The sequence below is a fragment of the Entomomonas moraniae genome (assembly GCF_003991975.1).
Lineage (GTDB): Bacteria > Pseudomonadota > Gammaproteobacteria > Pseudomonadales > Pseudomonadaceae > Entomomonas > Entomomonas moraniae.
In genome coordinates, this window is the sequence record NZ_CP029822.1 from 1,667,459 (window position 1) to 1,725,129 (window position 57,671).

Consider the following 57,671-nt stretch of genomic DNA (forward strand, 5'->3'; position numbering starts at 1 on the left):
ATAAAAAAGGTAGATATTTCAAGCTTGCTATTGCTAGATCTCATAATTTCCTTAACCGTGTATTTTACTCGATAAATTTAAGGCGTTAATATTATTAGTTTTATCATGATAAAGCTATCTAATTTAACCCTCATTGCCATCACTTTGCTCGATAATTATATAAATGATAACCTTTCTTTGGAAGAATAGACACAGTTTGAAATAAAGCAATACTTGAACTTATGTATAATAAATCATATAAAACAGAATCATAAAGAAAATAATAAGCAAAGTTCTCAATATTTAGGAGTTTTTAATTAGATGCGTATTTTTTTATATTTACTGACTAACTTAGCGGTTGTGTTTATAGCCAGTATTGTATTAAGTCTGTTAGGCTTTTCAGGCTATATTGGGAAGAACGGTTTAGACTTACAAGCACTGCTTATATTTTGTGCCATTTTTGGTTTTGCTGGATCATTTATTTCATTATTTCTGTCTAAATTCATGGCAAAACGATCAATGGCGGTACAGGTTATCGATCAACCTCGTACACGTCATGAGCAATGGTTAATTCAAACAGTACAAGAGCTTTCACAAAAAGCAGGTATTAAAATGCCTGAAGTAGGTATTTTCCCAGCTTATGAAGCTAATGCTTTTGCAACAGGGTGGAACAAAAATGATGCACTTGTCGCCGTTAGCCAAGGGATGTTAGAACGATTCTCAGCTGATGAAATAAAAGCTGTTTTAGGGCATGAAATTGGCCACGTAGCAAATGGTGACATGGTAACGCTTACTTTAATACAAGGTGTTGTGAATACCTTTGTAATGTTCTTTGCTCGAATCATCGGTTATGCTGTTGACCGTGTCTTACTTAAGAATGATGAGGGTCGAGGTATAGGCTTTTATGTTGCAACAATTGTTGCCGAGCTAGTCCTTGGTATATTAGCAACGATTATCGTGATGTGGTTCTCAAGAAAACGTGAGTTTAGAGCCGATTATGCAGGCGCCTCCCTAGTTAGCTCAGCGGCGATGATTTCTGCTCTAGAGCATTTACAAGCTGAAGCGAACATTCCTGCTGAAATGCCAGATAGCTTACAAGCGTTTGGGATTAATGGTTCATTAAAAAATGGGTTTCAAGAGCTATTTATGAGTCACCCCCGTTTAGAAGATAGAATTGCAGCGCTAAGACAACAAGCTATTTAGACTCATAGTTTGCTAATTTATAAGAAAGATTAATCTATCTATTAAGAACACTAAAGCCATCATGCTATCATCGAAAAGGAAGAGTATCTTCCTTTTCGATCGAGTAAATTATCAATACTTGCTTATTTTGATTTAATAATTACTCACCTGTTACGATAGTACAGGTAGACCCGAAGAAAGGATAAACACCTGTTGAAGAATAATCAACAGTCGCAACCTTAGTGATTGATGCTTTACGCTTAGCTTCTACAATAGAAGCATCTCCTGCCGCGACAATACCTAGCACGTTAGTAGCACAAGCTCTCCCTTTTTAGAGCTTGCAACATTATCTGTAGCAGTAATAGGCCCTTTTACGTTAGTGATTAAACCATAACCTACTGGCGAAGTATTACCAGCACAACCTGCCAATAAAACAGAACAAACGGCTAGTCTTAATATTTTTTCATTAGCTAAACTCTTGATTGCAATTTGACAAAAGATAAAACAGTTAATTAAATATACTATCGTTTCATTATATATTAAGTTAAATAAATTAGTGAGATAAAATCTCTAACCACCTAATAAATATCGATAATATTTCAATCAATCTTTTGAAACAGTTATCTGATGTAACCTACCACTTTCTTAAAGGCCATGTGCCAACACTGTATCTTTTTGGTTTTTTATTATACAACCTGTTAAAATAAGGCAATTGATAATAAAACACAAAGTAAAAACGGGTATTTATGAGCGTAATTATTAAAACACCAGAAGAAATCGAAAAAATGCGTATTGCAGGTCGTTTAGCCGCTGATGTATTAGAAATGTTAGACGAGCATGTTAAAGTTGGCGTTACAACGGATGAGCTCAATACCATTTGCCATGATTATATCGTTAATGTTCAAAAAACCATTCCTGCTCCTCTGAACTATCATGGCTACCCAAAATCTATTTGTACCTCTGTCAACCACGTTGTTTGTCATGGTATTCCTAACGATAAACCATTAAAAAATGGTGATATTGTTAATATTGATATTACCATTATTAAAGATGGTTATCATGGCGATACCAGTAAAATGTACTTGCTCGGTGATACACCTGAGTGGGCTAATCGCTTATGTAAAATAACACAAGAGTGTATGTACCTTGGTATTGAAAAAGTTAAACCCGGTGCTCACCTGGGCGATATTGGCGCCGTTATTCAGAAACATGCTGAGAAAAATGGTTTTTCTGTGGTGCGTGATTATTGTGGACATGGGATAGGGCTTGGCTTTCATGAAGCACCTCAAGTACTGCACTATGGTAAAGAAGGAACAGGGCTTGAACTAAAAGAAGGAATGGTTTTTACTATCGAACCGATGATTAATCAAGGTCGATATGAAACCAGAACACTGGGCGATGGTTGGACAGCTATTACCAAAGATCGTCAATTATCAGCACAATATGAGCATATGATTTTAGTTACACCAACAGGCTATGAAGTATTAACATTACGAAAAGAAGAAAGCTTTCCCCGTTCTAATTAAAATTTGAATAGGATCATCAATGAGTACTGCTGAGCTATTTAATCTGAGTCAGTTTCAAGCAGAGCTTGCATTAAAGTCAAGCCCTGTGACTGCTTTTAAAAAAGCCATAAAATATGCTTGTACAGTACTAGACAAACGTTTTTGTGATGGGTATGACATTCGAAAACTGATCACTGAACGTGCATGGTTTATGGATCAAATTCTAACCCAAGCATGGAAGCAATTTGATTGGGCAGGTTCACAACATATTACACTTCTAGCTGTTGGTGGATATGGCCGAGGGGAGTTACACCCACACTCAGACATTGATGTACTAATACTCGTTGAAAATGGCCATAAAAATGAATATGTTCAAGCCATCGAGCAATTTTTAATGTTGCTGTGGGATATTGGCTTAGAGATTGGCCACAGCGTTCGCACATTAGATGAGTGTGCTGAGCATGCACGAGAAGACCTCACCATTATCACAAATATTATAGAGTGCCGAACCCTTATTGGTAACGATGCCCTACGCAAGCAAATGCTGTTAGCGACAAGCACTGATAAAATGTGGCCTAGCTCTGAGTTTCTCATTCAAAAATACCTTGAGCAAAAAGAGCGGCATGAAAAATACAATGACACTGAATACAATCTCGAACCGAATGTAAAAAGTTCTCCCGGTGGTCTAAGGGATATCCAAACTATTTTGTGGATAGGTCGACGTGAATATGGCACGTTAAAATTGCATGCCATGATAAACAAAGGATTTATCACAGAGAATGAATACCGAGTTATGAATGCATCACTACTTTTTTTGTGGAAAGTACGCTATGCATTACATATGCTCGCCAATCGATCGGAAGACCGTCTTCTACTTGATTATCAAGCCAAAGTAGCTAAATTACTAGGCTATAACAATGAAGACCCTAAGCATGCCATTGAACAGCTGATGAAAAAATATTACCGAATGGTAATGAATGTTTCGAGTATTAATGAAATTATCTATCAACATTTTAAAGAAGTCATTTTAGAAAAAAATAAAACGCCTTGCATCATCCCCATCAACAAACACTTTCAAATTTGTAATGATTTTATTGAGATCACATCACCCCATGTTTTTCGTGATACCCCATCAACGATATTAGAAATTTTTGTTGTACTTGCCAAGAACCCTGCAATTTGGGGAATACGTGCTAATACTATTCGGTTACTTTGTGAAGCAAGACAGTTTATCAATGACGCTTTTAGACATGATCCTAAAAACTCCCAACTTTTTTTAGAACTACTACGCTGTGAAACAGACATACACCGCAATTTAAGACGTATGAATCGTTACGGTATTTTAGGTCGTTATATTCCTGCCTTTGGCCATATTGTGGGGCAAATGCAATATGATTTATTTCATATATATACGGTTGATGCCCATACATTAAAAGTCATTAAGCATTTACGAAAATTCTCACGTTTAGAAATGATGGAGAAATTCCCACTACCTACTAAAGTTTTTTTAAAATTGCCTAAAACCGAGTTAATTTACTTAGCAGGATTATTCCATGACATTGGCAAAGGACGTGGTGGTGATCACTCTGAAATAGGTGCTGAAGAATTTATATACTTCGGAAAACTCCACCATCTATCTTCCGATGATATTGCTTTAGTTTCATGGCTTGTGGCAAACCACCTACTCATGTCGACAACAGCGCAACGTAAAGATTTGACCGACCCAAAAGTCATTAATGAGTTTGCTTTACAGGTTGGAAATGAAAATAAACTAAACTATCTCTACGTACTGACCGTGGCAGATATTAATGCAACCAATCCAACGCTTTGGAATTCTTGGCGAGCAACGTTACTGCAGCAGCTTTATACAGAAACCAAACGAGCACTGCGTCGCGGCCTAGCCAACCCATTAGGTCGACAAGAGCAAATACTGCAAACACAACGTGCTGCACTCGATATCCTAACGCGCACAGGGATAGATGAAGACGAAGTAGAAACATTATGGACACAAATGGGGGAAGATTATTTCTTACGTCATACCTCTAGTGATATTGCATGGCATACGGAAGCCATTTTACATCACACCAATACCCAAGACCCCTTGGTACTATTTAAAGAAACATCGCAACATGGAATAGGCAGCGCATCTCAAATATTTATTTATGCCCCTAAACAGCACGACTTTTTTGCAGTAACTGTTTCTATTATGGGACAACTTAATCTTAGTATTCAAGATGCACGCATTTTACCCTCCACATCTAAATTCTCATTAGACAGTTATATTGTTTTAAATGAAGATGGTTCATCAATAGGCCAAAATCAACAAAGAATTAATGATATTCGGGAAGGGTTAATCAACGGCCTTAAAAACCCAGAAGACTACCAAACCATCATTCAGCGACGTATTCCTCGTCAATTGAAACACTTTACATTTAAACCCAAAGTGGCTGTTTATAAAGACATTCAAAATGATATGAGTATTGTGCAAATAGAGGCACCTGATCGTCCAGGGCTTTTAGCACGCATTGCCAAAATATTTTTATCTTATGACTTAACGATTCAAGGTGCTAAAATTACTACTTTAGGTGAGCGTGTTGAAGATAATTTCTTGGTTATTGATAAAACAGGGCATGCTATCTGTGATGCTACAAAAATATCAGCGCTAAAACAGGCGATTATCAGCCAGTTGTCAGAAGTTTCTCAAACAGAAACGATAACAAAAGATTTTACAATGAATATATAACCCTTAAAGATTACTTAACTATGAACCCATTATTAGAAAAATTACAGCCCTACCCCTTTGAAAAACTCAAAGCTTTATTGAGTGACGTGAAGCCTCCTGCTACCAAAACAGCAATATCCTTATCTATAGGTGAGCCAAAACATGAGGCGCCTAGCATTGTTAAGCAAGCGCTGATTGACCATATCGATAAACTGTCTGTTTATCCTACAACGATTGGTTCACTCGAGTTACGTCAAGCGATGGCGAGTTGGGTTGAAAAACGCTTTTCAGTCCCTCAAGGCTGGGTAACGCCTGAAAACCACATATTACCGGTTAATGGTACGCGCGAAGCTTTATTTTCTTTTACACAAGCAGTTGTTGATAATAGCAAAGAAGCTCTTGTCATCAGCCCTAATCCTTTTTATCAAATTTATGAAGGGGCAGCATTACTCTCAGGCGCAAAACCTTACTACTTAGCCTGCACACAAGAAAATAACTTTATCCCAGACTTTGATAAGGTTCCTGCTGATATTTGGCAAAAATGCCAAATTTTATTCTTATGCTCGCCTAGCAACCCAACAGGGTCTATTACCCCAATAGAGACATTAAAAAAACTGATCAAGCTGGCTGATACCTATAACTTCGCCATTGCAAGTGATGAATGCTACAGTGAACTGTATTTTGATGAATCAAACCCTCCTGCAGGTCTATTAACGGCTTGTGCTGAAATGGGTCGCCATGATTTTGATAAGTGTGTAGTCTTTCATAGTTTATCAAAACGCTCTAATTTACCAGGACTACGCTCTGGCTTTGTGGCAGGTGATGCCAAAATATTAAAGAAATTTTTACTATACCGTACTTACCACGGTTGTGCTATGCCAGAACAAACACAGTATGCTAGTATAGCCGCTTGGCATGATGAGCAGCATGTCGTTGCAAATCGAGTGCTGTATCGTGAAAAGTATGATGCTGTATTAAGTATTTTATCTCCAGTAATGGATATTAAGAAACCTGATGGTGGCTTCTATTTATGGCCTAAAACACCGATTGCAGATACTGAGTTTACTAAACAATTACTAATAAAGCAGAATGTTCTTGTTGTACCAGGTTCTTACCTATCAAGAGAGATTGATGGTTTAAACCCAGGAGAAAACAGGGTTAGAATGGCATTGGTTGCCCCCGTTAAAGAATGTATAGAAGCGGCTAATCGTATAAAAGAATTTCTTACAGAATATTATTAAGAATAATGTTTTAAAGAATGGTATATTTACCGCACTATTGTCGTATTTTATACCCATAAAATATTATTGATTAAATGGAACAATATTAAACCCCATGAAAAACATCTTCACTAAAAAAACGTTATCATCCGTTTGTGCTTTTGGCTTCACCAGCGCATTATTACTATCATTAGGACTAAGCACTGCAAATACATTTGCTGACACACTCCCTTCAACAGTTACCCCAAAGAATACAGAAAGTATTACTGATAAAAAAGTAACTAACGAAGTTAATTCGAAGACGTTAGCCCCAGATGAAGATCAAATTATTACAAGTCTTAATATTTTTGAAATACTACGTCGCCATCATTACTTGAAGTTACCGATTGATGCCAAACAATCTGAAATCGTATTTGATAGTTATTTTAAAAGCCTTGATCCCCAACGTAGCTTCTTTTTACAATCCGATATCGATGAGTTTGCACCATTACGTACAGAGTTTTTCCGCTTGCTTCGATATGGTCAATTAAAACAAGGCTATACGATTTATCAACGCTATTTAGATCGTATGCAAGAACGCACTAATTTTTTAATCGCAAAAGTTAATAATGGCATCGATAAAGTTGACATCAATAGTGATGAAACTATTTTAATCGACCGAGAAAAAGCGCCTTGGCCACAAAGTGCTGCTGAGCAAAAAGACTTATGGAATAAACAATTTATTGATGATGTGTTAAGACTTAAACTAGCCAATAAAACAGATGAAGAAATCAAATCACAATTGTCTAAGCGTTATAACAACCAGCTAAAACGCTTAAAACAAATATCCAGTGAAGATGTATTCCAAACTTATATTAATGCGTTTGCAAGTTCTTATGACCCGCATACAGAATATATGTCGCCTGAGACAGCAGAAAACTTTGATATTAACATGAGTTTATCCCTAGAAGGCATTGGTGCTGTTCTACAAAGTGATAACGATTATGTCAAAATTGTTCGTTTAGTACCTGCTGGGCCTGCTGCCAAATCAAAACAAATAGCACCTGCTGACCGAATCGTCTCAGTGAGTCAAGACAATGGCGAAATGGTTGATGTCATCGGCTTACGTCTAGATGAAGTTGTTAAAAAGATCCGTGGTCCTAAAGGTTCTAAAGTTGAGTTAGAAATAATCCCTGCTTCCAATGCGCCTGGTGACTTAACGACAAAGAAAGTAACATTAGTGCGTGATGCCATTAAACTTGAAGATCAAGCGGCTAAAAAATCTGTTTTAACCTTAGATCACCAAGGTAAGTCACATAAAGTGGGTATTATTGACCTTCCTACATTCTATCTTGATTTTAAAGGGATAAAGAATAATAAGAAAGATTATCGTAGCAGTGTTCGCGATATCAAAAAACTCATTGCTGAGTTACAGAAAGATAAAGTCGATGGTATTATTATTGATCTACGCAATAATGGTGGAGGCTCTTTACAAGAAGCCACTGATTTGATTGGCCTTTTCCTACCCATGGGGCCCGCCGTACAAGTAAGAGACAGTAATGGTCAAATCGCTGTTTTAGACGATGTTTCTGCTGCCAACAAAGAAGCTAACACCGTACAAAAACCAATCTATACAGGTCCCTTGATTATTCTTGTAAACAGGCTTTCAGCATCTGCCTCTGAAATTTTTGCGGGAGCTATGCAAGATTATAATCGCGCACTTATTGTAGGTGGGCAAACTTTTGGAAAAGGAACAGTACAATCAGTCCTTCCCCTTAAACATGGCGAGTTTAAACTAACCGTTGCCAAGTTTTATAGGGTGTCAGGCCAAAGTACACAAAATAAAGGGGTTGTTCCAGATATAGACTACCCTGCTATTATTGATACTGACCAAATAGGTGAAAATATTTTACCACAGGCCATGCCTTGGGATACGATCCCTGCGGCAATTAAGCCAAAAACCAACCCATTTGTATCAGTATTACCTAAACTACAACAAGCACATGATACACGAGTCTCTAACAGCCCTGACTTTGTTTATTACAAAGAGCGTGCCGCGCTTGTTAAGAAATTAAGTGAGGAAAAAACGCTCTCATTAAATCTTGAGAAACGTCAGCAACAGAAAGCACAATCAGAGAAAGACTTCTTAGCCTTAGAGAATACTCGACGTGCTGCAAAGGGTGATAAACCACTGGCTAAATTAGATGATCTTGAAAAAGAGATAAATGAGCAGCTAGAAAAAGACCAAGTGCCACAACCAGAAAAAGATGGTTACTTGGTTGAAACAGCTAATATCCTTCTTGATTATATAGATACTACAAAGAAGTAAGCCAACACAATGAGTAGCAAGTTTTTCTTGCTACTCATTTTATTATAAACACTAAATTAAACTAACAACACTTAAGTAAATCAGCACTAAATCTCATCACATAGATGAGCATCCCTATCAGAAAAAGCAAAATAACAAGATTCACTGCTATTTTTATGGCTCTTTTTTCTATAATCGCAATAACTATATTACATAAAATAAAAATAAATAGACCTACATAGATAATAGGAACTAAAAGTTTTAGATAAGATGGATTAACGGACATAAAACTTAAACACCATCCATCATCCAACCAAACAGTTTCAAATCAATATATCCACTCATTTGATTGAACACTACACCCTCCTCAATAAGATGCTGACATTGTATTTTATAAGCATCTCCCATCAAGACTATTTTCCCCTCACGATTAACAACTCGATGCCAAGGAAGTAGCGTATCATTAGGTAATCCTTTTAAGATAGCCCCCACTTGTCGTGCAGCACGAGGTGAACCTGCTAGTTTTGCTATATTTCCATAAGTTGTTACTTTTCCATAAGGAACACTATTGAGCACCTGTAATACGCGTTGTTTAAAATTATCTTCAAACAAAATGATGTCCTAGTTATATTGAACTGAACCTGCTTTAAAGAAATAGGCTAAAAGACACAAGGGAATATAGGCAATCATTAATCCTAATAATCCACTTAAATAATGCAATACAACCAATAATGCAATAGGTAATAACCAAAAAATATTGATGCATAATACTGCTAGCGTTACCGTTGTATGTTTACCAAAATAGTCCACCGCATGTTGATAAGCATGACTACGATGTGCTTCATAGACTTTTTGCTTTTGCAGTAAACGGTTAATCAGTGTCCATGTTGCATCGACAATAAACACACCCAAAACAATCAGCCAAGCAAAAAATAATGGTGTAGAGGCCCACGCCGCTTGAATGGATAATCCGCCAATCATAATGCCTAAAAAACCACTTCCTGCATCTCCCATAAAAATTCTCGCCACAGGGAAATTCCAAAAGACAAAACCGATGACTGTTGCCATTAAGATGAGAAGTATACAACTTGCAAACGCATAACCCGAGATACTATAAAAAATAGCACCACTAAAACAAACCGTGATTGCTTCAACGCTAGCAATGCCGTTAATACCGTCCATAAAATTATAGAGATTCAATAGCCAGACCAAGTAAAAAAAGGCTAACATGGTAGTTAATACAGCAGGAATACTGATTCCCATTATATTTAATGGAGGAAAACCATGCATCCAATAAAGTATCCATAACGCCGCAAAAAAATGTACTAATAGCCTCCACTTAGTAGCAACACACCATTTATCATCTAAAAATCCAACAATCCCGACGGCGATTCCTGCACCTAAAAAAGCAATTAAAAAGGCTAGAGAGATAAAGCCTGCCATAAACAAAAAAGGTAATAGTAATAAAAAAACAACAACGAAGGCTACCCCTCCACCTCTGGGGGTAGGAACAGTATGAGAACTGCGTTGATTAGGAATATCCAATAAATTTTTAGCCAACGCATAATGACGGATAAGGTATGTGAGTAGCCCTGTTCCAATCGTTGCGGTAACGAAATAGAGAAATACTAATCCTTGCATGATTGGCCTTGCGCTTGTAAAAAGGCTGTGACGGTTTTATGCAGACCTTCTTCTATAGAGATAGATGGACGCCAGCCTAATAAAATATTGGCTTTATCAATACTTACCTCTAAAGAGTCACACAATTGAATAGCCGTATTTTTTTTACCAAGTATGGTTGCTGCTATCTTTAATAAAATGACAGGGACAGGCAACAAGAAAATAGATTTGTGCATTTTTTTTGCAGTTAACTTCAATAGTTGTGTTGTTGATAGTGTCTCACTATCCGCCACTAAAAATAATTGATTAGCTGCATTAGGGTGTGTTAAAACAATCATCAGTAAATCAACCAGATTATCAACACTCACAAAGGATCGCTTATTGTTTACCCAACCTAATGGTAAAGGGATCCCTCGATAAACCCACTTCAACAAAGAAAGAAAATTAGCTTTTACCTGTTCACCGTACACCAAAGGGGGGCGAATAATAACCAGCTCCATATCAGTGTCTTTAGTAAGCTGCCATAAAGCCTCTTCTGCTTCTAATTTAGAGCGTGCATAGTCCGTTTGTGGATTAGGCATATCATCTTCTGTAAAAGGCTCTGTATTGTGGATACCATTTACACCAATGGAGCTAATAAAAACAAAACGCTTTACTCCCGCCGCTAAGGCTTGTTTAGCAAGCTTTAACGTGGCATCAACATTCACTGCACGAAAAGCTTGTAACGGATCTTGGGCGGTTTCTTTCAGAACATGGGCTCTGCCCGCAATATGCACAATACAATCAACACCAATCAGTACTTCACTCCAGTCTATCGTAGTCGTTAAGTCTTTTACTATAAACTGTTGTAGCGTTTTATACGTTTGGTTAAACTCACGGACAGTTATAATGGGAGTAAACTGATAGTCTTCAAGGATTTTTTTTAAGAATGCACTCCCTACAAAACCCGTTGCACCTGTGATTAAAACTTTCATTTAAGATCCAATAACGCCATTAAGCGATCGTTAATACGTTTCGCATCAAATTGCTGTTGTGCCATCTGATAACTATGGTTACCCATGTTAATAATTTCATGGGGATGCGTAATAAAATACTCCATTTTATCCACAACTTCTGAGGCTGAATACGGTGAGACTAAAAAACCGTTTATACCTTCTTTAACTGTTTCTCTACAACCTGGAGCATTGGTTGTGATAATAGCACGCCCTATAGCCATCGCCTCTTGAGTACTACGGGGGAAACCTTCTCGGTAATAAGAAGGTAAAACAAAAATACTGCTTTTTTTAATCCACTCTGCCACGTTATTAACAAAACCCGGCCAAATAATAATTTGATCACCAATAAGGCGCTTTAATTCAGCCTCACTCAGTCCGCCAGGGTTCTCTTGATCAATCGGACCTAACACAACAAACTCGACTTCAGGGTACTTCTGTTTAATTTGCTTGGCCGCTTGTATATACTGGTAAATACCCTTCTCTTTTAATAAACGCCCAATAAATAAAAATCTTACTGGTTGAATAGGTGCAGGCGTGTAAGGATAATCATCAAGATTTAATCCGATTGCACCTAAGATAGCCACGTCGACATTGATACGATAATGATCAACAAGGTCTCTTTTATCATCATCATTTAACAAAATAAGCCGTGTCAATCGCGGAAAAGTGCATTGGTATAAAAAAACCTGTATGCGCTTTAAGAGCTTTGCCTTAAAAGCCGTGCCATCAGGTTGTGGGGTAAAAGTATAACCTAGCCCCTCTAGCATAGCATAACGGTGTTTAACGCCTGCAAATACAGCCGCTAACGTGCCAAAAATAACGGGTTTGGTAAAATAGCAGAAGGTTTGCTCAATCTTATACTGTTTTAATAATTTAATGAGCCTATAGGTATTAATTAGATCAATAAGCGGGTTTAAACCTGTTCGGTTAAAAGGATAATTAATGGCAACCGCACCTAACGCCTCGACTTGCTGTATCGTTTGCGGTTGATAATCCTGCGCATATGCATAAACACAATGCCCTTTAGCCACCAGTGCTTTAATTAAATCAACTCGAAACCCCAAGATAGAATGGGCGGTGGTTCCAATAATGGCAATGTTCATGTAACTATTTTATCTGCTCTAAATAAGCTTGAAAACTAGGAGCAATCGCATCTTTATCTGAAACAATAAAACCAGACTCTAAAGCAGGCCACTCGATCGCTAAGCGAGGATCATTCCAAATAATTGCACCTTCTGACTCCTTATTATAAACATTTGTCGTTTTATAAAGAAAATGCGTATTATCTTCTAACGCCACAAACCCATGGGCAAAACCCTCTGGAATCCAAAACATTTTTTTATTTTCAGCACTTAACTCAACAGCCACCCATTGTCCCAATGTTTTAGAGTCCGGACGAATATCAACCGCCACATCCCATGCTGAGCCCTGTATCACGCGTACCAATTTACCTTGTGCATAAGGGGATCGTTGAAAATGTAACCCTCTTAGTACACCTTTTTGAGAACAGGAATGGTTATCTTGAACAAAACGATTAGGCGTTGGTAACCCTAGAGACTTTAGGGCATCATGAAAATTGGTTTCATGATAACTCTCCATAAACCAACCACGTTCATCACCAAATACTTGGGGCTCAATAATAACAACATCAGCAATATTCGTTTGAATTAATTTCATAATAATAGCTCTGCAATAGCTCTTTTTACCCCTACTTGCCAATCAGGCAAATAGAGATCAAAGTGTGTAGCCAGCTTTTGTGTCGATAGTCTTGAATTAAGGGGACGTAAAGCAGGCGTTGGATATTGTTGTGTGGTAATAGCGGCTAAGTGATTTATTTTTAACTGCTCGGGTATATATTGCTTAGCTTCTGCAAAAATCAGTTTTGCAAAATCATACCATGAGGCCTCACCACTCGCTGATAGGTGATAAATACCTGTTTGCTCTTTTTTAAATACATTAACTGTCTGCGCAGTGATATCAGCAATTAGCTCTGCGCCTGTAGGAGCTCCGACTTGATCAGAAACCACACTCAATGAGTCACGATCACGCCCTAAGCGCAACATCGTTTTAATAAAATTATTACCATGTACCCCATAAACCCATGAAGTACGAAAAATCAAATACTGGTGAGCTATTTCTTGGACTACTTGCTCGCCTGCTAACTTACTCTTACCATAAATATTCAATGGATTAGGGTTATCTGTTTCTGACCAAGGTGCTGAACCACTACCATCAAAAACATAATCGGTTGAGTAATGCACTAATAAACTATTGTGCTGATTAGCAAGTGTTGCTAATAGAGCAACCGACTCAGCATTGACGTAAAAGGCAAGCTTCTCATCACTTTCTGCTTTATCAACAGCGGTATAAGCAGAAGCATTCACAATGACATCAGGCTTATAGTCTGATATGCGCTGCTTTAACGCTTTGAGATCATTCAAGTCACCCCCAAAATCACGGCGACCTAAAGCAAGCAACTGCCCAATAGGTGATAGAGCACGTTGTAACTCCCACCCCACTTGGCCATTTTTACCAAGTAACAGTATTTTTTTAGCCATATTGCTTTTCAATCCATTGGCGGTAAGCACCGCTTTTAACATGTTCAACCCACTCTGTATTGGATAAATACCACTCAACAGTTTTTCGTAAACCTGTTTCAAAGGTTTCTTGTGGTTTCCAACCAAGGTCATGAGCAATTTTACTGGCATCAATGGCATAACGCACATCATGACCGGGTCTATCTTTTACATAAGTAATAAGATCAACATATTGATTGATACCTTTAGGATGCGTTGGTGCAAGCTCTTCTAATAAATCACAAAGTGCATAAACCACATCAATATTGCGCTTTTCATTATGGCCACCAATATTATACGTTTCGCCTACATTACCTTCTGTTAAAACTTTGTAAAGCGCACGGGCATGATCTTCTACGTAAAGCCAATCGCGAATTTGATTACCTTCGCCATAGATCGGTAAAGGCTTACCTTCCAAAGCATTAAGGACCATTAAAGGAATAAGCTTTTCAGGAAAATGATAAGGACCATAATTATTAGAACAATTAGTAATTAATACGGGTAACCCATAAGTCCGCCCCCAAGCACGAACTAAATGGTCTGAGCTCGCTTTGCTTGCTGAATAAGGAGAGCTTGGTGAATAAGGCGTTGTCTCAGTAAAAAGATCAGTAGTTCCCTCTAAATCACCATAGACTTCATCAGTTGAAACATGGTGAAAGCGAAAAGCTTGCTTAGCTGGCTCTACGAGCGTATTCCAATAATGTCTTGCTACTTCTAGTAGCGTATAAGTACCGACAATATTGGTTTCAATAAATGCAGCTGGCCCCGTAATTGAGCGATCGACATGAGACTCAGCCGCTAAATGAATCACTACATTAGGCTGATGTGCATCAAATACTTGCTCTAGTGCTGTTTTATCACAAATATCTACATGCTCAAAGTGATAACGCTCACTCCCCGCAATGCTCTTTAGTGACTCTAAATTACCTGCATAGGTTAACTTATCAACATTAATCACCGTATGATTAGTTTCATTAACGAGATAACGCACAAGTGCTGAACCAATAAAACCCGCACCACCTGTCACCAAAATTTTTAAATTAGTTTTCATAAGAAAGCGTCTTTTTATTTCGTAGTTTCTTTAATAAATGGATAAAACTCTTAGGCAAACATGCCCCTAAAAATACAATAATGCCATACATCAATTTATGTGCCATCAATAACTTAGCCGTTTGAATGGCTAACCTTCTATTACCTGCTTGAGCCGCATATAAACCAAAGATAGTGGTATTATATAAAAGGAATGTCTTTAATGTAGAGTTTTTTTCTAGTAAAGCTCTTTTTGAAGGATTTAGAAAATATTGAATATGGTAAGGTAATACTAATTTAACCCTAGCATGGCTTCTATTTTCTGCATTACGATAGACTATAGTAGCTAATTTAGCACTAAACATAATAGGCGCTGAGAGGGCTATACTTAACCAAACAAAAATATCCTCCCCCAGCTTAGCCTCCTTTGGGAATCCTCCTATCTGTTCTAGATATTCTTTTTTAAGACAGGTATTTGATGAACAAATCAGTGAGCGATTCTCTTTATAGCTTAGGAAAAAATCAGCTAATTGGCCATAGAAATTCGGATTTATATTGACTAAATTACCTATAAACTGTTTACCATGTTCATCCACTTCAGCATAACGAGCACAATAAATCCCCGCTTTGTCATTAAGCTTTATCAGTCCCACTATTTGTTCTAAAAAGTTAGGGCGCCACTCATCATCAGCATCTAAAAAACATAGATAATCTGAACAAGCAACCTTTATTGCTGTATTTCTAGCGGAAGATACACCTTGATTTTTTTGTGAAATGACTTTAATACGTGAATCATCAAATTGTTTTACAACGTCTAAACTAGCATCTGTTGACCCATCATCGACAATGATTAACTCATCAAAAAAAGCAGTTTGTTTAAGCACAGAATTAACAGCTCGATTAATCGATTTTTCTTTATTATAGAGAGGAATAATGACACTTAAACGATAAGTCAATTGTAAACCTCCCTTAATATTTTCTAATATTCTTTAATAACTTTATAAATAATAGAGGCAATTGCAGATATTTATTTTCCCCTACTTGTAACTTTACACGAAAGGACTCAAGCAATGAGCCTATAACATTGGTACTGCTCACACCAGTGACTGAGTGAAAACCTGTTACAGTATCAATATAATGAAAAATACATTTATGTTTGGTTGCTGTTAAAATAAAAAGTTCATCAGCAGCAATAGGATATGAGTGTGAATAAAAACCTATTTGCCGATGCAGCTTTTTACTAATAAGCGTACCTATAGAATGTGCTGCGATACAAGCTTTCATTCCATATAGCCAAACTTTACCCTTAGGCTTAACTAAAACATCACCAATCTGAGTATTTGCTGAAATAATATCTGCATTAGGCTTATCTAAAACAGCCTCTCGAAAAGAAGCGATCGCTGTATTATAAAAAAGGTCATCTGCACCTGCTGTTATATAATAATCACCAGATGATACTTTAATCCCCCGATTAAGTGCATCATAAATACCAAAATCTGGCTGAGAGGTTATTTTTATATTTAAATCATTAATGCCCTCTAACAGCGCTAACGTTTCATCCGTAGAACCACCATCGGCGATAACCCATTCAAAATCTTTGTCTGTTTGATTCTGTAAGCTTTCGATTAATGCTGGTAAGCAACCTGCCGCATTAAACGTTGCAGTAATAACGCTAATTTTAGGTTGAGTTAACAGTGTATTATCGTCCATACCGATCCTCTAATCGAATAATATCATCCTCTCCAAGATAAGATCCTGATTGCACTTCAATCAATTCTAATGCAATTTTACCTGGATTTTCTAACGAGTGTATTTCACCAATCGGAATATAAGTTGATTGATCTTCTGTTAACAAATAGGTTTCACTCCCTTTGATAATCTTAGCCGTACCTTTAACAATTACCCAATGCTCAGCTCGGTGGTGATGTTTTTGCAAAGATAATTTAGCCCCTGGTTTTATAGTAATACGTTTAACTTGATGACGCTCGCCAACATCGATACTGTCATAAAATCCCCAAGGACGATAAACCTTGGTATGATTAACAATCTCTTCTCTATTTTGCTGCTGTAATGTATTAACAATAGATTTAACTTGTTGGATTTTATCTTTTGTGGCGACTAACACAGCATCCTTTGTTTCAACCACAATCATATTATCAATCCCTAACGTTGTAACAAGACGCTTGCTGGCATAAACTAAACTATTCGTTGTTTGCTCAAGCAATACATCACCTTGAGTACTATTGCCATTACCATCTTTATCTATGGTATCCCATAATGCTGACCAAGAACCTATATCACTCCACCCTGCATCTAAAGTAACCATCGCTGCTCTATCTGTTTTTTCCATCACAGCATAGTCAATAGAGTCAGAGGGGCATTCACTAAAAATCTCTTTATCAATACGTGTAAAATCAATGTCAATCGTCGTAGACTGCATGGCTTTTTGGCAACATTGATAAATAGTCGGTTGATATTTTTCTAACTCTGCCAAATACGCTTGCGCTGAAAATACAAACATACCACTATTCCAATAATAACCACCTGATTTTAGATAGTGTTTTGCCTTTTCAATACTAGGTTTTTCAATAAACTGCTTCACTTGGTAACTATCATCAGCTAATAACTTACCTTGTTCGATATAGCCATAACCCGCTTCTGGGGCAGTTGGTAATACACCCAACGTCACTAAGTAATTTTGTTTCGCTAATAAAATGGCACGACCAATGGCTTTTTCAAAGGCATTGACATTCTGGATCACATGATCCGCAGCTAAAACCAATAAAATTCCCTCTGGGTTTTCTTTGGCTACTTTAAAAGCAGCCAATGCTACAGCAGGTGCCGTATTTTTTCCTATAGGTTCCAACAAAATGGTCGCTTGTTGGTCGATTTCTCGTAATTGTTCTGCAACTAAAAAACGATGCTCTTCATTACAGATAATAATAGAGGTTTGTTTTTTAACACCCGCTAAACGCTTAATGGTTTCTTGTAATAACGAATATCGACTTGTTAATGCTAAAAATTGTTTAGGCCTAGCCTGTCGAGACAGGGGCCATAACCTTGTTCCAGAACCGCCCGACATAATAACAGGTGTAACAAATTGCTCCATTTTTAACATAACAATATCCCTATCCTATTTAGCTGATAGTAAATAATGGCACGCCCGTCAAGGCTGACATAGTTTGACGATAGTTATTAACTTTTTCAGGGTAAACAACCCCTTCCACCGTAGAAAGACCACGTAATATAGGAAATAAATGAATGTCATCTTCTGACCACTCACCATTACAAGCTGAAGCAGATTTAATCAATCGCTCTAGCTCTAAGAGCTTTTTATTCATTTCAGCAACACGCACCTCTGTTTGTTCAAAAAGTGTTGCAAAATCCCCTAAGAGTGCCTCTTTCTTCCGTGTAAAATAAGCTCTAGCCTCAGGGGTTACAAACTCAGGCAATGTTGAATTATTTGCATAACGAGGAATAACAAGCCGGTTGAAATTATCGTAAATGCTATCTATCCAAGGGATTACAGCAGGATTTGAAGCCCCCGTTAACACAGGCTTGCCATCCAGTTGGTCAACATGCGTAACAATATCCATACTTTCAGCCATGTAATGTTCCCCCTCTTGTAAAATAGGCAACATTTTTTGCCCAATCATCTTTATCGGGGTTTCTTCGTCATCATTTAATAGATAAGTAATGGTATACGGGCGGTTCTTAAACCCAAAAATCATGCGTGGCTTCACGCAAAAAGGGCAATGATCATAAATATATAAAACTTCCATAATAACTCCTTACTTATCTTTTTGGCATAAGGTAAACTAGTTAACTTATTCTTCACTAGGTTTCGCATGCTCAGTAACGAACTCAAAACAACTATACAACAAGCTTACTCCACCTTTTTAGACAAAAAAGGGTTAAAGCCACGGTATGGTCAAAGGCTTATGATAGCAGAAATTGCAAAAGTCTTTGGTACGATTAAAACCGATGAGAAAAATCAGCGTGTTAATGATCCTGCTATTATAGCAGTAGAAGCTGGAACAGGCACAGGAAAAACCGTAGCTTATACGCTTGCATCAATACCTTGTGCACAATTTGAAGAAAAAAAACTGATTATCTCTACCGCAACAATCGCACTACAAGAGCAGATTATTTACAAAGATTTACCTGACATCGCAAAAAATACAGAATTAAAATTTAGTTACGCACTTGCCAAAGGGCGTGGACGTTATCTTTGCCTCACAAAACTAGACCGCCTACTCCAAGAAGACCAATATGGGACGGAGTTTTTATTTGAGGATACATCTCAGCCCGCGGAAAAAATAGATACTGATTTTTATAAATCCATGCTAGATAAGCTAGCCGGTGGTCGTTGGAATGGGGATCGTGACGACTGGAAAGACCCGATCACTGACGAAGTCTGGCAAACAATCACCACCGACCACAGCCAATGCTCGAATCGGTTATGTACCAATTTTCAGCAGTGCCCTTTTTTTAAAGCACGCCAACAACTAGACGAGGCTGATGTAATCGTCACTAATCATGACATGGTTCTCTCTGATTTGGCCCTAGGCGGTGGCATGATACTTCCCGCGCCACAAGAGAGTATTTATATCTTTGATGAAGGCCATCATCTTGCCGACAAAGCGATTAATCACTTTGCTCATTTTACTCGTTTACAATCAACCAGCGATTGGCTAGATCAAACTGCTAAAACCCTAACAAAACTTTTAAAACAGTACGCGCCAGCGGGTGATTTTGGAAAAATTCTCGAGAAAGTGCCAGAGCTCATTCCCTCATTAAAAGAACAACTGCACTTCATGTTAACCACTTTAACTCAGTTATTTACGATTCCAGAACCCCCCAATGACCAACAGGAACCTGCTCGTTATCGCTTCGCGCATGGTGTTGTTCCTGACGAAATCACAAACCAAGCCACCGAACTAAAAAAGGGCTTTACCCTACTCGTTGATTACTTAACGCGTTTAGCTGAGCAGTTAAAACAAGCTATTGATGGAAAAGCAAGCCTAAGCATTCCCTCGTATGTAGCAGAAGATTGGTATCCTGCCTTCGCTGCCTTATTAGCAAGAGCCGAAGGTAACTGGGAGCTATGGGCAACTTTTAGCCTAATAGATAAAGAAGGCGTTGCCCCCCATGCTCGTTGGTTAACCTTATTCACCTCAGGTAATTACCTTGATATTGAAGTCAATGCTAGCCCCATTTTAGCAGCTGATACACTGAGGCGTTGCCTCTGGAATACAGCTCATGGAGCATTGCTTACCTCTGCTACCTTGACGGCATTAGGAAAATTCGACCGCATTAAAATGCAGGCAGGACTACCCGACTCTACGGTAACGTGTGTTGTCCCCAGCCCATTTCAATATGAGGAAGTCGGCCTATTGCGTGTTCCCAAAGCCTTGGCTGACCCACGAGATGCCAAAGAACATACGGATGATATCATTAAACTGATTCCTGAGCTCACCAAAGATAATAAGGGATCACTGGTACTTTTTTCTTCTAAAAAGCAAATGCAAGATGTATTTTCAGGGCTTTCTAAAGACCAACAAAAAAGCATCTTGATGCAAAGCAGCTATTCTAAACAAGAGTTATTAAAACAACATAAAGCACGTATTGATAAAGGTTCAACCAGTATTTTATTTGGTCTGGCTAGCTTGGCTGAAGGTGTTGACTTACCTGGGGAATATTGCGAACATGTTATTATTGCCAAAATTCCGTTTGCTGTTCCTGACGACCCTATTGAGGCCTCATTAGCCGAATGGATTGAAAAGCGTGGCGGTAATCCCTTTATGGAAATCACTGTCCCTGATGCATCGTTACGCTTAGTACAAGCCTGTGGTCGCTTAATTCGTACAGAACAAGATAAAGGCACAATCACCCTGCTAGATCGCCGTATTATTCAAAATAAAAGCTATGGTAAAGCCTTGCTAAATGCTCTACCACCATTTCGCCGTGAGTTCTTTTAACGCTATAGCTGACAATGCACAGATTGCCAAAGGTTATTTAACTGCTCTTTACTAAGGGATAATTTTAAAGAATCACCAAATTGATGTTGATATGCTTGGTACACTTCACTCGCTTCAGGCATGGGCTTACGTGACTTATTTTCTAATAAACGACAGGCTGCATTTTGCTTAGTTAAAAACTTAATTTGCTCTTTCTCTATAGGTATAACTCTTGTTTTATTATTGAATGATACCAATGTATTTGCAAACGTACTAGGGTCTTTTACTTGATGACTACGCGCTAAAAAATCATACATTTGAACATTATTTAATAAAGCCAACTTTTGCTTAGAGGCCATATTCTGCTGTTGTTCAACGGCAGGGTTATAAGATAACGTTGCCGCCTCTAATTGATAATTTTGTTGTGATTGGTATAAAAGCCCTTCATCAATTGTTTGGTCTATAATATAAGCAGAAATACCAATCAACAAAAAGAATACAGCAGTGTATTTTATAAATTTATATTTCATGATTTAACTCCACAAGGAAGCGCTAATATCTTCTGCCAGTCTTGTGTTAGCGTTTTTATATAATTCTCTTGATCTTCTCGTTGTTGTTTATATAATCTTGGTTTTTCAGCTTCTGGGAAAAGAGAGTCATAATAATTACCTATCATTGGGTGTTTTTTACGGTATGCCTGTAAATCACACAATAACGCATGATTTTCTTTTTCTTTAGACGCTAACTCGTTAAATCGAAATAATCGAATCAGCCAATCGATACGCTCTTGATTATAAGACCAAACCATTACTTTAGCATTTAAATTAACCTCATTGAATGCGTCACTAGGAATACCTGCTAACTCAACTGTACGCATCTGATTCCAAGCAAACACAGGAGACTCTATATAGTGCTGATAATATCTCGCATTATAAAATCCTCTTAATGATAAGTAGCCAGATACGACAATAATACAGAGTAGCAAAAAGATAATTATTATTCGTTTTATTAGTTTAATCATGATTATTAATCTATTTTCTTTATAAAGGAATACTATTTAAAGGTTGTCTATTACAAGCAATATAACATTATATACGGATAGAATACTCTGATTCTCTTTCTATTTTCACCATTAAACTTGTTATTACTAATACTATAACAAACACTCAAATAGTTAAGTTCTATACAATAACAAACCTTTCTTTATCACAGCAATACGACTTAATGGCAAATTAGACCTTCTCCGTTTGGCAATTATCAGCCATTGTTTTATTAATAACCCTTTTATTCGACTCTTAAGAGGGTTTAAACCGCTTAAAGTTAGTTACTTTGTGCTAAATTCATCATCAATTTAGCTGTTAAATACAATCTTCTTGGTATAGCTTCTGTAGAAATATACTCTGCTGTCGTTGTATGGTATCCAACTCCTGGTAGCCCCAATCCTTCAATTACTGGATTTCCCGATAACGCTGCAAAAGCAGCATCTGTTCCACCGCCAGATTTAGGAAACACCTCTAAGGTATAACCAATAGATTTATAAATTTCTATGGCTTTATCGATCAGTAATTGATCTGATTCTTTCACATCAAATGCTGGGCGAGCCGTAGCAATATCAAGATTTATTTTAGCCTCTGGAAGCTTTTGCTTCGCTACACGATCTTTAAGATCATTTACAAAAGAGTTAAATTTATCATTGCTAGGATAACGTATATCCGCCGTTAGACTGGCATTAGCTGGCAAAATATTTCTAACCTCCCCCCTTGTGCCATCGTCCATGTAAAACGTAAACCACCGCTCCCTTCATTCAGATCAACAGTACGTAACACTAAATCAGCAGCCTCAACAATAGCATTAACACCTTTTTTTGGTTCTGCCACAGCATGAGCTGCGCGTCCGGCAATAGCAACTGTAGCAGTACCAATACCTGAAGTGCCTAGTGGCACCCCCTCTGGATCCACACTTGTTGGTTCAAAGGATAAAATATAATCATTCAGTTTCGCTGTTGAAGTAATAAGATCCTTTGAGCCTACTGAGCTTTGCTCCTCATCAGTATTAAACAGTACGGTAATTGTTCCAAAATTTTTAAAGTTTTGTGCTTTTAATAACTTCAAACTATGCAAAATAACAGCGATACCACCTTTAGCATCAGCAATGCTGGGGCCATAAGCAAGATCACCTTCTACTCGAAAATGTGCTTTGGCTAAAGCACCTCTGGCATAAACAGTATCTTGATGTGCTTGAAGCATGATATTTTTACCGCCTTTGCCATGTAGCACACCGATAATATTATCACCAACACTCACCCGATCAGCGGTTGACCCTGTGGTAGGATGTCTAGTCACTGTAAAGCCTAAGCTTCTTAATTCTTGTTCTAATAAATTATTCATTTCTGCCATGCCCACAGCATCGGCAGGCCCTGACTCAATATTGACTAAACGTTCCAATGTATCTATAACGGCTGTTTTTTGTCCATTTGCAGCATAACGATTGGTTAACTGTTTCTTCTGGGACTACTGGCTTAGTAGGATCAAAAGGTCAACTATCAAGCTCGGTAATAGTCGCTAAAAAATATTTTGTTTTCATATTAAGCACCTGTTTTCATATTATTATTTTAAAAAATTATGCAAAAATTCATTTTTGCAAAGTCATAGTATTAAAGTGATCAATATGCATAACTGACTAATTAGGCTAAATACAAAAAAATAACTATCAAACTATATTTTTATACAAGAGACATTAACTTAGCTCAGCCATATAGCTAAAAATCCATTTAAATAATAGAACCCAACAACACTCTCTGCTAAAATCGCTTACAATTTTTAACGGTATTAGGGATTTTTGGTATGAGTATTAAAGCTGATAAGTGGATACGCCGTATGGCATTAGAACATGGCATGATAGAACCTTTTGTTGAGCGTCAAGTTCGTACTGAGGGAACTGAAAAGCTTATTTCTTATGGTGTTTCTAGTTATGGTTATGACGTTCGCTGTGCAAACGAATTTAAAGTATTTACCAATATTCACTCAGCGACTGTAGATCCGAAACACTTTGATGATAAGAGTTTTGTCGATATTATCGGGGACGTTTGTGTTATTCCCCCAAACTCTTTCGCACTTGCACGTACTGTTGAATACTTTCGTATTCCTCGCAATGTTTTGACTATTTGTTTAGGGAAAAGTACTTATGCGCGCTGTGGCATAATTGTTAATGTCACCCCATTAGAACCTGAGTGGGAAGGTCATGTTACTTTAGAGTTTTCAAATACAACCAATCTACCTGCCAAAATTTATGCGCATGAAGGTGTTGCACAAATGCTATTTTTGGAATCTGACGAGGTTTGTGAGGTTTCTTATAAAGATCGTGGTGGCAAATATCAAGGGCAAACAGGCGTCACGTTACCTAAAGCCTAATCAATAAAAGGGGGATAAAAGTCCCCCTTTATTCTATTATAAACTAGCTAAAGAATTTATATAGTTAGTTATCTCAGTCACATGATTAAAAATGAAAAAATGATTGCCTTTCATTTCAATAAACTTAACTGGTTGTTTATTTTCTTGTTGCCAAGCTTCTACAGACTCTTTCGTCATATGGTCTTGATCACCATAAAAAACAGTCATCGGTAAATCAAATATACTATCAGGCTTAATATAATGGTAGGTTTCAACAAGCTTAAAATCATTTCTAATAATTGGTTCAAAGTAAGCCTGTAACTCCCGATTTTCCAAAAGGGCCTTTGGTAATCCACCCATTGCATTTATCTCTGACCAAAAGGTTGTAGAGGGATAACCGTGTACTTGCCTCTCACGTTTAAAGCAGGGGGCATTACGTCCAGAGATAATGAGATGTTTAGGCAATGTTAAACCACTTTGCAATAATTTCTGAACGATCACATAGCTCAACAAACCACCCATACTATGTCCATAAATTATATAAGGTTTGGGAGCAAGTGGTTTAATTACCTGATTAATAAGATAATCAGCCAAGTGGTTGGCATCGCCTATCAGCGGTTGATTAGACAAGGCCCCCCTGCCGGGTAACTCAGGCATTAATACATCATATGTTGTTTGTAGATTACTCAACATATCCCGATAAGAATAAGCATTACCACCAGCGAAAGGCAATAATATAAGCGTTAGATTATCTTTACTGATCATTTATTCATCCATACTATTTATTAACCCGCGCAGTTTAAAGTGTGCGAACACGCTTGTAAATTACTGGCTCGTGAAGATGGATTTTTTTTCGCCTTTTTGAGAAAGGCCTGTATCAGTAATCAGCATAAACTCTAAGTCAATACTTCGCCCTTTTAACATATCGTTAGCTCTAAAAACAAACTGATCGGTTGAAAAAGGTGAAACCATCATGTCCAACTTAGTATCAGGTTTATATACTTTCCCAGCTGAAAGTAACTTAAGAGAAGAAAAGGAAGCATAATATGGTGTTGGATTATGACAAGTAAGGACTAATCTATCTTTATCTTTCATCAAGGTAAATTGTAAATTATCTTGAAGCGTATTTATTTTCTGACTTAAATTTTTAGGGCGATAAAATATCTTCATTTGTGTATTCATAGCGACCAATAATTTAGCTTCATCGGTTGCAGAAGCTCTATTATTTGTTGGCGGTATTTCATACAAGTTCAGCCAAAATACAGACTCTCTATCTTTAGGTAAACGTTGGTTTTTAAATACAACTCGTATACCTTTAACTTCACTTGCACCCATTTTAAAGACAGTAGGTAAAACAATGAAAGGGGCACTCGTTTTTTCAGGTGTATTATTAACATCCCCATTATCTATCCACGTTTGCACAAGAACGGGATAATTATTAGTATTAGCTAACATTAAACTACGTTCTGTCGCTCCTTCAGGAAAAATAAGTCTCGTCGTTTCAGCCATAATCCCTGCGAAAGACAATGTTGACACACCCATAATCAACCATAAAAATAGACAACATTGAGAATAGTTTCTATTTTTCATCCTATTATATATCTCCATTATTGTACTCTTACAAGCACATAGGCTGTCGCTTTAACTTTACCAGGAGTCACTCTTTGACCCGGAATTTTAGTTAATGTCGCTGTAAACTGTGTTGTATAAGTCGTGTAGCCATTTGCCATATTATTACTAACCTGTGCGCCCGCTGTTACAGGGTACCAACCAGAAGCTGGTGTTGCAGGACAACCGCTAGCAGTACAACTACTCCAACCAACAAAATTCATGGATAGTCCAGTTGTAGCATTAGACAACGCAATTCCCACCCCTTTAGCTGTATTAGGGCTACTGTCATAATCATCAGACAACAGGTATTTAACACCACCCTCACTATTAACCAAACCAAGCTTTTCAGCAGCAGCATAGGCCGAATAGGATGCCTGCAAACCTAAAAGAGTACTTCCTGAACTCACATTGGCTATTGCACTGTTATCACACTCAACAGTAACAGTAAAATCGTTACGAACGACATTGCCTTCATTTAAACTTGCTTCTGTTATTGTAGGGAACAACACAACAGGAGTCACATTTCTTGCAACACACGTACTTGTATAAGTAACGCTTGCCATCGGTGCTGCACCCATACTGATAGCATTCCACCCGCCTGCATTTTGACTTCCTCTATTATAAGCACTGTCTGAGCCATCTTGTTCACCAGGAATCCCTGGTCCAACAAATGTCACATATCCATTAGGTTGCATACAATTATAGATAGACGTCATGGTGGTTGATGCTAAATTACCACAAAGATTAGAAACAGAACCCGACTCAGGAGGTAAAGAACTTAGTTTAACAAGGTCGGCTTTAATTGGGCTAAAATCTTTAGCACGGATATTTATTTTATCACCAACTATCTCATAGTTTTTTAGAGGAATCGACTTCCAACTACGTGTAAAAACAGCACCTGAGTTTACATGAGTTAATCTAAGCCCTACATAAGGAAAATAGGTTGCAAAATAATTAGGATTACCATCTCTCTGTCCAAGATCATAAAAACCACCAACACGGTCATCACCACTGGTAGCTATTTGTTCATAAATTTTTCCGATATCAGAAACATCACATTGAAAAAGGACTTGATTAATATCACCAGTACCGACATTAAAAATAGAGGTACCCAAAGGAGCACCGACAGGCTGTAAAAAACTATTGGTAATATTAATACTGGCCAAGCGAGGACTAACAACTGAATTTGAAATAGGAGCGACACGCTGACATACAGCATGAGAGATATTGCAATAACCCGCCAGTAATACCAATATTATAGGACTAACTTGTTTATAATTTTTCATAGCATCCCTCTTCCAGCGCATTAAAATATAACACCCATTATTTAGTCACAAGTAGCTTTTAGCATAATAAGCGGTTGATCCAAATCTTGCCCTTTTAAATTATACGCTAAGTGGCACTGCTCTTCTGGAGTGTTACCCCATATTACAGTTAAACGATCTTCCTCTCGATCAGATCTTATGTAGATTTGTCCACCTTGTCCAACCATGCCCACTGACTCATTGTCTTCATTATAAACATCCGCCCCCATTGGCAAAATATCTGCCCCCTCAGGTCGTATTGCTGATATTAATATAGGATAGCCTTTAATCGTTCTAAATTTTATCTTAACATTCGCTCCTGCATAAGGAGCAAGGCGATACTGTCCTGATTGTAACTCAACATTTGTACTCATTCCCTCAGGATTTAAAGCAATATTATTATATCGATAGGGGGTGAGTGATGGAATAAGCGCATAACCAAATCGATCAATAGAGGCTCCTTGTCCTCCCATAATTGATGCACCAGATGCCCCATCAGCATCAATTAATGCAAATGTATCTCCAGCATAAGGACCTAGCGTTATCCCACCTCGATGTAAAACTACAGTCCCTTGCATAGAGACTGAATTTTGTGAATATGTCCTTGATTTTCCCGCTGATATGCCCAGTGTACCAACAGGTAATCTCGATTGTACTGTTCCATTCCATGTATTTGTATGATCTTTACTGTCTGTTGAATAATTCAAACTATAATTTAAGTTTTGCTTCTCTCCAACTGTTCCTGAAACAGTCGATTGATAAGAGGTTCCGCTAACATCACTATGACTAACACTATTACTAAAAGTAGGGGAATTTATTTCTTTACCCAAAGGAATGGATAATGAAAAAAGTGTTGTCGTTTCTTTTGTTCCTGAACTACCAGCTGCAGGATTATAATAACCTGGCATATTGCCTAAATAGTCATTATTGTCAGTAACAGCTCCCATTCTGCTACGATTAACAGCAATATTAAGAGAAACACCATTTGAAAAAACTTTTGTATAGCTTACTTGAAGCTGTTTATCTGGCTTGTGACTAGAGTAATAGTTTTTTATAGAACCTGAAAAGTAAAGAGTTCCAAACTTTCCGAAGCTTTGGTTAATCGATAGATCATATCTTGATCGTTGTTCTGATGAAGTAGAACGCCAGTTATCACTATTCTGTTTAAATGACTCTCTTATATCCAATACATCGCTCAGTTCTCTATAACCTGATCTTGAATAAAAATTACTTGAAGCCGTTAGTGAAGTATTTGTTGGAATAAATGTCTTATTATATGACAAGCGTATTTTTCGCCCAGACTCTGAACTTTGGGGTAAGCTTGCATTAGAAAAGGTCATATCAAGCCCAAGAGCACCAAACCACGAGGTATAAACACCACCCAGTAAAAATGACTGATAACTTTTTGCAACTTGAAAACCAGAGTTCAACGTGATGCTATTAGTGAGACCATGTCTATACACAACCTCAGTAAATGGATCATGGTCGCCGACATAACGAGACTTGCCCAATGTGATACTATAACGATGCGCACCCGCACGTAGTGAGTCAGGGACTGAAGAATAAGGCACGACAAAAGTGCTAACTGTTCCATCAGCCTCTTGAACAGAAACGTTTAAATCACCTGCGTAGTTAGTATTATAAAGATCATTAATTGAAAAGGGCCCAGGAGGAACTGTTGTCTCATAAATAATATTACCCCCTTGAGTCACAGTCACCTTTGCATTAGTTCTCGCTATCCCATAGATAGTGGGAGCATAACCTTGCTGAGAGTCTGGTAGCATTCTCTCATCACTTTTCAGTGACACACCCCTAAATGCCATCCCAGAAAAATAATCACCTGTTGTATATCCCTCCCCCATCAGTAATTCCCCGTTAATAGGGGTAATTGCTCTTTGTACATAACGGCTCGTTGTAACAAAATTATCTTCTGATCTACTTTGCTTCGTGTAAAAAGATTGCTGTCTATAGCGCCATAATCCAAGATTAAAACCACTATTCAAATTAATGTAAGTAGAGTCCATATTTTTATTAGTGGCACTGTTTTTATAACTTACATGGTATTGATTTGCCATGTAGTTAACAAAAAACATTGTCTCACCTGCATTTAGTTGCTCAGGTGGAACATAGCCTTTTGGAAAAACATTCATTAATGCTTGAGGAATAACAAGATCTAGCTTTAATTTAGAAAACTCGGTCTCACTTTTGGCACCCGTAATAACTTCGTCAGGAATAAGGCATTGTTTTTTATATTCTTCTGATGATGCTGCTGAATCGATACCCGTTATTGACTCAGGCTTTATACCAAACCGAATTAAATTATCATAAGAGAAACAGGGTAAGGCTTTACCCTGTTTAGACTTTACAAATTTGACATCAAGTTGCTCTAAAAAAGCATTATTTATAAATAAATCAATTTGATAAGTGCCAGGCTCTATATTATCTGCATCATTAAACTGATTAATACTACCAATATTATAGCGATTACCTCTTAGTAATGAATTATCAAAGAGATAATCATCAGTGTCAGCTAATACCTGCGCTGATAAAGAAATACACAATGCAAATAAACATAAACTAATAAAACTCAAACGCACTAATGTATACCAAAAAACGGAGTACACTAATAATACCCAAAAGTATATTTAATTTAATTTAACTTTATGAGCTTCAGCAATACCATAATCATTAATTAATTCATAATTTATAAATAAGCCATTTTGTTGCACTGATTTTGGCAATGACCATTTCCCTTTTGATTTAGGTGCAATCATTTGTGCCGTAGGGATAACCATTATAACACTATCTTGACCATCAACGATTTTTGCTTGTCCAAAACTTGCATGGTAAGCGCTATCATTTGTTACTTCTACTGAGTTACCAGAAAGACGAAAGCTCAAACTATCTGCTACCTTATCAGGGGAGCTTGTCAAACCATTAGGTCTATAAAATATTTTCAAGCGACTAGTAATGAGTAACGCAAGCTTATTTTTACCATCATCTGACTGTTTTAGTGATGGTATTTGTAAGAAATTAAAATAAAAGACAGACTCTCTATCTTTTGGTAAAGGCTTTTTACCTATATAAGTTAGGCGAACAACTTGACCTGACTTAGCAGAAACGCGAAACATTTGAGGTGTGGCAACAAAAGGTCCATCAGCTGTTTCAGCTGTAGAATCTGGAGTATTAATATCTGTCCACACTTGAATCATATAAGGCGCTTCATCAGGATTAGAAAACTGTACCATCCTTTCACGGGCACCTTCAGGGTAAATAATTCGATTTCCCGTAACCACAACAGAGGCATAACAGTTAATACTTAATAAAAGAAGTGTGATACAAACAAATTGATTAGTTTTTAGATATGTTAAAAATTTCATTTTATACACAGGAAGTCAGTATGACACACACAATGTCATAAGTTTATAAAAGCTTATAACCCTATTTAATAACATATAGAACTATAACAACTATGCTTAGTGTTAACAGCTCCTTCTGTTTTTATGTTATTAGTTGTTTTACTTCGCCATAAATTAGGCTGTAGTAACAAAGTTACTACAGCTTTTTTATAACTATTACAGTTATAAACGACTATTGGTAAACAATAGCGAATTGAGTACTAGCAAGTACGGTACCGGCAGTGGCAGGAGCTTCTGCATAGTAGCTAGCAGTGAATGGTAATGAAGCTGTACCTGTTCCAGAGATAGTAGCTGCATTAGAAACAACATCAGATGCGTTGAAGTTTAAAACTGAACCGCCTTCGTTAGCAACTTGGATAGATACACCAGTAGCTGTACCAGTATTTCCTAAGTTACCGCTAGCTTGAACATTATTACCAACGAATGTTGCTTTTGCACTTGTTAAATTAGTAGCACAGTTTTGTAATTCGATAGTGAAGTTTGTATCACCAGCAACAGCACCAGCAGTTGCAAGAGCAGTGTCTGCAACAGTTGGAAGTAATACTACTGGAGAAGTGCTTGCACCATTAATGCTTACTTGACAAGTTTGAGTAGTAACTTCACCCTTGAAGTTAATAGTGTTTGGAGTTTGTTGAGCAAAAGCTAAAGCTGGAACAAGACCTGCAGCAAGAATAACACCGGATACTAGTTTTTTCATTTGAATCTCCTAAAATTAAAAATAACAATTAAATCTATTAAATTACATAGGTTTAATATTGTTTACACTATTCCCTTAATTAGAACTAACATTAAATATCTGATGTATATCATGAATATCTAATATCTAATACAACTTTTACGACATGATAGATCTAGTGTACATATATTGTATCAGTAACTTAGACGAAAACGTACCGACTTAATAAATATTTTTTTATGACCTTAGTATAATATACATCAATAACCAAACCCTATAAATAATTTAATAAATTCATAGTCAATACATAAAACTATTTATTTTTAATTGTATACAATTAAAAATGAAGTGGAGGTAATAATGCTCCCAGGTACAACGCTATTTGCTGCCGCATAATATTTTACAACAAAAGGAATTGATCGTTTTCCTTCAGGATCTAAGCGCATATCGGACGAGTATACATTATCCTCCGAAGACTTTACTATTTTAAAACTCTTATCAGCGACTGCTAGTTGTAGCTCAATATTATTTGCTGTACCAGCTAGATTACTTATATTGGTTTTACTTGTTATAATTTCAGCTATATATCTTTCAGTGGCTTGCTGCTCTTTAGTACCACAATTCTTTATGCCCATTGAAAATATTGTATCGTCTGCTGTTTTCCCTAATTTAGATAAATGAGAAACGGTAGCTGCAGGTAATAAAACTACTGCCCCAGAGGTATTTCCATTTACGGCTATATCACATGTCTTTTGAACAACATGCCCAGAAAACCATACTGTTTCTGATAAACTAAGCAAAGGAAAAAGAACTCCAACAAGAAATAGAGTACAAGTAACAATTTTCATTAGGTCTCCTGAAAACCAAACAAACAATAAAGAACATCAAAATATCCTTGGTGGTTTTACAGTATTCCTTTGTCATTACATCGATACAAAACTTATAGTATTTAAAAGCACCCTTTTTTTATTTTTAGTAAATCAAATAACCCTCATACCATTCGTTAGTGAACCATTATATAGCTAAAATTTATAAAAAGGTTCATCATTAATCGAAAGTATAAGACACTACAGCCTATATTAAATATTCTGTTTAAAATATTTAATATGAAAAGCTAAAAAACAAAACTACAATATAAATAGCAATTGCTTTAGTTAGCATAAGTATGATGTGCATAACTGTAATTCACTCATCAAAGTAAATAGCCTGTATTATTAAATAAGTTCTCTGTTGTAGATGTTGAAGGAAACTCCGTGAAAAAAGATAATAATCAAACCAATGAAAATAAAGAAACTGCAAAAATAGAATCTTATACTCATCCTGCAGGCGGATGGGATGCGCTGAAGAGTGTTGCGAAAAATCTTCAACACCAAGAAACATTCGAAAAAGGCTCCATTACGCTCCTTGAGGTCAACCAACCTAAAGGATTCGATTGTCCCGGTTGTGCATGGCCGGATGATAAAACAAAAAAATTATTTAATTTCTGTGAAAACGGCGCTAAAGCTGTTGCATTTGAAACAACAAGTAAACGAGTTACTCCTCAATTCTTTGCAGAACATACGGTTAGATGCCTAGCTAAACAGACTGACTTTTATCTTGAAGATCTTGGACGTCTCACAGACCCTATGCGCTACGACGCGAAAACGGATAAATACATTCCTATATCTTGGGATGAAGCCTTTAAATTAATTGCCTATAATTTAAAAAACTTAGAAGATCCTAATCAAGCAGCATTTTATACTTCTGGGCGTACTAGCAATGAGGCATCATTTTTATACCAACTATTTGTTCGCCACTTTGGTACAAACAACTTTCCCGATTGTTCCAATATGTGTCATGAAACAACTAGTGTTGGACTAACGGACTCAATCGGTCTCGGAAAAGGGACCGTGACACTGGAAGATTTTGAAAAAGCAGATGCTATATTTAGCTTTGGACATAATCCTGGCACTAATCACCCACGTATGTTAGGAACTCTAAGAGAAGTCTCAAAACGTGGTGGTGCTATCATTGCAATAAACCCACTAAAAGAACGTGGTTTACAACGCTTTCAGGATCCACAAGCAGCTTTAGAAATGATGGCAAATAAAAGCACTGAAATCAGCCATTATTATTTCCAACCTAAAATAGGTGGAGACTACGCTATTCTCATCGGAATTATGAAGCATTTACATGAATGGGATATAGAAGCCACCTCAAAAGGTAATCCTCCAGTTTTCGATCGCGCATTCATCGTTCTAAACACTACCGGTTTTGAAGAAATGCTTGAGGAAATAGATAAAACTAGTTGGGCAGACATTCATAAATATGCTGGATTAGCACCTAAAGAACTAGAATCACTAGCAAAGCTTTACCGAAATGCCGAGCGAGCAATTTTTTGCTGGGGAATGGGGATTACTCAGCATAGACACGGCACAAACAATATCCATATGCTTGCAAACTTAATGCTTGCGCGAGGGCACGTTGGTCGCCCAGGTGCTGGACTATGCCCTGTTCGTGGACACAGCAACGTGCAAGGGAATAGAACCATGGGGATTCATGAAAAACCAAATGAATCCCTTCTCTCTAATCTTGATCGTGTTTTCAATATCAAATCACCGCGCCAACATGGTTTGGGGGTAGTTGATACAATTAAAGCAATGCATGAGGGAAAAGTTAAAGTATTTATTGGACTGGGTGGCAACTTTTCTATTGCGACACCTGATACAGAATATACTCATGAAGCATTACAACAGTGTAATTTAACTGTTCACATCACAACTAAACTCAATCGTAGCCATATTGTTCATGGTAAAGATGCACTCATCCTCCCATGTTTAGGCCGCACCGAAATTGATGAGCAACGCTATGGAACACAATCGATATCCGTAGAAGATTCAATGAGTAATGTTCACCTATCGACTGGTGTTAATAAACCTGCATCACATAATCTATTATCTGAACCCGATATTGTAGCAAGAATGGCAGAAGCGGTTTTCCCGGAAAGTCATATAAAATGGAAATGGTATATTGAAAGCTATGACCGTATTCGCGATAGCATCGCTGAAGTATTCGATCAATTTCATGATTTTAATGAGCGTGTCCACCAACCTGGAGGCTTCCATTTAGAACATCCTGCCAACCAACATGTTTGGAATACCCCCACGGGTAAAGCACAATTTTTAATTAAACCTTTACGAGAGGTCTATGAGGATAGAGAAAATCAATTTACTCAACAATACAATGAAGCGAAAACTTATACATTAATGACAACACGCTCTCATGACCAATATAACACAACTATTTATGGGTTAGATGACCGTTATAGAGGTGTTTTTGGTCAACGTCGCGTCCTTTTCATGAACCAAACAGATATTGATGAAGCGGGGCTTATTGCTGATCAATGGGTTGATATTGAAAGTATTTATTCTGATGGTGTGAAACGTGTTGTCAAAAGCTTCCGCATAGTCCCCTATGATATTCCACAAGGAAGCCTAGCGGCGTATTATCCTGAAACCAACCCATTGGTTGCATTAAGTAGCCACGACGAAAAAGCAAGAATCCCCGCATCTAAAACAGTACCTGTGATTCTTCATCTAGGTCAAGAACCTACTTTAGAAGAAATGGCTAGTTAACCATTCCAATCTATAGAGTTAGGATATCCTACCCTAACTCTACTATTTGCTTTTAAGTTTATTTAATTATCACTACTATAAAATATTGCATTTCTAAAATTATCGGTATATTATGCCAACCGAATTGGGTCGTTAGCTCAGTTGGTAGAGCAGTTGACTCTTAATCAATTGGTCATAGGTTCGAGCCCTATACGACCCACCATATCATAAGGGCTTTTTAGCCCTTTTTTATTTTCTTTTAAAATTCCAAAAACTTGATATTGTCTACAGGATAGACTTTGATTTTTCAAGCCACAGCAAGAAAATAACACTATACGTTATAATATATTTTTGGCATATATTCCTCTTTGTAAAATGTTAGTTTTATTCAGTCATAAAGAAAAAGCAATAAAATAAATAGAGGGAAGCATGCCCTATAACTAATTAAATAATAATTTCGCCTACTCTGTATTTTCTAACTTTTATCTTAGAGACTAAGCTTATTAAACAATACTAGGCATCTCCATATTGATTCCTAGTATTTTGCCCATACACTAATCATTTACAACTTCTTATTGAACTTAAACTTTAAACAATCTATTGAGCCCGTCGAATGCTGCAACACGGTAAGCTTCTGCCATTGTTGGGTAGTTAAAAGTAGTGTTTATAAAATAACGGATATTATTTTGCTCACCCGGTTGATTCATAATCGCTTGTCCAATATGGACAATTTCTGATGCTTGATAACCAAAACAATGAACACCTAAAATAGCTAGGGTTTCGCGATGAAATAATATCTTTAATACGCCGGCCGTTTGATTAGAAATTTGGGCACGTGCCATGCTTTTAAAGAAGGCCTTACCTACCTCATAAGGAACTTTGTCTTTGGTAAGCTCTTGTTCGGTTCTTCCTACACAACTAATTTCAGGAATAGTATAAATACCTGTTGCGACATCGTTTACATAACGTCCTGAACCATCCTCTGCAATATTAGCAGAGGCAGATCGACCTTGATCATAAGCTGCACTGGCTAAGCTCGGCCAACCAATCACATCCCCTGCTCCGTAAATATGGGAAATTTCTGTTCTATAATTTTGATCAACATGAATTTGACCCCGGTTATTAGCTTTAAGGCCAATGGTTTCTAGCCCCAAACCATCAGTATTCCCTGTCCGCCCATTACTCCATAACAATGCATCAGCTTTTATTTTTTTACCTGACTTAAGGTGTAAAATTACACCATGATCAATACCTTCAATACTTTCATATTCTTCATTATGGCGAATCATGATATTTGAATTACTAAAATGGTAGCTTAATGAATCAGATATTTCTTCATCAAGAAAGCTTAATAACCTATCGCGATTATCAATAAGATCAACCAATACACCTAGCCCACTGAAAATAGAGGCATACTCACATCCAATAACGCCTGCGCCATAAATAATTAAACGTTTTGGCGTATGGCAAAGATTTAAGATAGTATCACTGTCATAAATACGAGGATGATTAAAATCCACATTTGCAGGACGGTAAGGACGAGAACCTGTTGCAATAATAATTTCTTTTGCAATGAGTCGCTCAGTAGACCCAGAGTTACACGAAACTTCTACCGTATGATCATCAATAAAACGTCCTTGCCCAAAAAATACGCTGATACGGTTACGGACATAATAACCTGTTCGAGAGCTTACTTGACGATCAATGATTTGCTGGGCATTTTTTAATACATCAGGAAAAGAAAACCATTTTGGTTCACCAATTGAACGAAACATAGGGTTAGTATTAAAATCCATAATTTGCATTACTTCGTGACGCAATGCTTTAGAAGGGATAGTACCTAAGTGCGTACAGTTCCCTCCTACTACCCCTCTATTTTCGATCATTGCTACTCTTTTACCTGTTTTACAAGCATTAATAGCAGCACCTTCGCCAGCGGGACCAGAACCTATTACGACAACGTCAAAATTATGAATCATGCTTTTTCCTTTATTATTTACTGCAAACTTTTCATTATTGTAAGTGTAATGACAATAAAAGCTATTTTTAAAAACAAATTATTTTTTTGCTCATCCAGTCAATATGATAAGTAGCTATTATTATAAAGCATGAAACAATATTTATTGATTATTTTTGCATCATTTTTTTACGTGCATCCCTGCTAGACAAATAGCAATACCCTCAAGATGCACTAACTCAGCCGTTGCTAAATAAGAGGCGGCCATTAACTCACCCTCTGTCAACAACCCAACTAGCCTCCCTAACAGTGGTTGATGGCTTACGATAAGAATGTTTTTACTTTCATAAGGTTCCAATCGTTTTATGACTTGCTTAGGGTTATCATCAGGAGTTATCCAGTCTACCTGTACAACTTCGCCTTGATAACCTATTTCTTCACATACAAGTTGTGCTGTTTGTAATGCACGAGCATAAGGACTGTGTAATACAATATCTAGTGGTACTTTTTGGAGTGTTTGAGCTGTTTTCAACACTTCTTGTACACCTGTTCTTGTCAGATTGCGAGCAATATCACTCGTTTGTATTGGCTCGGCTTCACCATGTCTTAACAACCAAAGATTCATTACTAGCTCTCCTTCACCTTATTTGTATAATCATTTTATATAAACTATGATAGGAGATATAGCTTAAACGTAAGATTATTTATTCAGGTGGCGTTTATGATTCCTTTTTCAATATTAGATCTATGCCCTATTTTACAAAACAATACGATTGCTCAAGCATTCAAAGACTGTGTAACTCTGTCGCAACTCGCCGAAAAATTAGACTTTAAGAGATACTGGATTGCCGAACATCATAATATGCCCGGCATTGCTAGCGCGGCTACATCTTTAGTGATTTCTCATATAGCAAATGCAACCAAACATATACGTATTGGCTCAGGTGGTATCATGCTACCTAACCATTCGCCACTTGTTATTGCCGAACAGTTTGGTACATTAGCAACACTTTACGGAGACAGAATTGACTTAGGTATTGGCCGTGCACCGGGAACAGACCCTTTAACAGCTAATGCACTGAGACGTCATTCAGATATAGACTTTGATAGTTTTCCTGATGATGTAGTTGAACTACAGGCTTTATTATCCCCAAAACAACCTAATCAAAAGCTAATAGCTATTCCAGGAGAAGGTACACAAGTTCCTATTTGGCTATTAGGCTCAAGCCTTTACAGCGCTGGTCTTGCTGCACATTTAGGAAGGCCTTATGCTTTTGCTTCACACTTTACAGCCGATTACTTATTAAAAGCATTAGCCCTTTACAAAAAACAATTTCGCCCCACTCACAAACAAGTAGAACCCTATAGTATGGCAGGTGTTGTAGTCATCGTGGCGGATACTGATGATGAAGCTCACTACTTGTTTTCCTCAATGGTACAACAAACGGCTGCTATCCATAAAGGGAACTCTATTCCTTTACCACCACCTAATAAAGACTTTTTAATTACCAACATAGAGTCTTCAAGCGTTACACACTCACTTTCTGAGGCAATTATTGGCTCACCTAATACAGTAAGGCAAAAACTCCAAGACTTTATTCAAAAAACTAAAGTCGATGAACTAATGGTAACCTCACGAATTTATGATGAAACAGCACGACTGAACTCTTTTACAAAAATTGCTGAAATTAGAAAGTCTCTATAAAAGAACTTGATGATACGAATCAACCTTAAATAAGTAAAATAGTACTTATTTTAATTTTATGATGTCGTTTTTATTAACTTTCTGACATAATATTGGACTAACTTAACTCCTGTGAATTTAGTAATGTCAGAAATTTTTCAAAATACTAGTGCTTGGCTATTGGTTGGTCTCTTTTTTGCTCTTCTTTTTGTATTATTTTTTGAGTTTATTAATGGTTTCCATGACACAGCAAATGCTGTCGCCACAGTAATCTATACAAATTCAATGCCTGCTAAAACTGCCGTTCTTATGTCAGGAGTATTTAATTTTTTAGGTGTTCTACTTGGCGGTGTCGGCGTAGCTTATACGATTGTACATCTCTTGCCAGTAGAATTATTAGTTGACTCGCACCATGGCCTAATCATGGTTTTCTCTATTGTGGCCTCAGCCATTGCTTGGAATTTGGGCACATGGTATTTTGGTATTCCTGCCTCTAGTTCTCACGCACTCATCGGTTCTATTCTAGGCGTGGCATTAGCCAATGCGATTATTAAAAATATTCCTATTGCCCAAGGTGTTAATTGGCAAAAAACCATTGATATTGCCCTTTCACTCTTAGTATCCCCTGTGGTTGGCTTTGTATTAGCAGGTTTATTTTTAATTATTTTAAAAATGCGTTTCCCTAAGTCCAAAATGCATCAAACCCCTGAAAAACGTAAAGAGAAAAAAGATAAGAAGAAACCACCTTTCTGGAATCGTGTGGTGCTTATTTTATCAGCAATGGGGGTTAGTTTTGTTCATGGTTCAAATGATGGACAAAAAGGTATTGGTTTGGTCATGTTAGTTCTTATCAGTTTTTTACCCCAATCCTTTGTACTTGATTTAAACAGCTCGATTTACCAAATAGAAAAAACCCGTGATGCTGCTAAACATTTACAATCATTATTTGTTTCAAATCAAGAAAAATTGGCACCGCAGATTAATTTAAATATTAAAAAAATTTCACTCGATAATGATTTTGTTTGCTCGCCCGATATGACAGGTACCATATTTAATGAGTTAATAAAAACATTAGGATCAGTCAAAGATTATCAAGCACTAAAAAATGAAGACCGCATTTTAATACGTCACTATATTCTCTGCATTGACGATGTAGCAAAAAATATTACTAAGGCAACTATTTTATCAGAAGAAGATAATGCAAATGTTACGCGCCTACGTAATGACTTAAAATCGACAACCGAATATGCACCAATATGGGTAATTTTTGCTGTAGCCTTAGCCTTGGGTGTCGGTACAATGGTAGGCTGGAGACGTGTAGTCTTAACCGTAGGCGAAAAAATTGGCAAACAGGGCATGACCTATGCACAAGGTATGTGTGCCCAAATAACAACAATTATAGCTATTGCCGCCGCTAATCTATTTAGTTTACCTGTCTCGACAACGCACATTTTATCTTCTGGTGTTGCTGGAACCATGGTGGCGAATAAATCAGGCTTACAAAAAGCAACTGTTATTAATATAATATTGGCTTGGGTACTGACATTACCTGCTGTTATACTGATGGGAGCATTATTTTTTTGGATCAGTTCACTTTTCATATGACAGCACTCTAAATTATATTTTCTTGTCATTTTGAGATAAATAACAGAGAACGAGCTTTACTTTGAAACAAATAACAGAAGAAGATTCTATACTTTCTTTAGAATTTTGGCGTAAGCAAATTATTAAACGATCTTTTGAAGCATTATTAATTACTTTAATGCTAATGGGGACTTATTGGCTTTTAACAATCGTAAGTTTCAGTATAAATGACCCTACCTTTAATAAAACCGTTAGCCATATGGATATTGAAAATTTAGGCGGATTATTAGGTACAAAAGTATCAAGCCTTTCTTTCTTCTTAACGGGTTACATGGCTTATTTACTACCTATTCTACTTATTATAAAATCAGCTCAAGTATTTTATCATCGTAAATCAATTGATATAAAAAACTTTTGGCTGATTGGCTTCCGTGCATTTGGACTCATCCTTATCATTATCAGCGGTTGTACCCTTGGACACTTACATTTTGCTACCAACAGCATTCTACAATCGGTAGGTATCTCTAGTGGGATGGGGATTGGCGGCGGCGGCATCATTGGCTACGCAATACGTCATGTATTCTTATCATTCTCTAGTCAAATACTGACCATTGTCTCTTTACTGCTATTTTGTACTAGCCTCACAGTATTTTTAAAATTTTCATGGGCTAAACTTGCAGACTGGGTTGGTTACTATACCATCATCAGCTATGAACGTTTATCAGAAAAACTAAACCATCTATGGCAAGAATATACTGAGAAAAGACAAGTAAAACAGCAGCTACGTGATGTAGATGACCATATTAATGACATTATCTCAATCTCACCTGTGTCTTTAGATGAAGAAGAAAAAGAGAAAGTAAAAGAAAACTTCATTAAGCGTCAAGCATCATTGGCTAGCTACATGAGCAAAAAAGAAGAGCGCCCAGCAGTTAAAGTAAATAGACCTACTATTATTAAAACGGCAGAACCTAGTAAACGGGTATTAAAAGAAAAACAGACGCCTCTTTTTGAAGATACCAATGATCCACTCCCCCCATTTTCCTTGTTAGATCCACCTGAGAAAAAACCACAGAGCTATTCTGCAGAATCACTTGATGCAATGTCTCGCTTACTTGAAATCAAACTTAAAGAGTTCGGGGTTGAAGTGACGGTAGTTGATGTACACCCTGGCCCTGTGATTACACGCTTTGAAATAGAATTAGCGCCAGGACTTAAAGTAAGCCGAATTTCTAACTTAGCAAAAGATTTAGCACGTTCTCTTGCTGTCTTAAGTGTTCGCGTGGTTGAGGTTATTCCGGGAAAAACAACAGTAGGAATTGAAGTCCCGAATGAAGACCGGCAAATTGTTTATTTTTCTGAAGTCATTACTTCTGAAGCCTATGACCAACAAAAGTCTGCGGTCACTTTAGCACTTGGTCAAGATATTGGTGGTAACCCTGTTATTACAGACTTAGCTAAAATGCCCCACCTGCTCGTGGCAGGAACCACAGGTTCTGGTAAATCGGTAGGTGTTAACTCCATGATTTTATCTATTTTGTTCAAATCAACACCAGAACAAGCTAGATTAATTATGATAGACCCTAAGATGCTTGAACTTTCTATTTATGAGGGTATTCCTCACCTCCTCTGCCCTGTTGTGACAGACATGAAAGAAGCAGCTAATGCTTTACGTTGGTGTGTTGCGGAGATGGAACGACGCTATAAGCTCATGGCGAAAATGGGTGTACGTAACCTAACCGGCTTTAATCGTAAAATAAAAGAAGCAATGGAAGCAGGCGAAGGTATTGAAGATCCACTCTACAAAAAAGAGTCTGAAGATGATGAGCCTCCTTTGCTAGAAGCCTTACCAATCATCGTAGTGGTTGTTGACGAATTCGCTGATATGATGATGATTGTGGGTAAAAAAGTTGAAGAATTAATTGCTCGTATTGCTCAAAAAGCGAGAGCGGCAGGTATTCATCTTATTTTAGCAACACAACGCCCTTCTGTAGATGTAATCACAGGCCTTATCAAAGCCAATATCCCTACTCGTATGGCTTTCCAAGTATCGAGCAAAATAGACTCCCGTACCATTCTTGACCAAGGTGGTGCAGAACAGCTGTTAGGGCATGGTGATATGCTCTACTTACCTCCGGGTACAGGGCTTCCTGTTCGTGTTCATGGTGCATTTGTGTCAGACGATGAAGTCCACCGTGTCGTCGATGCATGGAAGCAACGTGGCGAACCTAATTATGAAGAAGCGATTCTAAATGGTATCGAAGAAGGCGGTAATTCATCTGAATCTAATAGCGATGGAGGCTCTAGTGAAGATGATGATCCTTTATATGATGAAGCTGTACGTTTTGTTACAGAATCAAGACGCGCATCTATTTCATCTGTCCAAAGAAAGCTTAAAATAGGCTACAATCGTGCTGCTCGGATGATCGAAGCAATGGAAGATGCAGGTGTTGTTACTGCAATGAGTTCAAATGGCTCGCGTGAGGTTTTAGCTCCTCCGCCAGTTCGTGATTAAAGGTAAAACTATCAATGAGAACATTACGTACTTTTTTTATTACTGCTATTACCTCTTTATTACTTGTTAATACAGCAATAGCAGCTAGTAATGATCAACAAGCAACAAGCCAACTGTCTAAGCTACTCGACCAATCACAAAGCATGACAGGTAACTTCACACAAGTCACCCTTGATGCAACAGGAACGCGTCTACAAGAAACAAAAGGTGAGCTCGCGCTAAAAAGACCAGGACTATTTCGTTGGCACACGGCTGCACCACAAGAACAATTACTCATTTCAGATAACCAAAAACTTTGGTTATATGACCCTGACTTAATGCAGCTAACTATCCAAAAAATGGATCAACGTATGAGCCATACACCTGCGTTGTTATTATCAGGTAATGTTGCTGAAATTCAAAAGAACTTTACCATCAACGCAAAGACTAACGGTAAGCTACAAACCTTTATCTTAACCCCAAAAGACAAGGATAGCTTATTCAATAGCCTTACCTTGACATTCAATGGTAATACAATTAACAGCATGCAATTAATTGATAATGTTGGTCAAAAAACAAATATTGCATTTAAAGATATTAAAATGAATGCACCCGTTGCTGCTAGCCTTTTTAAATTTGTCCCCCCACAAGGAACAGATATCATCGAAGAATAAAAATGGATCTATTTGCGAATGCTACCTCCCCTGTTCAGCCATTGGCAGCCCGACTAAGAGCAACTAATTTAGATGAATATGTTGGGCAAGAGCATTTGCTTGCACAAGGAAAGCCACTAAGAGAAGCCCTTGAAAGTGGTGCACTCCACTCCATGATTTTTTGGGGGCCGCCTGGGGTAGGTAAAACAACCTTAGCTAAATTACTGGCTAATTTATCCAATGCCCACTTTGAAACCCTTTCAGCCGTTTTATCAGGCGTAAAAGAAATTCGCCAAGCAGTCGAAATTGCTAAACAACAATTAGCTTATGGCAAACCAACATTACTTTTTGTTGATGAGGTTCATCGTTTTAATAAAAGCCAGCAAGATGCATTCTTACCTTACATTGAAGACGGCACATTTATATTTATTGGTGCCACAACTGAAAACCCTTCATTTGAGCTAAATAATGCACTCTTATCAAGAGCACGTGTTTATGTGTTAAAAGCCTTAGATGAACAAGCATTAAAAAAACTGGTTCATAGAGCACTGACAGAAGAAAAAGGCTTAGGTAGCAGACAACTTGAGCTTCCCGAACAAAGCTTACAACTTTTATTAGCTGCTGCTGATGGAGATGGCCGTCGGCTACTTAATCTATTAGAAAATGCATCTGACTTAGTCGATGACAAGGGAGTAATCACTCCCCACTTACTACAAGATCTATTAAGTAACAGTCTTCGTCGATTCGATAAAGGTGGAGAGGCTTTTTATGACCAAATATCTGCACTGCACAAATCGGTAAGAGGCTCCAATCCTAATGCATCTATTTATTGGTTATGCCGTATGTTAGATGGCGGCTGTGATCCCCTTTACTTAGCACGTCGTATTGTCAGAATGGCAAGCGAAGATATTGGTAATGCTGACCCAAGAGCGTTAAACCTATGTTTAGCCGCATGGGAAGTACAAGAGCGACTAGGTAGCCCAGAGGGCGAATTAGCGCTAGCACAAGCAGTTATTTATCTAGCTTCTGCCCCTAAGAGTAACGCTGTCTATATGGCTTATAACGAAGCCAAGCGTGCTGTTAAAGAGCATGCCTCGCTAGAAGTCCCTTTGCACCTTAGAAATGCTCCCACTAAACTGATGACAGAGTTAGGTTATGGCGAAGAGTATCGTTATGCACATGATGAACCAGATGCTTATGCAGCAGGAGAGGACTATTTTCCTGAAGAACTAGAACCACAGGAGTTTTATCGTCCGACGCCACGAGGACTTGAGGCAAAGATAAAAGAAAAACTAACTCATTTAAAACAACTCGATCAACAGAGCCCTATTAAACGTCGTAAATAAAAGTTAAAGAATTCTGTTCCAAATATCTAAAACAAATAAAGCCTCATTAAGAGGCTTTATTATAATAGAATTACTTCTAGTTAAAAACTGTAGCGATAACCGAGATTTAACATAGCATTATCAAACTTACCGCCCGTAGAGCAATCTGCTTCTGCATAAATATTATGTTTCTTGTTAATATTGATATTAGCACCTATACCATTATCAAACCAGCTGGAACAGAAGCTATGATTATTCTTTTCTCCACCATTAAAACGATAGCTAGCTCCACCACTCATTTCTCTTACAATACCTGTTTTCATGTAAAGATTAATAGGATTTTGTCCTTTAATCTGATAACCAACAATGCCACTAATGCGCCCCAAAGTACTTTCATAATGACTTAATCCAACATTTAAACCATTACTCGCGTTGACAGTATCACCATTTTGATAACCATAGGTTAACTGTGCTTGCGGCTCAATATATAAGCCATCTGTTTTATCTGATAACCAAAATCTTTTTCCTAGTTCAGCCGATAAACTAATACCTTGAGTTTTACCTGTTCCTCTCACAGTAGCTCCCCCGGTATCTTTTACGCTAAAGTTATTTCTCATACTGTTATATTTTAATACAGTATCAACGTATAAACCATTTTCTAACAGATAGGTTGCATAGAGCCCTGCTATATAATTTTTACCATTACCATCCCCTTCTTTATAATTAGGATTTGTTCTTGTAAAACCAGCCATAGCCCCAACAAATAAATCACCACCTGTCACATCTAACCGCTTATCAATGCCTAATTGAGTTCCGGTATAAGACATATCAAAACCATCGAGGGAAGAGCCTGAAAAAGCACTTAATTTCCCACCAAAACTTTTGATCCAGAAGCCATCACCTTGAGTACCAGATATTTTACTATTCTTTAAATCACCTAAACGCTGTAATAACGTTTGGCTTTCAATATAGTTTGTTAAATAACCTATATTTAAAAAGCTACTGGCAGCTTGTGCCGTTGTGGTTAAAGTACCACCCCCTCCTCAGAAGCATAAAGCTCAAGATCATTGGGAGATCCTGTAACTTCGCGTAAACCATATTCATAAGCACCTAACTCAACTTTATTTTTTAAAGTAAAGTTTGCATTATTAGTGCCTGTGTTGACAACAGTTAACGTTTCTGTGCCCGTGGTATTGCTACTTCCATTATTGGCAATATTTAATTTATAGTTACCGTTAGCTGTACCATTGACCACCAACAGATCACCTTGTTGACCAACAATATCCGTCCGCATATTGAATGTTCCATTGCCTGTCAAAGTATCTGTTGTTAATGTTTCATACTCTGGTGATCCACTGCTATTTTGTTTAGTAAAATTTACCGTTGAGCCTACAATTTTCAAATTACTGACTTGTGAACTATAAGTCATATCCCAAATACTATCCGTCATCTTTAAATCAATGCTGCTTGTATTATCTCCAAACATTGACATCCCAGTAAAGGTAGATCCAGTCGACATGTCGGTTGTAATAACACCTTTATTCTCTACATACATATTCCCATTAATTTCAGTCTTGCCAGTTATATCAACTAAGCCGCTATTACCCAAAGCAATAGCGGATCCTAATGTATTTGACTTAGCATCAATCTTTGTATCACCTGTCAAATAGACTTTGACTGTAGATCCTACCGATTGAATAGCGTAATTTCCAGACTCAGAATTAATATAAGTATTTTCTCCATTAATTGTTCCAGAAGCGGCCCATAAACCAAAACTGGCTCCACCTTGTGCATAAATATCTGTATTGGAAAGATTCACAGCACCATTACTTGTGGCTTGAGCACCTGCATTGTTACCATTATTAATGATTGTATTACGATTTGCCTGAGTACCTTTAAAATTAACCTGTGCCCCAGCTCCTGAAGCAGAGACAATGTTATAGCCTGCCCCCTCGACTTTACTATCTGCCCCAATATTGATTGTTCCATAAGTACCAGAGCTTATTCCCTCCCCCGCTCCTACCTTGACATTCAAACTATCCGCAGTAAATGTTGATTTTGCAGAATATGAGCCTATTGTATAAATACCTGTGCCTGTACCAGTTACTGTAATATTGCTACCTTCACCTAAATTTACCGTTGAACCACTTTGAACATTAACCCCTGCTTTTGAAGTAGTAATTACGGTAAGATGATCTGCTACTAAAGTACTTGCACCACTCGCATTCAAAGCTCCATCCTTAGTCTCAGTATGAATAGTAGAACCTGTACCTAAATCAACTTTTGCTTTTGAGTCTGCATACACGCCATAACCACTAACGGTTGTAACATTAATATCCACATTTCCCGCTTGGGTGAAAGATCCATTTTCTGCGTGAATTCCATACCCAATAGAAGTACCATCACCAGATACGTTAAGAACACTGTTGCTACCTAAGTTCAATGTTGTATTAGCACCAGTCACAGCAATTGCTTTTACCTACCCCGCATCAGTTGAAGCATTAACCTCTAACTGGTTTGCGTTGGTTGTACCAGATCCTAATGCCAATCCAGTTATCAATCCATTTGATCCTGATACAGTTATTGCTGTACCAGTCCCCAAATTGTTAGTGTTTGCATTGTATAAACTTATGCCTATAACTGGCCCACCGGAATTTTGAACAATAGAAGCACCGCCATTGATGGTAAGGCTATTTGTCGCCTGAATGCCCGTTAAAGTTCCTGTACCCGTCGAATTATTAATGACTGTATCACCATTATTTAAAACAACATCATTACCTGTAATAGATACATAGTCCGTGGCATTAGCTGTTATCGTATAATTAGCACCTAACACTACATTAATCCTTATAGTCAGTATCTTATTATTACTTTTCTTCATACAACTACACCACAAATACAAACAATGCAGCATGCAATATTTATCATTAAATCAAGCAAACTATCATTTTATTATACTTTCCTCCAATAGACATGTTAAATTTAATAATAATTACAATAAGCAGTATGTAAAATGTGGTCTAGTTGTCTTTATTGAATAAAGAATATGTGCTTATTTATAACCAAACAAAAAAGCCAAGCATATTGCTTGGCTTTTTAGTACTACTGAAAAATAAATATTATTTCATTTTCCAGCCAGTGATTTCTGATAATGCTTTACCAATATCAGCTAAAGAACGCACAGTTTTAACACCCGCATCTTCTAATGCTGCAAACTTTTCAGCTGCAGTACCTTTACCACCAGATATGATAGCACCTGCATGCCCCATACGCTTGCCAGCTGGAGCAGTAACACCTGCAATGTAAGAAACAACAGGTTTAGTTACATTGGCTTTAATGTAAGCAGCGGCTTCTTCCTCAGCACTCCCCCCAATTTCACCAATCATTACAATCGCTTCAGTTTGAGGATCTTCTTGGAATAACTTTAAGATATCAATAAAGTTAGAACCAGGAATTGGATCACCACCAATACCAACACAAGTAGATTGACCAAACCCAGCATCTGTCGTTTGTTTCACTGCTTCATAAGTTAATGTACCTGAACGAGAGACAATACCTACTTTACCAGGAATATGGATATGTCCTGGTTGGATTCCTATTTTACACTCTCCAGGAGTAATCACACCTGGGCAGTTAGGTCCAATAAGAATAACACCTAATTCATCACATTTAACCTTAGCTTCCAACATATCAATTGTTGGAATACCTTCAGTAATACAAACAATCAGTTTAATACCACCAAAAGCGGCTTCTAAAATAGAATCCTTACAAAAAGGAGCTGGAACGTAAATAACACTCGCGTCAGCACCTGTCTCATCAACGGCTTCTTTAACTGTATTAAATACAGGTAAACCTAAATGTTTAGTACCACCCTTTCCTGGTGTTACACCACCCACCATTTTAGTACCATAAGCAATCGCTTGCTCTGAGTGAAATGTACCTTGGCTACCTGTAAAACCTTGGCAAATAACTTTGGTATTTTTATTAATTAAAACGCTCATTATTTACCCTCCGCTGCTGCTACTACTTTTTGTGCAGCATCAGTTAAACCAGTTGCAGCAATAATGTTTAAACCACTAGCAGACAATGTTTTAGCACCTAGCTCAGCGTTATTACCTTCTAAGCGGACAACAACAGGAACTTTAACACCCACTTCTTTTACTGCACCAATAATACCTTCAGCAATCATATCGCAACGAACAATACCACCGAAAATATTAACAAGCACCGCTTTAACATTACTATCAGATAAAATGATTTTGAATGCTTCTGTTACACGTTCTTTTGTTGCACCGCCACCTACATCTAAGAAGTTAGCTGGTTTACCACCGTGTAAATTAACGATATCCATTGTACCCATCGCAAGACCAGCACCGTTCACCATACAGCCAATGTTACCATCTAATGCAACATAGTTTAATTCAAACTGTGCAGCGTGGGCTTCACGTGGATCATCTTGTGAAGGGTCATGCATTTCACGTAGTTTAGGGTGACGATATAGAGCATTACCATCAATATTAATTTTGGCATCTAAACAATGTAAATTACCGTCTTTTTTAATCACTAATGGGTTAATTTCTAATAATGCTAAATCATAATCTTGGAATAATTTAGCTAATCCTAAAAATATATTAGTGAATTGCTTAATTTGATCGCCTTTCAAACCTAATTTGAACGCTAACTCACGTCCTTGGAAAGGTTGTGCACCTACTAGTGGATCAACGGTAGCTTTTAAGATTTTTTCTGGTGTTTCATGGGCAACTTTCTCAATTTCTACACCACCCTCAGTAGAAGCCATAAAGACAATACGACGGCTAGAGCGATCAACCACAGCACCCAAATATAATTCTTTATCAATATCAGTACATGATTCAACAAGGATTTTACTAACAGGTTGGCCATTTGCGTCTGTTTGGTAAGTAACCAAACGTTGACCTAACCATTTTTCTGCAAATGCTTTTGCATCTGCTGGATTTTTTACTAATTTTACGCCACCTGCTTTACCACGACCACCTGCGTGTACTTGAGCCTTAACAACCCACTCAGTACCACCTATTGTTGTACATGCCGCTGCTGCTTCTTCTGGTGTGTCTACAGCGATGCCTTTTGATACAGGTAATCCGTACTCAGCAAATAACTGCTTACCTTGATATTCATGGAGATTCATAAGCTACATTATCTCTTTAGTATTGCATATATTAGATGATACAAACGTATCACCACCTAGTTTACCAGCTTCTTATTAAATATTTTCTGGTGAATGAGTGGGGCATAAATACCCCACTTAAAATAGTTACTAACGTTTTTTACGATTAGCAATATGGATTGCATTGCCATTTACAGCTAATGCCGCTTCATGAACAGCCTCTGAAAGCGTTGGATGTGAGAAAATCATCATACCAACATCTTCAGCACTTGAACCAAACTCCATTGCAATAGCAATTTGTTGTACTAACTCAGCAGCACTTGGGCCAATGACATGACCACCTAAAATACGGTCTGTTTTAGCATCTGCAATGATTTTTACAAAACCTGTTGTGTCATTTGCTGCCATTGCACGACCGCTGGCGGCAAATGGGAATACACCCACATTAATTTCAACACCTTCAGCTTTTAATGTTTGCTCGTTTTTGCCTACCCATGCAATTTCTGGGTGAGTATAAATAACGCCAGGAATTAGGTCATAATTCATTTGAGCTTTGTGCCCAGCAATACGCTCTACAACCATAATACCTTCTTCTGAAGCCTTATGAGCAAGCATAGGGCCACGTACTACGTCACCAATAGCATAAACACCAGGAACACTTGTTGCACAATAGTCGTCAACAAAAATAAAACCACGCTCATCAAGTTTTACACCACTGTCAGAGGCTAAAAGATCAGTCGTCACTGGGCGGCGACCTACAGCAACGATGACTTTATCAAAAGTAGCTTTTTGTTCACCTTGAGCATCTGTATACTCAATAGTAACTTCTTTACCTTTAACATTAGACCCTGTTACGCGCGCGCCTAACTTGATATCAAGCCCTTGCTTAGTCAATACTTTTAAAGCTTCTTTAGCGACTTGCTCATCCGCAGAAGGAAGGAATTTATCCATCGCTTCAAGTACTGTTACTTGTGATCCTAAACGAGCCCACACTGAGCCCAACTCAAGACCAATAACACCCGCACCAATAACACCTAAACGCTTAGGTACTGCAGTAAAATCTAATGCACCAGTTGAGTCTACAATCGTTTCACCATTGAGTGGTGTAGGAGGAATTTCAACGGGGCGAGAACCAGATGCAATAATAATGTTATCCGCTGCAACTGTTTCAGTTTTACCATCTAAGCCAGTCACTTCGATTTGCTTATTGGCTAATACTTTGGCATGGCCTTCGAGTAAAGTAACGCCATTCGCTTTAAATAGCATAGCAATACCACCCGTTAAATTTTTAACAATGGTATCTTTACGAGCAACCATTGTGCCAACATCCATTGCCAAGCCTTTAACAGCAATACCATGAATTTTGAATGACTCTTCAGCTTCATGATACTTCCAAGTACTGTCTAATAATGCTTTAGAAGGAATACATCCCACGTTTAAACAGGTACCACCTAAAGAGGTCTTACCTTCTTTACCTTGGTATTTTTCAACACAAGCTGTTTTAAAGCCCATTTGTGCAGCACGAATCGCTGCAACATATCCGCCAGGACCAGCCCCAATTACAACAATATCAAATTTTTGACTCATAATTTTTCCCTTGTATAGGTCTATTATTACAATAGAAAGTTTTAAACTCTTTAAATTATGTTAATTAAGATAACGCTTTAGTATTTATTTAAAAAAGCAAACTAATAATCAGCTAAAGTTATTCTTACTAAACATCTAACAACAAACGAGCAGGATCTTCTAATAAATCCTTCATAGTAACTAAGAAACTTACGGCCTCTTTCCCATCAATCATACGGTGGTCATAAGACATCGCTAAATACATCATTGGTAAAATCACAACTTGGCCATTAACTGCCATTGGACGCTCTTGTATTTTATGCATACCTAAAATAGCAGTTTGTGGTGGATTAACAATAGGCGTAGAAAGTAAAGAACCAAACACGCCACCATTAGAAATGGTAAATGTACCACCAGTCATTTCTTCGATTGTTAATTTACCTGCTTTTGCTTTTTTACCAAATTCGGAAATAGTACCCTCAATTTCGGCAAGGCTCATAAACTCGGCATTACGAAGTACTGGTACCACTAGGCCACGGTCGCTTGATACAGCAACACCGATATCTTGATAACCATGATAAACCACATCATTACCATCAATAGACGCATTAACAGCAGGGAAACGTTTTAATGCTTCAGTAGCTGCTTTCACAAAGAAAGACATAAAACCTAAGCGAACACCATCATGTTTCTTCTCAAATAAGTCTTTATATTTAGAGCGTAAATCCATAATAGGCTTCATATTAACTTCATTAAATGTTGTTAACATCGCCATGGTTGATTGAGCTTCAACAAGACGCTCAGCAACTTTAGCACGTAAACGTGTCATAGGCACACGCTTCTCAATACGGTCACCAGCAGCAACTTGAACAACAGGAGCAGCAGCTTTGGTAGAAGAAGATGGAGCGGCTTGTTTGTTAGCAATCGCTGCTACAACATCTTCTTTAGTAACACGACCACCTTTACCTGTACCTTTGATTGTAGCAGGATCAATATTATTTTCTTCAGCTAACTTACGTGCAGCAGGTGCTAAGATAGGATCTTCATCATCAGCAGTTTGAGTAGTCGCTGGAGTAGCAGAAGTTTCAACTTTTGCTTGCGCAGCTGGTGCAGAAGCAACAGCACCTTCTGCAACACTACCAATCACCTCATTACTTAATACGGTATCACCTTCATTTTTCGTAATCGTTAATACACCATCAACAGGAGCAACTACTTCAAGCATGACTTTATCTGTTTCAATTTCAACCAACAATTCATCACGCTTAACCGCCTCACCTGATTTTTTTAACCAGTTAGCAATTGTGCCATCAGCAATAGATTCTGGGAAAGAAGGCGCCTTAATTTCTTGAGCCATTGTAAAAGTTCCTTAAACTTATTAAAGGGTGTATAAACACCCATTTGATTAAATATTAAACAGTAAATGCATCTTGTAGCAATTTTTCTTGCTGTTCCGCATGCATAGAAGGATAACCACAGGCAGGTGCAGCTGAACTGTCACGCCCTGCATACTGTAAATCTAGTGGTGGGTTATACTCTGCTGCAGCCCTACGAATATGATGCTGGCTACAATACCATGCACCTTGATTCATAGGTTCCTCTTGACACCATACTAAGCGTTTAAGATTAGGATAGGTCGCCATTATCTTATCTAGGCTTTCGTTAGGGAAAGGATACAGCTGTTCAATACGAACAATGGCTATATTATCTTGCCCTTCTGCACGACGTTTTTCTAATAGATCATAGTAAACTTTACCGCTACATAAAACTAATCGATCAACTTTTTTAGGGTCGATATTATCCACTTCAGGGATAATTAGCTTAAATGAACCCTCTGCTAACTCCTCTAAAGTTGAAATAGCTAGTTTATGACGTAATAACGATTTAGGACTCATGATAACAAGTGGCTTACGAATAGGACGTACAACTTGACGACGTAACAAGTGGTATATTTGGGCCGGCGTTGTAGGAACACATACTTGGATATTTTGGTCTGAGCATAGTTGTAAGTAACGCTCTAAACGTGCTGATGAGTGCTCTGCACCTTGGCCTTCATAACCATGGGGCAATAACATTGTCACACCACTTAAACGTTCCCACTTAAGCTCACCACTGCTAATGAACTGGTCAATAACTACCTGAGCTCCATTGGCAAAGTCACCAAACTGAGCTTCCCAAACGACAAGCGCATTCGGCGTTGTCGCCGCATAACCATATTCAAACGCTAATACAGCTTCTTCTGATAAAAATGAATCATAAATATCCATTCTTGGCTGGCCATCGAATAGATGTTGCAATGGAATATAAACGGTATCATTTTTTTGATTATGCAGTACAGCATGACGATGTGAGAACGTACCACGACCAATGTCCTGACCTGTCATCCTCACGGGGTAGCCTTCTGATAACAAACTAGCATAGGCTAATGTTTCAGCATACCCCCAATTAATGGGTAAAGAACCAACGGTCATTTTCTCGCGGTCTTCATAAATCTTTTTAACTTGTCTTTGTAAAACAAAGCCATCAGGAATAGCTGTTATTTTATTGGCTAGCTCTTGTAGTTTCTTAATATCAACGGTTGTATCATAATAAGAGTTCCACTCATGGCCAATATAAGGTGTCCAATCAACGAAAAGTGATTTATTAGGCTCTTTTACCAAGCTTCTTACCACATGGCGACCATTGTCTAAATCATCACGATACTCATCGACTTTCTGCTGTGCATCTGCCTCATTAATAACACCCTCTTTAACCAACTCCTCTGCATAAATACTGCGTGGTGTTGGGTGTTTAGAGATTGACTGATACATTAGAGGTTGAGTACCGCTAGGCTCATCCGCTTCATTATGCCCATGACGACGATAACAGAATAAATCAATCACAACATCCTTATGGAATTGCATACGGAAATCAAGAGCCATTTGTGTTACAAATAATACAGCTTCTGGATCATCACCATTCACATGGAAAATTGGAGCTTGTACCATTTTAGCTACTTCTGTTGCATATTCTGTTGAACGTGCATCATCAGGACGGCTAGTTGTGAAACCCACTTGGTTATTAATAACAATATGAACCGTACCACCCGTTTTATAGGCACGTGTTTGTGACATTTGGAACGTTTCCATTACCACGCCTTGACCTGCAAATGCGGCATCACCATGCATAGTAATAGGAAGAACAGCTTCACCGGTTATGTCAACGCGGCGATCTTGGCGCGCTCTTACAGAACCCGCCATGACGGGTGAACCAATCTCAAGATGCGAAGGGTTAAAACCTAGGGCTAAATGTATTTCGCCCCCTTGAGTCATAACATTTGAAGAGAAACCTTGATGATATTTAACATCGCCTACGCCGACTTTAGCACGCTTTTTCCCTTCAAACTCATTAAATAAATCAAGAGGATTTTTACCGAGTGTATTAACTAAGACGTTTAAACGTCCACGGTGAGCCATTGATAAGACTACTTCTTTTACACCGTAGGTACCTGAACGTTGAATAAGCTCATCAACCATTGGAATAAGGGCATCACCACCCTCAAGACTAAAACGTTTAGCACCAGGGTATTTATTACCTAAATATTTTTCTAAGCCCTCTGCTGCAGTTAAACGTTCTAATAGATGTTTTTTAACTTCTGGAGAGTATTTTTGACGACCTTGTACGTGTTCAAAACGGCGCAATATCCAACGACGCTGTTCAGCATCGGTAATATGCATACATTCCATACCAATCGTACGACAATATGTAGCTTTTAATGTATCAATAATCTCACGGAGTGTAGCTTCTGTTCTATCGGTGAATAGATCACCACAGGAGAATGTAAGATTGAGGTCAGCTTCATTAAGCTCATGATCGTGTAATGATAGAGCTTCTGGTAGTGGGCGTTGCCACAAACCTAATGGATCAAGCCGAGCCGCTTGATGCCCTTGCATACGATACATTTGGATAAGCCGTAAAACTTTGACTTGTTTCTTTTCGAAATCAGTAGAGACGCTTGCAGCGCTCACAGGTTGAGCTCTATTTTTACTCTTTGCAAGCATTACGAAATAGTCTCGAATAGTCGAATGTGCTATATCAGAGCCGTTATTTGTATTGGATGGTAATTTTTGAAAATATGTACGCCATTCCTCAGGAACAGCATTAGAATCGTGAAGGTATTGTTCATAAAGCTCATCTACGTAATCAGCATTATCTGCTGATAAATAAGCACTATCCCACAGTTTTTGCATCATGCTGTCTGGCATGTCTGGTCACCCTCTATAAAAGCACATCATTTAACAGGAAAAACCATCTGATTTATTTGTACACAATGAGATAAAGCAGCAGGTTTTATCAATTAAATAGTTCAGTGCTCCTCTTACTTTGGTTAAAATTTCAAGTAAAACACTTGCACCCATAAAAAAATGCCTCTTATTATAAGAGGCATTCTAACATTATTAAGTCCCACTTTGTAACAACATACTGCGAATATGTCCAATTGCTTGTGTTGGGTTCAAATGTTTGGGACATACATGAACACAATTCATAATGGTACGGCAGCGGAACACACTAAATGGATCATCAAGTTTAGCTAGACGATCCTCTGTAGCGGTATCACGACTATCCACTAAGAAACGGTAAGCTTGTAAACCAGCTGATGGGCCTAAGAACTTATCAGGATTCCACCAGAAAGAAGGACAAGAAGTCGAGCAACAAGCACATAAAATACACTCATACAAACCATCTAGCTTCTCACGCTCTTCAATTGACTGCAAGCGCTCAATAGCAGGCTCTGGCGTATCGTTTTGTAAGTAAGGTTCTACTTTCTCATATTGTTTATAGAAAATAGTCATGTCTACTATTAAGTCACGAATAACAGGTAGACCTGGTAAAGGTCTTATAACAAGTGTCTCTCCCTCTTTAACAACAGAGGATAAAGGAGTAATACAAGCCAGACCATTATTACCATTAATGTTCATTCCATCCGACCCACAAACACCTTCACGGCATGAGCGGCGATAAGAAAAACTTTCATCTTGTTCTTTGATCAAACCAAGCACATCCAAAACCATTAAGTCTTTACCATCTGTATCAACTTGATAAGTTTTCATACTAGGTACTTTGTCTTGATCAGGATTATAACGATATACACTTACTGAAAGCATGATAAACCTCTATTAGTAAACACGTTTTTTAGGTTCAAATGTGGGTACTGTCTTAGGAGCAAAGTTGACTGCTCGCTTAGTAACACGTTTATCCTCGGGGAAATAAAGTGTATGACATAACCAATTCACATCATCACGCTCTTCATAATCTTCGCGGGCATGAGCACCACGAGACTCTGTACGTGTATTGGCCGCAATTGCTGTTGCCTCTGCAACCTCTAACAGATTTTGAAGCTCAAGCGCTTCCATTCGTGCTGTATTAAAAGCCATGCTCTTATCATTGATTTTCACATGTTCAATACGCTCACGTAATGTTTGTAGTTCTTTAACACCTTTCTCCATGTATTCACCTGTACGGAATACACCGAAATAGTTCTGCATACAGTTCTGTAACTCACGTTTCAGTGGTGCAACTTCTTCACCTTCAACACGTGCATTAAGCGAGTTGAGTCGCTTACTCGCGGCATCAATATCAGTTTGTGTAGCCGCACGGTAGTCGATACCCTCTTTTAAGGCTTTTTCTAGGTAAAGACCTGTTGCACGGCCAAAAACTACCAAGTCAAGTAATGAGTTACCACCTAAACGATTAGCCCCATGTACAGAAACACAAGCTACCTCGCCAACTGCATACAAACCTTCGATGACTACATCATTACCATTTGCATCTTGAGTTAAAGCTTGCCCATGAATATTAGTGGCTACGCCACCCATCATATAGTGACAAGTTGGAACAACAGGAATAGGTGCTGTTACAGGGTCTACATGTGCAAATGTTTTAGAGAGTTCACAAATACCAGGTAAACGGCTATGTAAAACATCTTCACCTAAATGGTCAAGCTTCAATAATACATGGTCTTTATTAGGACCTACACCATTACCGGCTAAAATTTCTTTAATCATGGAACGAGCAACAACATCACGGCTTGCAAGGTCTTTCGCATGAGGTGCATAACGCTCCATGAAGCGTTCACCATCTCTATTGATTAAATAACCACCCTCACCACGACACCCTTCAGTAACAAGCACTCCAGCACCATAAATTCCTGTAGGA

At 37.8% G+C, this 57,671-nt stretch carries 47 protein-coding genes, 1 tRNA gene and 2 pseudogenes (2 of these 50 running past the window's edge); 14 read left to right on the top strand and 36 right to left on the bottom strand.

Translation table 11 applies throughout. From position 1 onward, the window contains the following. Positions 1-44, bottom strand: partial view of an AI-2E family transporter gene (locus tag DM558_RS07975; RefSeq protein ID WP_127163308.1) — the 5' portion only. It extends 1,129 nt beyond the left edge of the window; 44 of the gene's 1,173 nt are visible here — the first part of the coding sequence; it begins with the start codon at positions 42-44; its stop codon lies off the left edge, out of view. 256 nt (positions 45-300) lie between these two features. Between DM558_RS07975 and htpX the strand changes: the two genes are divergently transcribed. Beyond that, complete coding sequence (gene htpX / locus DM558_RS07980; protein ID WP_109702213.1) at positions 301-1,182, top strand: protease HtpX; 882 nt, start codon at positions 301-303, stop codon at positions 1,180-1,182. 139 nt (positions 1,183-1,321) lie between these two features. Here the strand turns inward: htpX and DM558_RS15820 are convergent. Next, positions 1,322-1,480, bottom strand: a pseudogene (locus tag DM558_RS15820) (TRL domain-containing protein); the annotation flags it as partial. Positions 1,481-1,907: 427 nt separating this feature from the next. Between DM558_RS15820 and map the strand changes: the two are divergent. The 4 genes from map to DM558_RS08005 all read left to right on the top strand — a co-directional run bounded on the left by map (position 1,908) and on the right by DM558_RS08005 (position 8,916). Then, positions 1,908-2,687, top strand: a complete 780-nt coding sequence (map, locus tag DM558_RS07990; RefSeq protein WP_109702211.1) for a type I methionyl aminopeptidase — start codon at positions 1,908-1,910, stop codon at positions 2,685-2,687. A 19-nt stretch (positions 2,688-2,706) separates the two neighbouring features. Then, the gene (locus DM558_RS07995; RefSeq protein ID WP_127163310.1) at positions 2,707-5,409 is read left to right on the top strand and encodes a [protein-PII] uridylyltransferase; all 2,703 of its coding nucleotides are present in this window, start codon (positions 2,707-2,709) and stop codon (positions 5,407-5,409) included. A 20-nt stretch (positions 5,410-5,429) separates the two neighbouring features. Beyond that, a complete protein-coding gene (gene dapC, locus DM558_RS08000; protein WP_127163312.1) occupies positions 5,430-6,629 on the top strand; it encodes a succinyldiaminopimelate transaminase in 1,200 nt (399 codons plus the stop codon). A gap of 94 nt (positions 6,630-6,723) precedes the next feature. Beyond that, the gene (locus DM558_RS08005; protein WP_127163314.1) at positions 6,724-8,916 is read left to right on the top strand and encodes a carboxy terminal-processing peptidase; all 2,193 of its coding nucleotides are present in this window, start codon (positions 6,724-6,726) and stop codon (positions 8,914-8,916) included. A 270-nt stretch (positions 8,917-9,186) separates the two neighbouring features. On the opposite strand, the gene DM558_RS08010 is transcribed toward DM558_RS08005, so the two are convergent. Genes DM558_RS08010 through grxB form a run of 11 tightly spaced genes read right to left on the bottom strand, consistent with a single transcriptional unit; the run spans position 9,187 to position 18,897 of the window. Beyond that, entirely contained in the window at positions 9,187-9,507 is a 321-nt protein-coding gene (locus tag DM558_RS08010; protein ID WP_228411713.1) for an MGMT family protein, read from the bottom strand. A 9-nt stretch (positions 9,508-9,516) separates the two neighbouring features. After that, positions 9,517-10,536 (bottom strand): MraY family glycosyltransferase, encoded by a 1,020-nt coding sequence (locus tag DM558_RS08015; RefSeq protein WP_127163318.1) that lies wholly within the window; start codon positions 10,534-10,536, stop codon positions 9,517-9,519. Continuing rightward, positions 10,524-11,489 (bottom strand): NAD-dependent epimerase/dehydratase family protein, encoded by a 966-nt coding sequence (locus DM558_RS08020; RefSeq protein WP_127163320.1) that lies wholly within the window; start codon positions 11,487-11,489, stop codon positions 10,524-10,526. The genes DM558_RS08015 and DM558_RS08020 overlap by 13 nt, the downstream gene beginning before the upstream one ends. Beyond that, complete coding sequence (locus tag DM558_RS08025; RefSeq protein ID WP_127163322.1) at positions 11,486-12,613, bottom strand: glycosyltransferase family 4 protein; 1,128 nt, start codon at positions 12,611-12,613, stop codon at positions 11,486-11,488. Before DM558_RS08025 ends, DM558_RS08020 begins: the two co-directional genes overlap by 4 nt. A gap of 4 nt (positions 12,614-12,617) precedes the next feature. After that, positions 12,618-13,187, bottom strand: coding sequence for a dTDP-4-dehydrorhamnose 3,5-epimerase (gene rfbC / locus DM558_RS08030; RefSeq protein WP_127163324.1), 570 nt, complete (start codon positions 13,185-13,187; stop codon positions 12,618-12,620). Continuing rightward, complete coding sequence (rfbD, locus tag DM558_RS08035; protein ID WP_228411714.1) at positions 13,184-14,110, bottom strand: dTDP-4-dehydrorhamnose reductase; 927 nt, start codon at positions 14,108-14,110, stop codon at positions 13,184-13,186. Before rfbD ends, rfbC begins: the two co-directional genes overlap by 4 nt. Continuing rightward, positions 14,061-15,137 carry a dTDP-glucose 4,6-dehydratase gene (rfbB, locus tag DM558_RS08040; RefSeq protein ID WP_127163326.1) on the bottom strand — a complete coding sequence of 359 codons (1,077 nt, stop codon included), beginning with the start codon at positions 15,135-15,137 and terminating at the stop codon, positions 14,061-14,063. Before rfbB ends, rfbD begins: the two co-directional genes overlap by 50 nt. Then, a complete protein-coding gene (locus tag DM558_RS08045) occupies positions 15,127-16,071 on the bottom strand; it encodes a glycosyltransferase family 2 protein (protein WP_164731424.1) in 945 nt (314 codons plus the stop codon). Before DM558_RS08045 ends, rfbB begins: the two co-directional genes overlap by 11 nt. A gap of 13 nt (positions 16,072-16,084) precedes the next feature. After that, positions 16,085-16,825 (bottom strand): glycosyltransferase family 2 protein, encoded by a 741-nt coding sequence (locus tag DM558_RS08050; RefSeq protein WP_127163330.1) that lies wholly within the window; start codon positions 16,823-16,825, stop codon positions 16,085-16,087. Then, positions 16,815-18,233, bottom strand: a complete 1,419-nt coding sequence (locus tag DM558_RS08055) for a mannose-1-phosphate guanylyltransferase/mannose-6-phosphate isomerase (RefSeq protein ID WP_127163332.1) — start codon at positions 18,231-18,233, stop codon at positions 16,815-16,817. Before DM558_RS08055 ends, DM558_RS08050 begins: the two co-directional genes overlap by 11 nt. Positions 18,234-18,252: 19 nt before the next feature. Further along, positions 18,253-18,897 carry a glutaredoxin 2 gene (grxB, locus tag DM558_RS08060; RefSeq protein ID WP_127163334.1) on the bottom strand — a complete coding sequence of 215 codons (645 nt, stop codon included), beginning with the start codon at positions 18,895-18,897 and terminating at the stop codon, positions 18,253-18,255. Between the two features lie 66 nt (positions 18,898-18,963). On the opposite strand from grxB, the gene dinG reads away from it, so the two are divergent. Continuing rightward, positions 18,964-21,096, top strand: coding sequence for an ATP-dependent DNA helicase DinG (dinG, locus tag DM558_RS08065; RefSeq protein ID WP_127163336.1), 2,133 nt, complete (start codon positions 18,964-18,966; stop codon positions 21,094-21,096). Positions 21,097-21,098: 2 nt separating this feature from the next. Here dinG and DM558_RS08070 read toward each other — a convergent pair whose 3' ends face one another. From DM558_RS08070 to DM558_RS08085, 4 genes are all read right to left on the bottom strand, one after another. Continuing rightward, complete coding sequence (locus DM558_RS08070) at positions 21,099-21,605, bottom strand: hypothetical protein (RefSeq protein ID WP_127163338.1); 507 nt, start codon at positions 21,603-21,605, stop codon at positions 21,099-21,101. Next, positions 21,602-22,096: a hypothetical protein gene (locus tag DM558_RS08075; RefSeq protein WP_127163339.1), complete on the bottom strand. Its 495-nt coding sequence runs from the start codon at positions 22,094-22,096 to the stop codon at positions 21,602-21,604. The genes DM558_RS08070 and DM558_RS08075 overlap by 4 nt, the downstream gene beginning before the upstream one ends. Positions 22,097-22,395: 299 nt before the next feature. Next, on the bottom strand, positions 22,396-22,815 hold the full coding sequence (locus tag DM558_RS08080; protein WP_164731425.1) for a M20 family metallopeptidase: 420 nt from the start codon (positions 22,813-22,815) through the stop codon (positions 22,396-22,398). Continuing rightward, positions 22,794-23,519 (bottom strand): M20/M25/M40 family metallo-hydrolase, encoded by a 726-nt coding sequence (locus DM558_RS08085; protein ID WP_127163343.1) that lies wholly within the window; start codon positions 23,517-23,519, stop codon positions 22,794-22,796. The genes DM558_RS08080 and DM558_RS08085 overlap by 22 nt, the downstream gene beginning before the upstream one ends. Positions 23,520-23,918: 399 nt before the next feature. Between DM558_RS08085 and dcd the strand changes: the two genes are divergently transcribed. Then, positions 23,919-24,485, top strand: coding sequence for a dCTP deaminase (gene dcd / locus DM558_RS08090; RefSeq protein WP_127163345.1), 567 nt, complete (start codon positions 23,919-23,921; stop codon positions 24,483-24,485). 36 nt (positions 24,486-24,521) lie between these two features. On the opposite strand, the gene DM558_RS08095 is transcribed toward dcd, so the two are convergent. From DM558_RS08095 to DM558_RS08125, 7 genes are all read right to left on the bottom strand, one after another. Then, entirely contained in the window at positions 24,522-25,229 is a 708-nt protein-coding gene (locus DM558_RS08095; protein WP_127163347.1) for a thioesterase II family protein, read from the bottom strand. Between the two features lie 60 nt (positions 25,230-25,289). Next, a complete protein-coding gene (locus tag DM558_RS08100) occupies positions 25,290-26,054 on the bottom strand; it encodes a fimbrial biogenesis chaperone (protein WP_164731426.1) in 765 nt (254 codons plus the stop codon). Between the two features lie 17 nt (positions 26,055-26,071). Further along, the gene (locus DM558_RS08105) at positions 26,072-27,361 is read right to left on the bottom strand and encodes a fimbrial protein (RefSeq protein WP_164731427.1); all 1,290 of its coding nucleotides are present in this window, start codon (positions 27,359-27,361) and stop codon (positions 26,072-26,074) included. A 41-nt stretch (positions 27,362-27,402) separates the two neighbouring features. Continuing rightward, complete coding sequence (locus DM558_RS08110) at positions 27,403-30,003, bottom strand: fimbria/pilus outer membrane usher protein (RefSeq protein ID WP_127163353.1); 2,601 nt, start codon at positions 30,001-30,003, stop codon at positions 27,403-27,405. Positions 30,004-30,024: 21 nt separating this feature from the next. Further along, on the bottom strand, positions 30,025-30,759 hold the full coding sequence (locus tag DM558_RS08115; RefSeq protein WP_127163355.1) for a fimbrial biogenesis chaperone: 735 nt from the start codon (positions 30,757-30,759) through the stop codon (positions 30,025-30,027). 211 nt (positions 30,760-30,970) lie between these two features. Continuing rightward, positions 30,971-31,495, bottom strand: a complete 525-nt coding sequence (locus tag DM558_RS08120; RefSeq protein WP_127163357.1) for a fimbrial protein — start codon at positions 31,493-31,495, stop codon at positions 30,971-30,973. A 302-nt stretch (positions 31,496-31,797) separates the two neighbouring features. Beyond that, positions 31,798-32,322, bottom strand: coding sequence for a fimbrial protein (locus DM558_RS08125; protein WP_127163358.1), 525 nt, complete (start codon positions 32,320-32,322; stop codon positions 31,798-31,800). 405 nt (positions 32,323-32,727) lie between these two features. Between DM558_RS08125 and DM558_RS08130 the strand changes: the two genes are divergently transcribed. Both DM558_RS08130 and DM558_RS08135 read left to right on the top strand, forming a co-directional pair. Next, positions 32,728-35,088: an FdhF/YdeP family oxidoreductase gene (locus DM558_RS08130; RefSeq protein WP_127163360.1), complete on the top strand. Its 2,361-nt coding sequence runs from the start codon at positions 32,728-32,730 to the stop codon at positions 35,086-35,088. A 126-nt stretch (positions 35,089-35,214) separates the two neighbouring features. Further along, positions 35,215-35,290 (top strand) — tRNA-Lys (locus tag DM558_RS08135). 358 nt (positions 35,291-35,648) lie between these two features. Here DM558_RS08135 and sthA read toward each other — a convergent pair. Both sthA and sixA read right to left on the bottom strand, forming a co-directional pair. Further along, positions 35,649-37,046 carry a Si-specific NAD(P)(+) transhydrogenase gene (sthA, locus tag DM558_RS08140; RefSeq protein WP_127163362.1) on the bottom strand — a complete coding sequence of 466 codons (1,398 nt, stop codon included), beginning with the start codon at positions 37,044-37,046 and terminating at the stop codon, positions 35,649-35,651. A 159-nt stretch (positions 37,047-37,205) separates the two neighbouring features. Next, positions 37,206-37,649 (bottom strand): phosphohistidine phosphatase SixA, encoded by a 444-nt coding sequence (gene sixA, locus DM558_RS08145; RefSeq protein WP_127163364.1) that lies wholly within the window; start codon positions 37,647-37,649, stop codon positions 37,206-37,208. A gap of 96 nt (positions 37,650-37,745) precedes the next feature. Between sixA and DM558_RS08150 the strand changes: the two genes are divergently transcribed. From DM558_RS08150 to DM558_RS08170, 5 genes are all read left to right on the top strand, one after another. Then, positions 37,746-38,729: an LLM class flavin-dependent oxidoreductase gene (locus DM558_RS08150; protein ID WP_127163366.1), complete on the top strand. Its 984-nt coding sequence runs from the start codon at positions 37,746-37,748 to the stop codon at positions 38,727-38,729. Between the two features lie 123 nt (positions 38,730-38,852). Beyond that, a complete protein-coding gene (locus DM558_RS08155) occupies positions 38,853-40,313 on the top strand; it encodes an inorganic phosphate transporter (RefSeq protein ID WP_127163367.1) in 1,461 nt (486 codons plus the stop codon). A 61-nt stretch (positions 40,314-40,374) separates the two neighbouring features. Continuing rightward, a complete protein-coding gene (locus DM558_RS08160) occupies positions 40,375-42,807 on the top strand; it encodes a DNA translocase FtsK (protein WP_228411715.1) in 2,433 nt (810 codons plus the stop codon). A gap of 14 nt (positions 42,808-42,821) precedes the next feature. Continuing rightward, positions 42,822-43,460, top strand: a complete 639-nt coding sequence (lolA, locus tag DM558_RS08165; RefSeq protein WP_127163369.1) for an outer membrane lipoprotein chaperone LolA — start codon at positions 42,822-42,824, stop codon at positions 43,458-43,460. Positions 43,461-43,462: 2 nt separating this feature from the next. Beyond that, the gene (locus DM558_RS08170; protein WP_127163371.1) at positions 43,463-44,785 is read left to right on the top strand and encodes a replication-associated recombination protein A; all 1,323 of its coding nucleotides are present in this window, start codon (positions 43,463-43,465) and stop codon (positions 44,783-44,785) included. Positions 44,786-44,865: 80 nt separating this feature from the next. Here DM558_RS08170 and DM558_RS08175 read toward each other — a convergent pair. The 10 genes and pseudogenes from DM558_RS08175 to sdhA form a co-directional block, all read right to left on the bottom strand. Further along, positions 44,866-45,777 (bottom strand): annotated as a pseudogene (locus tag DM558_RS08175) (autotransporter outer membrane beta-barrel domain-containing protein); the annotation flags it as partial. A gap of 11 nt (positions 45,778-45,788) precedes the next feature. Then, positions 45,789-47,228, bottom strand: coding sequence for a pertactin-like passenger domain-containing protein (locus DM558_RS15920; protein ID WP_127163375.1), 1,440 nt, complete (start codon positions 47,226-47,228; stop codon positions 45,789-45,791). Between the two features lie 15 nt (positions 47,229-47,243). After that, positions 47,244-47,645 (bottom strand): hypothetical protein, encoded by a 402-nt coding sequence (locus tag DM558_RS08185; protein ID WP_127163377.1) that lies wholly within the window; start codon positions 47,643-47,645, stop codon positions 47,244-47,246. 238 nt (positions 47,646-47,883) lie between these two features. Continuing rightward, positions 47,884-48,765: a succinate--CoA ligase subunit alpha gene (gene sucD / locus DM558_RS08190; RefSeq protein WP_127163379.1), complete on the bottom strand. Its 882-nt coding sequence runs from the start codon at positions 48,763-48,765 to the stop codon at positions 47,884-47,886. Continuing rightward, entirely contained in the window at positions 48,765-49,931 is a 1,167-nt protein-coding gene (gene sucC, locus DM558_RS08195; protein ID WP_127163381.1) for an ADP-forming succinate--CoA ligase subunit beta, read from the bottom strand. Before sucC ends, sucD begins: the two co-directional genes overlap by 1 nt. A gap of 129 nt (positions 49,932-50,060) precedes the next feature. Then, positions 50,061-51,497: a dihydrolipoyl dehydrogenase gene (gene lpdA, locus DM558_RS08200; protein WP_127163383.1), complete on the bottom strand. Its 1,437-nt coding sequence runs from the start codon at positions 51,495-51,497 to the stop codon at positions 50,061-50,063. Positions 51,498-51,624: 127 nt separating this feature from the next. Further along, on the bottom strand, positions 51,625-52,833 hold the full coding sequence (gene odhB, locus DM558_RS08205; RefSeq protein ID WP_109702176.1) for a 2-oxoglutarate dehydrogenase complex dihydrolipoyllysine-residue succinyltransferase: 1,209 nt from the start codon (positions 52,831-52,833) through the stop codon (positions 51,625-51,627). Positions 52,834-52,888: 55 nt separating this feature from the next. Further along, positions 52,889-55,720, bottom strand: a complete 2,832-nt coding sequence (locus DM558_RS08210) for a 2-oxoglutarate dehydrogenase E1 component (protein WP_127163385.1) — start codon at positions 55,718-55,720, stop codon at positions 52,889-52,891. A 192-nt stretch (positions 55,721-55,912) separates the two neighbouring features. Beyond that, positions 55,913-56,620, bottom strand: coding sequence for a succinate dehydrogenase iron-sulfur subunit (locus DM558_RS08215; protein ID WP_109702174.1), 708 nt, complete (start codon positions 56,618-56,620; stop codon positions 55,913-55,915). A 12-nt stretch (positions 56,621-56,632) separates the two neighbouring features. Continuing rightward, a protein-coding gene (gene sdhA / locus DM558_RS08220; RefSeq protein WP_127163387.1) for a succinate dehydrogenase flavoprotein subunit crosses the window boundary here: on the bottom strand, positions 56,633-57,671 show its 3' portion. 734 nt of this gene lie beyond the right edge of the window; only the last 1,039 of its 1,773 coding nucleotides appear in the window; its start codon lies beyond the right edge, outside the window; it ends in the stop codon at positions 56,633-56,635.

Excerpts from the sequence above, each read along its gene's own strand:
- sucC (WP_127163381.1), bottom strand. The coding sequence starts at position 49,931 with ATGAATCTCCATGAATATCAAGGTAAGCAGTTATTTGCTGAGTACGGA.
- DM558_RS08170 (WP_127163371.1), top strand. The coding sequence starts at position 43,463 with ATGGATCTATTTGCGAATGCTACCTCCCCTGTTCAGCCATTGGCAGCC.
- DM558_RS08125 (WP_127163358.1), bottom strand. The coding sequence starts at position 32,322 with ATGAAAATTGTTACTTGTACTCTATTTCTTGTTGGAGTTCTTTTTCCT.
- sixA (WP_127163364.1), bottom strand. The coding sequence starts at position 37,649 with ATGAATCTTTGGTTGTTAAGACATGGTGAAGCCGAGCCAATACAAACG.
- rfbD (WP_228411714.1), bottom strand. The coding sequence starts at position 14,110 with ATGTTAAAAGCGGTGCTTACCGCCAATGGATTGAAAAGCAATATGGCT.
- rfbC (WP_127163324.1), bottom strand. The coding sequence starts at position 13,187 with ATGAAATTAATTCAAACGAATATTGCTGATGTTGTTATTATTGAGCCC.
- DM558_RS08075 (WP_127163339.1), bottom strand. The coding sequence starts at position 22,096 with ATGATTAAACTAATAAAACGAATAATAATTATCTTTTTGCTACTCTGT.
- DM558_RS08120 (WP_127163357.1), bottom strand. The coding sequence starts at position 31,495 with ATGAAAAAACTAGTATCCGGTGTTATTCTTGCTGCAGGTCTTGTTCCA.
- DM558_RS08095 (WP_127163347.1), bottom strand. The coding sequence starts at position 25,229 with ATGATCAGTAAAGATAATCTAACGCTTATATTATTGCCTTTCGCTGGT.
- DM558_RS08210 (WP_127163385.1), bottom strand. The coding sequence starts at position 55,720 with ATGCCAGACAGCATGATGCAAAAACTGTGGGATAGTGCTTATTTATCA.
- dcd (WP_127163345.1), top strand. The coding sequence starts at position 23,919 with ATGAGTATTAAAGCTGATAAGTGGATACGCCGTATGGCATTAGAACAT.
- DM558_RS08215 (WP_109702174.1), bottom strand. The coding sequence starts at position 56,620 with ATGCTTTCAGTAAGTGTATATCGTTATAATCCTGATCAAGACAAAGTA.
- DM558_RS08115 (WP_127163355.1), bottom strand. The coding sequence starts at position 30,759 with ATGAAATTTTTAACATATCTAAAAACTAATCAATTTGTTTGTATCACA.
- DM558_RS08100 (WP_164731426.1), bottom strand. The coding sequence starts at position 26,054 with ATGAAAAATAGAAACTATTCTCAATGTTGTCTATTTTTATGGTTGATT.
- DM558_RS07995 (WP_127163310.1), top strand. The coding sequence starts at position 2,707 with ATGAGTACTGCTGAGCTATTTAATCTGAGTCAGTTTCAAGCAGAGCTT.
- map (WP_109702211.1), top strand. The coding sequence starts at position 1,908 with ATGAGCGTAATTATTAAAACACCAGAAGAAATCGAAAAAATGCGTATT.
- sucD (WP_127163379.1), bottom strand. The coding sequence starts at position 48,765 with ATGAGCGTTTTAATTAATAAAAATACCAAAGTTATTTGCCAAGGTTTT.
- lpdA (WP_127163383.1), bottom strand. The coding sequence starts at position 51,497 with ATGAGTCAAAAATTTGATATTGTTGTAATTGGGGCTGGTCCTGGCGGA.
- DM558_RS08005 (WP_127163314.1), top strand. The coding sequence starts at position 6,724 with ATGAAAAACATCTTCACTAAAAAAACGTTATCATCCGTTTGTGCTTTT.
- DM558_RS08150 (WP_127163366.1), top strand. The coding sequence starts at position 37,746 with ATGATTCCTTTTTCAATATTAGATCTATGCCCTATTTTACAAAACAAT.
- DM558_RS08155 (WP_127163367.1), top strand. The coding sequence starts at position 38,853 with ATGTCAGAAATTTTTCAAAATACTAGTGCTTGGCTATTGGTTGGTCTC.
- DM558_RS08185 (WP_127163377.1), bottom strand. The coding sequence starts at position 47,645 with ATGAAGAAAAGTAATAATAAGATACTGACTATAAGGATTAATGTAGTG.
- DM558_RS08070 (WP_127163338.1), bottom strand. The coding sequence starts at position 21,605 with ATGAAATATAAATTTATAAAATACACTGCTGTATTCTTTTTGTTGATT.
- grxB (WP_127163334.1), bottom strand. The coding sequence starts at position 18,897 with ATGGAAGTTTTATATATTTATGATCATTGCCCTTTTTGCGTGAAGCCA.
- dinG (WP_127163336.1), top strand. The coding sequence starts at position 18,964 with ATGCTCAGTAACGAACTCAAAACAACTATACAACAAGCTTACTCCACC.
- odhB (WP_109702176.1), bottom strand. The coding sequence starts at position 52,833 with ATGGCTCAAGAAATTAAGGCGCCTTCTTTCCCAGAATCTATTGCTGAT.
- sthA (WP_127163362.1), bottom strand. The coding sequence starts at position 37,046 with ATGATTCATAATTTTGACGTTGTCGTAATAGGTTCTGGTCCCGCTGGC.
- htpX (WP_109702213.1), top strand. The coding sequence starts at position 301 with ATGCGTATTTTTTTATATTTACTGACTAACTTAGCGGTTGTGTTTATA.
- DM558_RS08025 (WP_127163322.1), bottom strand. The coding sequence starts at position 12,613 with ATGAACATTGCCATTATTGGAACCACCGCCCATTCTATCTTGGGGTTT.
- dapC (WP_127163312.1), top strand. The coding sequence starts at position 5,430 with ATGAACCCATTATTAGAAAAATTACAGCCCTACCCCTTTGAAAAACTC.
- DM558_RS08015 (WP_127163318.1), bottom strand. The coding sequence starts at position 10,536 with ATGCAAGGATTAGTATTTCTCTATTTCGTTACCGCAACGATTGGAACA.
- rfbB (WP_127163326.1), bottom strand. The coding sequence starts at position 15,137 with ATGAAAACTAATTTAAAAATTTTGGTGACAGGTGGTGCGGGTTTTATT.
- DM558_RS08050 (WP_127163330.1), bottom strand. The coding sequence starts at position 16,825 with ATGGACGATAATACACTGTTAACTCAACCTAAAATTAGCGTTATTACT.
- DM558_RS08020 (WP_127163320.1), bottom strand. The coding sequence starts at position 11,489 with ATGAAAGTTTTAATCACAGGTGCAACGGGTTTTGTAGGGAGTGCATTC.
- DM558_RS08105 (WP_164731427.1), bottom strand. The coding sequence starts at position 27,361 with ATGAAAAATTATAAACAAGTTAGTCCTATAATATTGGTATTACTGGCG.
- DM558_RS08055 (WP_127163332.1), bottom strand. The coding sequence starts at position 18,233 with ATGTTAAAAATGGAGCAATTTGTTACACCTGTTATTATGTCGGGCGGT.
- lolA (WP_127163369.1), top strand. The coding sequence starts at position 42,822 with ATGAGAACATTACGTACTTTTTTTATTACTGCTATTACCTCTTTATTA.